64 protein-coding genes and 2 pseudogenes (1 of these 66 running past the window's edge) are annotated in these 57,671 nt (G+C 35.7%); 46 read left to right on the top strand and 20 right to left on the bottom strand.

Annotated elements, in window-relative coordinates:
* Window positions 1-4: 4 nt before the first annotated feature.
* The 4 genes from MHH69_RS14150 to MHH69_RS14135 all read left to right on the top strand — a co-directional run bounded on the left by MHH69_RS14150 (window position 5) and on the right by MHH69_RS14135 (window position 1,878).
* Complete coding sequence (locus tag MHH69_RS14150) at window positions 5-406, top strand: hypothetical protein (protein ID WP_341362584.1); 402 nt, start codon at window positions 5-7, stop codon at window positions 404-406.
* A 13-nt stretch (window positions 407-419) separates the two neighbouring features.
* A complete protein-coding gene (locus tag MHH69_RS14145; protein WP_341362583.1) occupies window positions 420-545 on the top strand; it encodes a hypothetical protein in 126 nt (41 codons plus the stop codon).
* 351 nt (window positions 546-896) lie between these two features.
* The gene (locus MHH69_RS14140; protein WP_341362582.1) at window positions 897-1,196 is read left to right on the top strand and encodes a hypothetical protein; all 300 of its coding nucleotides are present in this window, start codon (window positions 897-899) and stop codon (window positions 1,194-1,196) included.
* Window positions 1,147-1,878, top strand: coding sequence for a hypothetical protein (locus tag MHH69_RS14135; protein ID WP_341362581.1), 732 nt, complete (start codon window positions 1,147-1,149; stop codon window positions 1,876-1,878). The genes MHH69_RS14140 and MHH69_RS14135 overlap by 50 nt, the downstream gene beginning before the upstream one ends.
* Before the next feature lie 245 nt (window positions 1,879-2,123).
* Here MHH69_RS14135 and MHH69_RS14130 read toward each other — a convergent pair whose 3' ends face one another.
* On the bottom strand, window positions 2,124-4,055 hold the full coding sequence (locus MHH69_RS14130) for a DUF2075 domain-containing protein (protein WP_341362580.1): 1,932 nt from the start codon (window positions 4,053-4,055) through the stop codon (window positions 2,124-2,126).
* 409 nt (window positions 4,056-4,464) lie between these two features.
* Between MHH69_RS14130 and MHH69_RS14125 the strand changes: the two genes are divergently transcribed.
* The 13 genes from MHH69_RS14125 (at window position 4,465) to MHH69_RS14065 (ending at window position 17,968) form a co-directional block, all read left to right on the top strand.
* Window positions 4,465-4,938: a hypothetical protein gene (locus MHH69_RS14125; protein WP_341362579.1), complete on the top strand. Its 474-nt coding sequence runs from the start codon at window positions 4,465-4,467 to the stop codon at window positions 4,936-4,938.
* Window positions 4,939-5,474: 536 nt separating this feature from the next.
* Window positions 5,475-6,422, top strand: a complete 948-nt coding sequence (locus MHH69_RS14120) for a sugar-binding transcriptional regulator (RefSeq protein ID WP_341362578.1) — start codon at window positions 5,475-5,477, stop codon at window positions 6,420-6,422.
* Complete coding sequence (locus MHH69_RS14115; protein ID WP_341362577.1) at window positions 6,409-7,443, top strand: galactitol-1-phosphate 5-dehydrogenase; 1,035 nt, start codon at window positions 6,409-6,411, stop codon at window positions 7,441-7,443. The genes MHH69_RS14120 and MHH69_RS14115 overlap by 14 nt, the downstream gene beginning before the upstream one ends.
* Before the next feature lie 3 nt (window positions 7,444-7,446).
* Window positions 7,447-8,988, top strand: coding sequence for an FGGY-family carbohydrate kinase (locus tag MHH69_RS14110; RefSeq protein WP_341362576.1), 1,542 nt, complete (start codon window positions 7,447-7,449; stop codon window positions 8,986-8,988).
* Window positions 8,972-10,456: a sugar ABC transporter ATP-binding protein gene (locus MHH69_RS14105; protein ID WP_341362575.1), complete on the top strand. Its 1,485-nt coding sequence runs from the start codon at window positions 8,972-8,974 to the stop codon at window positions 10,454-10,456. Before MHH69_RS14110 ends, MHH69_RS14105 begins: the two co-directional genes overlap by 17 nt.
* Window positions 10,457-10,482: 26 nt before the next feature.
* A complete protein-coding gene (locus MHH69_RS14100; RefSeq protein ID WP_341362574.1) occupies window positions 10,483-11,463 on the top strand; it encodes an ABC transporter permease in 981 nt (326 codons plus the stop codon).
* Between the two features lie 11 nt (window positions 11,464-11,474).
* Window positions 11,475-12,473: a substrate-binding domain-containing protein gene (locus MHH69_RS14095; RefSeq protein ID WP_341362573.1), complete on the top strand. Its 999-nt coding sequence runs from the start codon at window positions 11,475-11,477 to the stop codon at window positions 12,471-12,473.
* 16 nt (window positions 12,474-12,489) lie between these two features.
* The gene (gene deoC, locus MHH69_RS14090; RefSeq protein ID WP_341362572.1) at window positions 12,490-13,170 is read left to right on the top strand and encodes a deoxyribose-phosphate aldolase; all 681 of its coding nucleotides are present in this window, start codon (window positions 12,490-12,492) and stop codon (window positions 13,168-13,170) included.
* Between the two features lie 233 nt (window positions 13,171-13,403).
* Complete coding sequence (locus tag MHH69_RS14085) at window positions 13,404-14,600, top strand: phosphoenolpyruvate hydrolase family protein (protein ID WP_341362571.1); 1,197 nt, start codon at window positions 13,404-13,406, stop codon at window positions 14,598-14,600.
* A 151-nt stretch (window positions 14,601-14,751) separates the two neighbouring features.
* Window positions 14,752-15,966 carry a Tm-1-like ATP-binding domain-containing protein gene (locus MHH69_RS14080; protein ID WP_341362981.1) on the top strand — a complete coding sequence of 405 codons (1,215 nt, stop codon included), beginning with the start codon at window positions 14,752-14,754 and terminating at the stop codon, window positions 15,964-15,966.
* A gap of 25 nt (window positions 15,967-15,991) precedes the next feature.
* Window positions 15,992-16,822 carry a phosphoenolpyruvate hydrolase family protein gene (locus MHH69_RS14075; RefSeq protein ID WP_341362570.1) on the top strand — a complete coding sequence of 277 codons (831 nt, stop codon included), beginning with the start codon at window positions 15,992-15,994 and terminating at the stop codon, window positions 16,820-16,822.
* A 76-nt stretch (window positions 16,823-16,898) separates the two neighbouring features.
* Window positions 16,899-17,411 (top strand): helix-turn-helix domain-containing protein, encoded by a 513-nt coding sequence (locus MHH69_RS14070; protein WP_341362569.1) that lies wholly within the window; start codon window positions 16,899-16,901, stop codon window positions 17,409-17,411.
* Window positions 17,390-17,968, top strand: coding sequence for an IS3 family transposase (locus MHH69_RS14065; RefSeq protein ID WP_341362980.1), 579 nt, complete (start codon window positions 17,390-17,392; stop codon window positions 17,966-17,968). The genes MHH69_RS14070 and MHH69_RS14065 overlap by 22 nt, the downstream gene beginning before the upstream one ends.
* 117 nt (window positions 17,969-18,085) lie before the next feature.
* Here the strand turns inward: MHH69_RS14065 and MHH69_RS14060 are convergent.
* The 5 genes and pseudogenes from MHH69_RS14060 to MHH69_RS14040 form a co-directional block, all read right to left on the bottom strand.
* Window positions 18,086-18,338: pseudogene (locus MHH69_RS14060) on the bottom strand (hypothetical protein).
* 293 nt (window positions 18,339-18,631) lie between these two features.
* Window positions 18,632-18,772 carry a hypothetical protein gene (locus tag MHH69_RS14055; protein ID WP_341362568.1) on the bottom strand — a complete coding sequence of 47 codons (141 nt, stop codon included), beginning with the start codon at window positions 18,770-18,772 and terminating at the stop codon, window positions 18,632-18,634.
* Between the two features lie 58 nt (window positions 18,773-18,830).
* Window positions 18,831-19,280, bottom strand: coding sequence for a hypothetical protein (locus MHH69_RS14050; protein ID WP_341362567.1), 450 nt, complete (start codon window positions 19,278-19,280; stop codon window positions 18,831-18,833).
* Window positions 19,281-19,547: 267 nt separating this feature from the next.
* Window positions 19,548-19,706 (bottom strand): Imm70 family immunity protein, encoded by a 159-nt coding sequence (locus MHH69_RS14045; RefSeq protein WP_341362979.1) that lies wholly within the window; start codon window positions 19,704-19,706, stop codon window positions 19,548-19,550.
* Between the two features lie 26 nt (window positions 19,707-19,732).
* Entirely contained in the window at window positions 19,733-20,080 is a 348-nt protein-coding gene (locus MHH69_RS14040; RefSeq protein WP_341362566.1) for a hypothetical protein, read from the bottom strand.
* Window positions 20,081-20,359: 279 nt separating this feature from the next.
* Between MHH69_RS14040 and istA the strand changes: the two genes are divergently transcribed.
* Both istA and istB read left to right on the top strand, forming a co-directional pair.
* The gene (gene istA / locus MHH69_RS14035) at window positions 20,360-21,904 is read left to right on the top strand and encodes an IS21 family transposase (protein ID WP_341361467.1); all 1,545 of its coding nucleotides are present in this window, start codon (window positions 20,360-20,362) and stop codon (window positions 21,902-21,904) included.
* The gene (istB, locus tag MHH69_RS14030) at window positions 21,904-22,656 is read left to right on the top strand and encodes an IS21-like element helper ATPase IstB (protein ID WP_341361466.1); all 753 of its coding nucleotides are present in this window, start codon (window positions 21,904-21,906) and stop codon (window positions 22,654-22,656) included. The genes istA and istB overlap by 1 nt, the downstream gene beginning before the upstream one ends.
* Window positions 22,657-22,824: 168 nt before the next feature.
* On the opposite strand, the gene MHH69_RS14025 is transcribed toward istB, so the two are convergent.
* From MHH69_RS14025 to MHH69_RS14000, 6 genes and pseudogenes are all read right to left on the bottom strand, one after another.
* Window positions 22,825-23,109: a hypothetical protein gene (locus tag MHH69_RS14025; protein WP_341362565.1), complete on the bottom strand. Its 285-nt coding sequence runs from the start codon at window positions 23,107-23,109 to the stop codon at window positions 22,825-22,827.
* Between the two features lie 719 nt (window positions 23,110-23,828).
* The gene (locus MHH69_RS14020; protein ID WP_341362564.1) at window positions 23,829-24,080 is read right to left on the bottom strand and encodes a hypothetical protein; all 252 of its coding nucleotides are present in this window, start codon (window positions 24,078-24,080) and stop codon (window positions 23,829-23,831) included.
* Window positions 24,081-24,082: 2 nt separating this feature from the next.
* Window positions 24,083-24,217, bottom strand: coding sequence for a hypothetical protein (locus MHH69_RS14015; RefSeq protein WP_341362563.1), 135 nt, complete (start codon window positions 24,215-24,217; stop codon window positions 24,083-24,085).
* 472 nt (window positions 24,218-24,689) lie between these two features.
* Window positions 24,690-25,207: pseudogene (locus MHH69_RS14010) on the bottom strand (SecY-interacting protein Syd).
* Between the two features lie 331 nt (window positions 25,208-25,538).
* Window positions 25,539-26,009, bottom strand: a complete 471-nt coding sequence (locus MHH69_RS14005; RefSeq protein WP_122973591.1) for an SMI1/KNR4 family protein — start codon at window positions 26,007-26,009, stop codon at window positions 25,539-25,541.
* A gap of 23 nt (window positions 26,010-26,032) precedes the next feature.
* A complete protein-coding gene (locus MHH69_RS14000; protein WP_341362562.1) occupies window positions 26,033-27,325 on the bottom strand; it encodes an HNH endonuclease signature motif containing protein in 1,293 nt (430 codons plus the stop codon).
* 272 nt (window positions 27,326-27,597) lie between these two features.
* Between MHH69_RS14000 and MHH69_RS13995 the strand changes: the two genes are divergently transcribed.
* From MHH69_RS13995 to MHH69_RS13955, 9 genes are all read left to right on the top strand, one after another.
* A complete protein-coding gene (locus MHH69_RS13995) occupies window positions 27,598-28,329 on the top strand; it encodes a hypothetical protein (RefSeq protein ID WP_341362561.1) in 732 nt (243 codons plus the stop codon).
* The gene (locus MHH69_RS13990; RefSeq protein ID WP_122973593.1) at window positions 28,322-28,507 is read left to right on the top strand and encodes a hypothetical protein; all 186 of its coding nucleotides are present in this window, start codon (window positions 28,322-28,324) and stop codon (window positions 28,505-28,507) included. The genes MHH69_RS13995 and MHH69_RS13990 overlap by 8 nt, the downstream gene beginning before the upstream one ends.
* Window positions 28,508-29,152: 645 nt before the next feature.
* Window positions 29,153-29,599: a hypothetical protein gene (locus MHH69_RS13985; protein ID WP_341362560.1), complete on the top strand. Its 447-nt coding sequence runs from the start codon at window positions 29,153-29,155 to the stop codon at window positions 29,597-29,599.
* Window positions 29,600-29,728: 129 nt separating this feature from the next.
* Window positions 29,729-31,369 (top strand): helix-turn-helix domain-containing protein, encoded by a 1,641-nt coding sequence (locus MHH69_RS13980; protein WP_341362559.1) that lies wholly within the window; start codon window positions 29,729-29,731, stop codon window positions 31,367-31,369.
* An 86-nt stretch (window positions 31,370-31,455) separates the two neighbouring features.
* Complete coding sequence (locus tag MHH69_RS13975; RefSeq protein ID WP_341362558.1) at window positions 31,456-32,907, top strand: aldehyde dehydrogenase family protein; 1,452 nt, start codon at window positions 31,456-31,458, stop codon at window positions 32,905-32,907.
* Between the two features lie 11 nt (window positions 32,908-32,918).
* Complete coding sequence (locus tag MHH69_RS13970; protein WP_341362557.1) at window positions 32,919-33,794, top strand: NAD(P)-dependent oxidoreductase; 876 nt, start codon at window positions 32,919-32,921, stop codon at window positions 33,792-33,794.
* A gap of 59 nt (window positions 33,795-33,853) precedes the next feature.
* Window positions 33,854-35,050 carry a M20 family metallopeptidase gene (locus MHH69_RS13965; protein WP_341362556.1) on the top strand — a complete coding sequence of 399 codons (1,197 nt, stop codon included), beginning with the start codon at window positions 33,854-33,856 and terminating at the stop codon, window positions 35,048-35,050.
* A gap of 33 nt (window positions 35,051-35,083) precedes the next feature.
* Window positions 35,084-35,953, top strand: coding sequence for a DUF3100 domain-containing protein (locus MHH69_RS13960; protein WP_341362555.1), 870 nt, complete (start codon window positions 35,084-35,086; stop codon window positions 35,951-35,953).
* A 3-nt stretch (window positions 35,954-35,956) separates the two neighbouring features.
* Complete coding sequence (locus MHH69_RS13955) at window positions 35,957-36,412, top strand: hypothetical protein (protein WP_341362554.1); 456 nt, start codon at window positions 35,957-35,959, stop codon at window positions 36,410-36,412.
* 140 nt (window positions 36,413-36,552) lie between these two features.
* Here MHH69_RS13955 and MHH69_RS13950 read toward each other — a convergent pair whose 3' ends face one another.
* Window positions 36,553-36,768 (bottom strand): hypothetical protein, encoded by a 216-nt coding sequence (locus MHH69_RS13950; RefSeq protein ID WP_122972965.1) that lies wholly within the window; start codon window positions 36,766-36,768, stop codon window positions 36,553-36,555.
* A gap of 14 nt (window positions 36,769-36,782) precedes the next feature.
* The gene (locus tag MHH69_RS13945; protein WP_122972966.1) at window positions 36,783-36,959 is read right to left on the bottom strand and encodes a DUF2642 domain-containing protein; all 177 of its coding nucleotides are present in this window, start codon (window positions 36,957-36,959) and stop codon (window positions 36,783-36,785) included.
* Window positions 36,960-37,127: 168 nt separating this feature from the next.
* Between MHH69_RS13945 and MHH69_RS13940 the strand changes: the two genes are divergently transcribed.
* From MHH69_RS13940 to MHH69_RS13880, 13 genes are all read left to right on the top strand, one after another.
* Complete coding sequence (locus tag MHH69_RS13940; protein WP_122972967.1) at window positions 37,128-37,823, top strand: glycosyltransferase family 2 protein; 696 nt, start codon at window positions 37,128-37,130, stop codon at window positions 37,821-37,823.
* On the top strand, window positions 37,816-38,958 hold the full coding sequence (locus MHH69_RS13935; RefSeq protein ID WP_341362553.1) for a glycosyltransferase: 1,143 nt from the start codon (window positions 37,816-37,818) through the stop codon (window positions 38,956-38,958). Before MHH69_RS13940 ends, MHH69_RS13935 begins: the two co-directional genes overlap by 8 nt.
* A complete protein-coding gene (locus MHH69_RS13930) occupies window positions 38,955-40,022 on the top strand; it encodes a polysaccharide pyruvyl transferase family protein (protein WP_341362552.1) in 1,068 nt (355 codons plus the stop codon). Before MHH69_RS13935 ends, MHH69_RS13930 begins: the two co-directional genes overlap by 4 nt.
* A 283-nt stretch (window positions 40,023-40,305) precedes the next feature.
* Window positions 40,306-41,412, top strand: coding sequence for a GTP-binding protein (locus tag MHH69_RS13925; RefSeq protein ID WP_341362551.1), 1,107 nt, complete (start codon window positions 40,306-40,308; stop codon window positions 41,410-41,412).
* Between the two features lie 34 nt (window positions 41,413-41,446).
* On the top strand, window positions 41,447-41,596 hold the full coding sequence (gene rpmG / locus MHH69_RS13920) for a 50S ribosomal protein L33 (RefSeq protein ID WP_191708311.1): 150 nt from the start codon (window positions 41,447-41,449) through the stop codon (window positions 41,594-41,596).
* A 28-nt stretch (window positions 41,597-41,624) separates the two neighbouring features.
* On the top strand, window positions 41,625-41,894 hold the full coding sequence (gene rpsN, locus MHH69_RS13915; protein WP_122972972.1) for a 30S ribosomal protein S14: 270 nt from the start codon (window positions 41,625-41,627) through the stop codon (window positions 41,892-41,894).
* A gap of 41 nt (window positions 41,895-41,935) precedes the next feature.
* Window positions 41,936-42,121 carry a hypothetical protein gene (locus MHH69_RS13910; RefSeq protein WP_341362550.1) on the top strand — a complete coding sequence of 62 codons (186 nt, stop codon included), beginning with the start codon at window positions 41,936-41,938 and terminating at the stop codon, window positions 42,119-42,121.
* Complete coding sequence (locus MHH69_RS13905; protein WP_341362549.1) at window positions 42,118-42,270, top strand: hypothetical protein; 153 nt, start codon at window positions 42,118-42,120, stop codon at window positions 42,268-42,270. The genes MHH69_RS13910 and MHH69_RS13905 overlap by 4 nt, the downstream gene beginning before the upstream one ends.
* Window positions 42,271-42,419: 149 nt before the next feature.
* Window positions 42,420-43,406 carry a ZinT family metal-binding protein gene (locus MHH69_RS13900; RefSeq protein ID WP_341362548.1) on the top strand — a complete coding sequence of 329 codons (987 nt, stop codon included), beginning with the start codon at window positions 42,420-42,422 and terminating at the stop codon, window positions 43,404-43,406.
* Window positions 43,407-43,484: 78 nt separating this feature from the next.
* Window positions 43,485-45,050 carry a metal ABC transporter solute-binding protein, Zn/Mn family gene (locus tag MHH69_RS13895; protein ID WP_341362547.1) on the top strand — a complete coding sequence of 522 codons (1,566 nt, stop codon included), beginning with the start codon at window positions 43,485-43,487 and terminating at the stop codon, window positions 45,048-45,050.
* A 19-nt stretch (window positions 45,051-45,069) separates the two neighbouring features.
* Window positions 45,070-45,777, top strand: coding sequence for a metal ABC transporter ATP-binding protein (locus MHH69_RS13890; RefSeq protein ID WP_341362546.1), 708 nt, complete (start codon window positions 45,070-45,072; stop codon window positions 45,775-45,777).
* Window positions 45,723-46,535, top strand: a complete 813-nt coding sequence (locus tag MHH69_RS13885; RefSeq protein ID WP_341362545.1) for a metal ABC transporter permease — start codon at window positions 45,723-45,725, stop codon at window positions 46,533-46,535. Before MHH69_RS13890 ends, MHH69_RS13885 begins: the two co-directional genes overlap by 55 nt.
* A gap of 219 nt (window positions 46,536-46,754) precedes the next feature.
* Complete coding sequence (locus MHH69_RS13880; RefSeq protein WP_122972994.1) at window positions 46,755-47,048, top strand: hypothetical protein; 294 nt, start codon at window positions 46,755-46,757, stop codon at window positions 47,046-47,048.
* A 179-nt stretch (window positions 47,049-47,227) separates the two neighbouring features.
* On the opposite strand, the gene MHH69_RS13875 is transcribed toward MHH69_RS13880, so the two are convergent.
* From MHH69_RS13875 to fdhF, 3 genes are read right to left on the bottom strand one after another with little or no spacing between them, the layout of a single operon-like run.
* Window positions 47,228-48,274 (bottom strand): P-loop NTPase, encoded by a 1,047-nt coding sequence (locus MHH69_RS13875; RefSeq protein WP_122972978.1) that lies wholly within the window; start codon window positions 48,272-48,274, stop codon window positions 47,228-47,230.
* A 16-nt stretch (window positions 48,275-48,290) separates the two neighbouring features.
* On the bottom strand, window positions 48,291-48,767 hold the full coding sequence (locus MHH69_RS13870) for a DUF1641 domain-containing protein (RefSeq protein ID WP_122972979.1): 477 nt from the start codon (window positions 48,765-48,767) through the stop codon (window positions 48,291-48,293).
* 15 nt (window positions 48,768-48,782) lie between these two features.
* Window positions 48,783-51,707, bottom strand: coding sequence for a formate dehydrogenase subunit alpha (gene fdhF, locus MHH69_RS13865; RefSeq protein ID WP_122972980.1), 2,925 nt, complete (start codon window positions 51,705-51,707; stop codon window positions 48,783-48,785).
* 601 nt (window positions 51,708-52,308) lie between these two features.
* Between fdhF and MHH69_RS13860 the strand changes: the two genes are divergently transcribed.
* From MHH69_RS13860 to moaA, 3 genes are read left to right on the top strand one after another with little or no spacing between them, the layout of a single operon-like run.
* Window positions 52,309-52,656 (top strand): DUF2294 domain-containing protein, encoded by a 348-nt coding sequence (locus MHH69_RS13860; protein WP_122972981.1) that lies wholly within the window; start codon window positions 52,309-52,311, stop codon window positions 52,654-52,656.
* Window positions 52,657-52,668: 12 nt separating this feature from the next.
* On the top strand, window positions 52,669-53,472 hold the full coding sequence (gene fdhD, locus MHH69_RS13855) for a formate dehydrogenase accessory sulfurtransferase FdhD (protein ID WP_122972982.1): 804 nt from the start codon (window positions 52,669-52,671) through the stop codon (window positions 53,470-53,472).
* A 21-nt stretch (window positions 53,473-53,493) separates the two neighbouring features.
* Window positions 53,494-54,510, top strand: coding sequence for a GTP 3',8-cyclase MoaA (gene moaA, locus MHH69_RS13850; protein WP_341362978.1), 1,017 nt, complete (start codon window positions 53,494-53,496; stop codon window positions 54,508-54,510).
* 41 nt (window positions 54,511-54,551) lie between these two features.
* Here moaA and moaC read toward each other — a convergent pair whose 3' ends face one another.
* Genes moaC through MHH69_RS13835 form a run of 3 tightly spaced genes read right to left on the bottom strand, consistent with a single transcriptional unit; the run spans window position 54,552 to window position 56,105 of the window.
* Window positions 54,552-55,034: a cyclic pyranopterin monophosphate synthase MoaC gene (gene moaC, locus MHH69_RS13845; RefSeq protein WP_341362544.1), complete on the bottom strand. Its 483-nt coding sequence runs from the start codon at window positions 55,032-55,034 to the stop codon at window positions 54,552-54,554.
* Window positions 55,027-55,614, bottom strand: coding sequence for a molybdenum cofactor guanylyltransferase (mobA, locus tag MHH69_RS13840; protein WP_122972985.1), 588 nt, complete (start codon window positions 55,612-55,614; stop codon window positions 55,027-55,029). Before mobA ends, moaC begins: the two co-directional genes overlap by 8 nt.
* Window positions 55,611-56,105, bottom strand: coding sequence for a MogA/MoaB family molybdenum cofactor biosynthesis protein (locus tag MHH69_RS13835; RefSeq protein WP_341362543.1), 495 nt, complete (start codon window positions 56,103-56,105; stop codon window positions 55,611-55,613). Before MHH69_RS13835 ends, mobA begins: the two co-directional genes overlap by 4 nt.
* Window positions 56,106-56,215: 110 nt before the next feature.
* Between MHH69_RS13835 and MHH69_RS13830 the strand changes: the two genes are divergently transcribed.
* Window positions 56,216-57,232: a thiazole biosynthesis adenylyltransferase ThiF gene (locus tag MHH69_RS13830; RefSeq protein ID WP_341362542.1), complete on the top strand. Its 1,017-nt coding sequence runs from the start codon at window positions 56,216-56,218 to the stop codon at window positions 57,230-57,232.
* Window positions 57,233-57,245: 13 nt separating this feature from the next.
* Window positions 57,246-57,671: the beginning of a molybdopterin molybdotransferase MoeA gene (locus MHH69_RS13825; RefSeq protein ID WP_122972987.1), read on the top strand. It continues 864 nt past the right edge of the window; 426 of the gene's 1,290 nt are visible here — the first part of the coding sequence; the start codon lies at window positions 57,246-57,248; its stop codon lies off the right edge, out of view.

Genomic DNA, 57,671 nt, shown 5'->3' with positions numbered 1-57,671 from the left:
TTTAATGATAAATAGCAGAAGTTATGGGGCAATTTCAATTGTAATAATTGGAGCATTATTAATTTTATTTTCAAATATGTATTATAAAGATTACCATGCTGAAGATATTGTATTAGCTTTTAAACTGCTTCAAACAAATCAAAAAGAAATGTTTACACTATGGTTTATAACATTAATTGGTGCAGCTCTACAAGTAGTAGGTGTACTTGTTATGCTTAAGATAACTTGGAATAATATTAAGTATTCAAATTATGAGTATAATCTATGGCTTCACATATTGATTCTATTATTCGTATTAGTAATTTCTATAATTACAATTTATTTTGCAGTAAAAGCCATTTTTGGATTAGTCTTCATAGCACTAATAGTATATGTATTACTAAATGAAAGTGACAATAAAAGATAAGTGGAGGGTTACAATGTCTAAACATTCTGGTGGAAAAGTCAGAAAAGCAGGAAAGACCTTGACGAGTAAAAGGAGTTCAGCAAAAGAAAAAAGTAAAGCCGGGAAAGTTTTAAAGAAACACCTAGATGAAAAACATTAAAAGCCATATTAGCTGCAACTAATAAGCTTTTAATGAATGAGCAAAAATATAATGAAGGTTAATCATTATAATATATTATTTTAATACATTTAATGAAATAATCAATTGACTTTTATGGATTTGCTCCAAATTTAAAAGATGAAGGTACGTCATAAGCATATTGGAAAACCAATTGTGTATCACATATTGAAACTGAAAGTTAATTAATACCAATAAGCTTTAGTGGAGCGTATTCTCAACTGCAAATGAATTGGAGTACAGAAAAATATTAATATACTAATTTGCAAAAAAATTTTCGCTTTAAACGAGTTAAACCGTTAATATATCAACATTTATAGAGGGAGGTTACTAATGAGATTTTCTAATTATTTCGAGTTAATGAATTTATCACAAAAAGATTTTGATTTTATAGATATTAGAGTTGATTGGGATAATAAACTATTTATTGATCCAACACGTATTGAAGCGGAAGCAGATACTGATCCTTTCGCTGCAGAATGCGATAGTATTATTTTAGATTTTTTTAATATTGTACTAGACTTATATGAAGGGAATAGTATTGGTGAAGCCAGAAGTAATTTAGTTTATTCAGGTGAATCAAATGAAATTTTTTTTAGGATACACAGACGGGTTTCCACAAGGCTCAGGTAATAGTGAGGAAGAGTTAGCTGAAATATTTAATTATATCCATACTAAGGAACTTATTTCAAAGGGATTAATTGGACGTATTGAAGATATGCATGTATTTATCGATAAATTTGGTTGTGATAAAATGTCTGATTTAATTGCAAGTTTAATAAAGAAAAAGTTAGTTGAATTCACTATTCAGCAATGTGACAAACATAATATTGTAAGAGATTATGAATTAACTAAAAAATATTGGAATCACATTTCTCATCAGTGGGGTGAATTTACAGAATTAGTGCCAAGTGTTAAGGGGATAAACAAAAATTATTATCCCGTTGTACTTGTTCCAAAAAGATATGTGGTAAATGAGTATTTATATGATTCAAACAAATACTGGGAAAAGATAGTCAGTTTAAGAAGACAACATTATCATAAATCCGAAAGAACAACACTGTACATCAATAAATCCAATAACAGAGGTCAACTTAATAAAAAAGATATTTTAGAGTATGAGTCCCAAGGTAGAAGCTTAAAAGAATATCTCATTGATTATACTGTTGAGGATTTAACTGCTATAGATAGTTTTAGACAGGGAATCAAAAATACTCAGAGATCTAATGAGAATAATGCTTTAAGTGATCATGAATTAGATTTAATCATTAATGATACATTTAAAAATAAACCAACAAAAATTGTATTAAAATAAATCTTAAATAGTACCTTGTTAGGCTAGTTTAATTAGGTGTACCCTAAAAATAGATATAAACTTTGATATAGCTGACTTTCTCGGAGAAGTGGGTTCTATTCCCGAAATCTCAACATAATTATTTGAAAACAGGGAAAGTTTCAAAAGAAAATTAGAGCATTGCTATAAAAGCTATGCTCATTTTTCTATTTTGATGGTTAAAAATATTTATTAATTTTTAGAATTCTAAAAGTATTAGTGTACGGTTATTTATATTTTTCTCTTGACTCCGCAACAAGCATATCCTTTACTTCTCTCTGCTCATCATACACTCTCTGAATTCGCTCATTTAAATAACCGGCCAATGCTTGGTCAGTACAATAAACATAACACCCCTTCTGCCCACGTGTCATTAATGTACGATATGTGTTTCGAATTATTTGATCAACTAGTTTAGTAGCCAATTCAGGTTGTTCTTTTATTTTCTTCTTAATCCCTTTAACAGATTGATCTGTTTTGGCACGTTTTGTATAGTCGGTGATTACACGGCCATTTTCAAAACGTAGGTCATCGCCGATAATTACACCGACGTAATCAAACTCAAGACCTTGGCATGTATGGATACAACCAGCCTCGTAAACTGACTCGTCACTGATTGCCCAAATTTCATTACCTAGATTCCAACTCATGGAGAAATTGTGCTCCGGTATAACGATATCATGCACATCACGATTATTTTTACCTTCAGAGATCCATTCCCAGCAGTAACCTGCAACAATACGAGATTTATTATTTACTTTGTTTTTTTCAACAATCGTTTCAAGAAGTGTATTTGGATTATCAAATATTTTAAAGTCATAGTCCATTCCTAAGTCATTTTGATTCGCTGTTTCTCGTATTTCTAACACATCATCAAGCCATGCAATATAGCCATCGGAACCGTCACAACGGAATTGAGAAGCGAGTTCTCCTTCAAACACTTTCACACCTAATTCATTTGCGAATTGTTTAATTAACTCGATACTCCCGATATCTTTTAATGTTACTCTCTGTGCTTCATCTATAAAAAACACACTAAATTTTGAACTATTTATTATTTCTTTCACTTGATTCTCACCAAGGTTATTGAATAGACCGGACTTTTCATTTAAACGATGTGCTTCGTCGACAATTGATACATCGAATTCATTTTTGTCTGCAGAATGAAAACTACCAGAACCTTTAAAAAGATTATCGATGCTTTTTTTCTTCATCGTCCCTTTTAACTTGGTTGCATAAACATTTCGAGGAGCACTATTTTTCGTAACGTACATTGTGAAATAATCTTCTTGAATCATTTGCACAAGTAGATTAATTGCAAGTACTGACTTTCCTGTACCAGGCCCTCCCTGTACAATAAAGACACCCTTTTCGTTTGCTGAAATGCAAGATTTTGCATACTGAAGGATTTGTTCATACACTACTTTTTGATCATCTATCATTACAAATTCAGGATTTCCTAGTAACATATTTGCCATGCTATCCTGTAATGACTTAGAAGGTTTAATTCTCCCATTATCAATTTTAAAAATGATATTATTTTTATCACCGTATTTTATGTATTTTTTGATATATGAACGTAGCTTTTCCATTTCCCCTTTACGAAAAACAGGTGCTTTCTCTATATGTTCTGCATAATGGGGATCTATAAGCGGATCATTTTCCTGAATCAAATAATTATGTAAATAAGCACATGGTTTTAATTTGATTGGAATATCCCGTACATCTTGATTAAAATCCTCTATTAAACTCACATAGCTCCAAGCCTGGTAAGAAGGATGAGTTGTTTCTCTCTGTCCTCCTCCTAAATAAGTTTCAACTACTACTGCATCTAAGCGATCATTTTTCTGAACAGATTCCCATTGTTTTAATTCCACAATCACAGCATGGTCATGTGCCCCGTCATTCCCAGCAATAATAAAATCTACCCGTTTTCCTGTATTCGGAATTTTAAATTCAATTGCAACAGCTGCATCACGAGGAATATCTCGATCACGTAGAACGTTTGACATACGCTGCAAGGAGCTATCCCATGAACGAATTTCGTTACGAGATGTTCTACAGATTTTCTTCTGATATACATCATATAATCGATCAACAATAACTTCATTCTCAACATCAGTTAAAAATCCGGATGTAGTAGATTCGTAGATAATCATGTAGAGTCAACCATCCTCTCATAGTCATTAATATATGTAAATATTGTTATATAGTTAATAGTAGGGGATTAATGTTATTGTGGCAAATTAATCTTAAAAAATTGAAAGTAATAGTTGACACTTAACAAATATTAGCGTTAGTAATGCTATTGAGTTATGGGGAAAATAGAAATTTATAGATAGGATTATTACTTTTCATTTAACTTGTGAAGGTACTGATATTAATACAAGAGTAGTGAAGGAAGTGACGGATAAATAAGTAATATTATCTAATTTAGTTGAGAACTATTAGGTAAAAATATTTATTTTTTATAGGAATTACTTTACAATTAAAAGGGATAGCTAAAAGCTATTTTATTTTTTCCTTAAAATACATAAACAATTACATAAAGTAGGAAGGAGAACTCATATGATATTTAAATTAGTTTTAAAACATGTATTTAAAGCCGAAACTGAGGAGGAAATATTAAAAGCCTCGGTTATTTATGGTTGGAGTTTAGCCCTTGTTGGAATAAGTTGTGCGTTGATAATGGGAACATTAGGCAATGTTATTCCTGAAACAATAGGAACTTTCCTTACTTGGGGTTTTGTAATAACACTAGTTTTATTTATCGTCCGATATACGTCTGTCAAGCCGATTCTAGGGGCAGCTGCAGGTGGAATAACAGTCATAGCTATTGGAACAATATTAGATAATCTCACTAATCGTAAAGACAGTGCATTTGGTATGGGAGCATTATTTGGAGTTATATTAGTATTATTCTTTATGATTTTAAAAAATTTAATTGTCGCATGGTATTACTTGGTAAGTGAAACGTATCGTTATTATCGATATAAAAAGAATCGAATTCAATTAGAGGAAACAGTGTTAGCTAATTCATAAAAAATGATGTATAGTACAAAGAGTTGATTAAATTTAAAAACACTATATAAGTAAAATAAAGCAAGTATGGAAAAATAATTCGTTTTCTATACTTGTTTTTCTTTTACTTCATAATTGTAGACTCACTCATATCCTTCAAGGTGAAATTTATCTTTGTCGCTTTCAAAATATTTCCCTCATAATTAACTATTCTTTTGAATCTACTACTTCATTAAGTTAATCCCGCTAAAATCTTTAATTTCATATATTTTATACTCTTTCACATCCATTCTATAAATGTAAACTGTTATCTTCAAAACTTATTCCTAATAGTTTCTTTCGAAGAAGTATTGAGATCCTTATTTTTTAACAAAATAAATCATTTTACATTAAATTTAATATGTTTACAACAGTATTTTTAATTTTGAAATTATTCTCAATTAACGAAAAAATGTGCCAAATTGAATTGATTATATATATAATTGGGGCATGAACAAAATTTTAGTGAGTGAACATAATTTCACGAAGTGAGGTGTGCGATGTATTCTCAGGAGGAAATGATAAGAGTTGCCAAAATGTATTACGAAATGAATTATACACAGAAAGAGATTTCTGAAAAATTACCTTATTCACGTGCAACGGTTAGCCGTATTTTAGATGCAGCATATAGGCAAGGGATTGTTGATGTAAAAGTAAATTACCCGATTAATTTTGTACAAAGCATAGAAGAAAAAATTAGAGAAAAGTATGCATTAAAAAAGGTTTTTGTACTACCGGTATATGTCGAAGACGAATTACTAATTTTAAATGATGTCGGTAGGGCAGTAGCGAATTATTTACATGAAATTTGTTGTGACAATACGATTCTCGGAATTTCCTGGGGAACAACATTAGCTCATATTATTCCTCACTTAATTCCGAAAAAAGTAGATAACATGAAAATTGTACAGTTAAATGGTGGTATTGCAAAAAATTCAATTTCCACTGGTGCCGCTCAACTGCTAGAGAAGTTTTCTGAGGCCTTTTCAACGGGGTATTATATGTTACCGGTGCCTACAATTGTAGATTCAGAAATGATTGCTCGAGTTATAACTTCAGATTCTAGCATAGAAGAAACAATCGAAATCGGTAGAAAAAGCAATATTGCAATATTTGGAATTGGAAGCGTTCACTATAACAATATTCTTTATAAAGGTGGCTTTTTTAAAGAAGGTGCCTATGAAGAGTTAATTTCTAAAAATGCGGTTGGAGATATCTGTTCAAGGTATTTTAAAGAAGATGGAACCTTAGCAGATGCAGAATTAAACAAACGTACTATTGGTTTACAACTAGAAGATTTGCGTCTTAAAGAGTATTCCATTGCAGTTGCCTCAGGTAAATCAAAGGCAAAAAGTGTGATAGGTGCATTAAATGGTGGTTATGCAAATGTATTATTTATTGATGAATTATTAGCAACTGAGATTTTAAATGAAAACACGAGGGGGAATTACAGTGAAAGCGGTTAAATTATATGAGCCAGGAAACTTGAAAGTAGAACAAGTTGATTCACCAATTATTAATTCAGAAGAAGTATTAATTCAAGTAAAGGCAGTAGGGATTTGTGGATCGGATATTCCTAGAGCTTTAGTAAAAGGTGCCTATTATAGAGGATTGACACTAGGTCATGAATTTGCAGGAGTCATTGTAGAATGTGGTCAAGATACTGAAGGATGGGCAGTAGGAGATCGGGTAACAATCGCTCCGCTTGTCCCTTGTATGGAATGTGATTATTGCAGAATAGGGAAATACGGTCTTTGTGATACCTATAATTACTACGGTTCAAGAACGGACGGAGCAATGGCGAAATATATAAAAGTGCATAAAAATAATCTTTTAAAAATTCCGGATACCGTTTCATATGAAGCTGGTGCAATGGTTGACCCTGCAGCAAATGCAGTTCACGGACTTTGGAGAGGTAATTTACAGCCTGGAGATACAGTTGTTGTATTTGGACTCGGGGCAATAGGGTTGTTTGCAGTGCAATATGCTCGTGAAATGGGAGCAAGTGAAGTCATTGCCATTGATGTATTTGAAGAAAAATTACAAGTTGCAAAACAATTAGGGGCAGATCAAGTCATTAATTCCACAGAGGTGGACCCAATTAAAGAACTCGCAGATATAAAAGTTAATGTAGTTTTAGATACATCAGGTTCACCGATTGCACAAAACCAAGCTGTTTCTATTACAGGGAAAATGGGACGTGTAGTATTTTTAGGTATTTCAAATAAAGAATTAACATTGTCCGCCAAGGCGGTAGATCGACTACTTCGCTACGAAATTGGTATCCATGGTTCGTGGAACTCATTTTCAGAACCGTTCCCTGGTGAAGAATGGAAATTCACTATTGAGTGCATGGCAAAAGGTAAGATTCAAACTGATCCAATTGTTTCACATCGTATTCCAATTGAAGACACGCCAGATATATTTGAAAAAATTAAAAATAGGGAAATTATTTTTAATAAAATTCTAATCTTCCCGGAGGAATAGAAAATGGATCATAAATATCTTTTAGGAATCGACTTAGGGACACAGTCATTGAAAATAGGAATTTATAACGAAAAAGGAAATCTTCTCCTAAAGGAAAGTGTATCATATCCAACGTTTCATAGCAATCGAAGTTTATCCGAGCAGAATCCGGATGATTGGTGGAATGCTTTAAAAAAAGCATTAAAAAGGGCAAATAATAATATTAATCTATCCTTAATTGACGGTATTTCTGTTTGTGCAACATCTTCAACCGTGTTGATGACGGATCAAAACTATCAACCTATTATCCCCGCCCAATGCTGGATGGATCAACGGGCAGTAGCTGAAGAAGAAGAGATTAATAACAATACAAATTCTATCGTAAAGAATCGCTTATTGTATTCTGGTCAAAAGACATCTATTGAATGGATGACAACAAAATCTTTATGGTTAAAACACAATTATGATTTAACAAATAAGTTTATCCTCGAACAACTGGATTGGATAAATTATAAACTTACTGGAGAAGTCGTTGCATCGCAGTGTAATGCAACTTGCAAATGGAATTATGTTAAACAGCAAAATGGATTTTCGGAAGAATTTTTTAATGAAATTGGTTTAGAAGGAATTACGAAACATTGGCCAAATCGAATATTAAAAGTGGGAGAACAAGTAGGGACAATAACAGAGACTGTAGCTGAAGAGTTAGGATTAAAGGCTGGTACACCTGTATTTCAAGGTGGGATTGACGCACATATAGGTATGATTGGTTCGGGATCACTTGAACCAGGACATTTGAGTATGATTATGGGGACGAGCTTTGTTCATTTGATGCATCATGAACAACCAATTTTTAATGATGCCTTATGGGGGCCTTATGATTCTCCACTAATTGAAAACTACTGGCTGCTTGAAGGTGGTCAACTATCGTGTGGTTCTTTAATTTCGTGGTTTCTAAATGAATTCTATACAGATTGTACGAATCTTGATGAAATCTATTTAGAACTAGATGAAAAAATAAAAGAAATAAATGCAGGAAGTGAAGGATTAATTATATTAGACAGTTGGAAGGGAAATAGAACCCCCTATAAAAATCCATATGCTTCTGGCGCATTTATAGGGCTGACCCTTTCTCATACAAAATTTCATATTTATAGAGCAATTCTTGAATCAATAGCATTTGGTACTAAAAATGTCATTCAAACATTTAAAAACTCTTCGATTCCTGTTAATAAAATAATTGCTGGAGGTGGAGGAACTAAGAATGCTTCTTGGATGCAAATTATAAGTGATGTTACGGGACTACCGATTTTTATTCCAAAGGATCAAGAAACCGGTACAAAAGGAACGGCTATTATTGCAGCATATGGAATTGGATTATATTCATCGATTAAAGAAGCTTCTGAACAGATGGTGGAAATGGAACGAGTATTTGAGCCTAATTGGGTTAATAAAGAAAAATATGAAAACGCTTTCGAGATATATAGGGAATTAAATACGCTGTTATTTCCTATCATGAAAAAATTAAATAAAGGAAGGGAGGAGCCCCATGAGTTATGTACTTGAAATGAAGGAGATTTCTAAGTCTTTTCCAGGGGTTAAAGCTTTACAAAATGTTAATTTTTCTGTCCTACCAGGCGAAGTTCACTGCTTGATTGGTGCAAATGGCGCTGGAAAATCAACCTTAATGAAAATTTTATCAGGTGTGTATGAAAAGGATGAAGGTACTATTTTATTGAATGGGAACGAAGTGAAAATTACTTCCCCTTCAGACAGCAAGGAAAATGGGATTGCTACAATTTATCAAGAGCTTTCACTAGTTGAAGAATTAAGTTTAGCTGAAAATATTTTTCTTGGAAATTATCTGAATCCGAAAGCTGGATTAATTAAGTGGAATCAACTGAAAAATGAAGCAACTGAGCTGTTTTCTCTTCTTGGGCTTTCACTTTCTCCGAACCTATTAGTAAAAGAAGTGAGCATGGGGTTAAAACAAATGACAGAGATTGCTAAAGCAATCTCGACTAAATGTCAAATTATTGTTATGGATGAACCATCAACTGCTCTTTCTGGTGATGAAATTAATAAACTATTTGATGTTATTAGGCTACTAAAAAAACAAGGCTATACGATTATTTATATTTCTCATAAGCTTGATGAATTGTACACCATTGGTGATCGAGTGACAGTTCTACGAAATGGAAAATGGGTCATTACGGAAGAGTTGAATAATGTTAGCGAACCACAGCTAGTTGAATATATAACCGGGCGCAAAATAGAAAAACAAACAAAGCAACATATTTATCATCAAAAAGAAGAGTTTTTAAAAGTCCATAACTTAACTAATAAGCATTTAAAAAATGTTTCATTTACTGTTGGAAAAGGGGAAACGGTTGGTTTATATGGACTTGTAGGATCAGGTAGAACCGAGTTACTTCGAGCAATTTATGGAGCAGATAAACTAATTGATGGGGAAATTTTTCTAAATGGGGTTAAAAAGAAAATTGCTTCGCCTAAAGTTGCTGTAAATGAAGGAATGGGGCTTGTTCCGGAAAATAGAAAAACGGAAGGGATTATCGCCAATTTATCTATAGAAGAAAATGCTTTTCTTCCTTCTTTAAACAACTATTCAAAAAGTAGATTTTTACAACAAACTAAAATAAGAGAAAAAATGAAAGAGTCGATAAAGAAGCTAAATATTAAGACTCCTAGCCCTAAAACAGAAATTCGCAATTTAAGTGGAGGAAATCAACAAAAAGTTATTATTTCTAAATGGTTGATACATCAGTCTAAATTGTTGCTCTTTGATGAACCTACACAAGGAATCGATGTAGGGGCAAAGGATGAAGTTTACAAGATTATGAGAGACTTAGCAAATCAAGGAACGAGTATTGTTGTGGCTTCTTCTGAAATAGATGAACTTCTAGCTATCTGTGATCGTGTATTAGTAATGTTTGAGGGAAAAATTATAAAAGAGTACTTATCTCCAGCAAATCAAAAAAGTGAGATTTTGAATTCGGCCGTATCGGGTACTTAAAATATAAACAAAGGGGTGGAGACTATATGAGTATGAATTTAAATACAGAAGTGATGGAGAAACCTAAACAAAGTCAGTTTCAAATAGGTACTATTTTAAAGAAATATAATCTATTTATTATTTTTGTAGCATTCTTCATTATTGGAACATTATTATCTGAGCATTTCTTAACAGTCCAAAATATTTTAAATATCCTCCAACAATCAGCATTTGTTGGAATAATTGCTATAGGTATGACATTTGTGATTCTTGTAGGAGGAATCGATCTTTCAGTTGGTGCTGTACTTGCACTTTCTGGAATGCTTGCGGCATTAATGATGTCTAGTGGATTGACCCCGTTCCTTGCTATCGCAATTACAATTTTAGCAGGAGCGTTCATGGGTTTTGTAAGTGGATTTATTTCGACTAAATTTAAAGTACCGGCTTTCATTGCTACACTTGCTATGATGGTTAGTGCAAGAGGGTTTGCTTTATTGACAACAGATGGAGAACCAATTTATGATTTACCACCTATATTTACTGCTCTTGGCGAAAGCATGGGGAATATCCCAATTCCAGCAATTATCTGGATCGTGCTGACAATTATTGCTGTGGTGATATTAAAATATACGACATTTGGTAGAAAGCTGTATGCAGTTGGGGGCAACGAGGAGTCTGCCCGTTTATCTGGTATTGCTGTTGAAAAATATATTACTTCTACTTATATATTAGCTGGGATAATGTCATCTATAGCAGGGATATTAATGGCTGCTTGGCTTACAGTAGGGCAACCAACAGCTGGTACAGGTTTAGAATTAGATGCGATTGCTGCAGTAGTAATTGGTGGAACTAGTTTAGCAGGAGGAAGAGGAGGGATAGGTGGAACATTCATTGGTGTTTTGATTATGAGTATGATTGTGAATATCTTTAACCTATTAGGTCTCTCTTCGTACTATCAATCTATCTTTATGGGGGCAATTATTGTAATCGCTTTAGTTATGAATCAATTAATATCTAATAAAAAATAGGGGGTTTTATTATGAAAAGAAGATTGAATATTTTTACCATTCTGACAATGTTGATATTAATTTTAGCTGCTTGTGGTGGTAATGATGAGGGGACAAACACAACTTCAAATGGAAATAGCAAGTCCGAAGATAAGTTAGTTATTGGATTTTCTCAACCAACATTAGAGTCACCTTTTTACACAGCGCTTATTGATGGAGCAAAAGAAGAAGCTGCAAAATTAGGTGCTGAATTAATTGTTGTAGATGCTCAAAATGATATTGAAAAGCAAAATTCTGATATACAATCTTTGATTACCCAAGGAATTGATGTTCTCCTTATTAATCCTGTCAATCCGTCAGGTGTAGCACCTTCTTTAAAAGCAGCAGAACAGGCAAAAATTCCTGTAATTGCAGTTGACCGTAATACGAAACAGGATGTTACTTCTTACATTGGTCGTGACAATGAGGAAATGGGTAGAGAAGCGGGTAAGAAGGCTGTTGAATTGTTAGGTGGAGAAGGAAAAGCAACAGGAAAAATTATTGAAATTCAAGGTGATGCGGGTGGAACAGTTATGCAGTCGCGCCATGATGGATTCCACGAAATTGTTGAAAAAGAAGCAGGTATTGAAATTATTGAAGGACCTTACAGTAATTATATTCGTGCTGAGGCGGTGTCAGCAATGCAAGACTTATTGCAAGCACATCCTGATGTGAATCTTGTTTATGCCCATAATGATGATATGGCTCTAGGTGCAATTCAAGTGCTTGAAAAGTCAGGTAAATTAGAAAATGTAAATATTGTTGGTATTGACGGCCTAATGGAAGCGGTAAAACAAATTAAAGACGGAAAATTTAAGGCAACAGTTATAAATGATCCAATTTCTCTAGGCGTGTTGTCTATCCAAACAGCTGTAAAAGTTGGTAATGGCGAAACGGTTGAAAAATATGTAGACGGTGGTACTGGATTAATTGATGAATCGAATGTAGACCAGTATTTGGATGAAACTAAAAAGTTTGCTGAAATTAAATAATAATTGGAGCGATTATATGACACTTGAAAAATACATTGATCACACTTTACTAAAAGCTGATGCTTCTAAAGAGGATATTAAAAATTTATGTAAAGAGGCTTCTGAACATCACTTTGCTTCTGTCTGCATTAATCCTACCTATGTAAAAAGAGCTAGTGAATTATTACAAAACACTGATGTGAAAGTTTGCACAGTAATTGGATTTCCACTAGGAGCAACTTTAACGAATGTAAAAATCTTTGAGGCAAAACAAGCTTTGCAAGACGGTGCAACAGAGTTAGATTATGTAATTAATATAAGTGATATCAAAAATGGAGACTTTGATAATGTTAAAAAGGAGATGGCAGCTTTTATAGCGTTAAAAGAAGATTATCCTAATCTAGTGATTAAAGTTATTCTTGAAATATGTTACTTAACGTCAGAAGAAATAAGTAAAATATGCGAAATAGCGAAAGTCTTAAAAATTGACTTCGTTAAAACATCTACAGGTTTTGGAACAGGGGGAGCTACAGAAGAAACGGTTTCTCTTATGAAAAAAATAGTAGGTAATGAGGTAGAAGTAAAAGCATCTGGTGGTATTAGAACGACAGCTGATGCTAAAAAATACATTGAGCTAGGTGCAACAAGAATTGGAACAAGTAATGGAGTAGGAATTGTAAATTTAACTGAAGAAATAGCCGCTAGAACAGGATATTGAGATTATTATTAGGTTCAAAAAAACGCTTGAGACTTCATTAGCCAAACATTATAAGGATAGCTAGGTCTCAAGCGTTGCATTTTAAATATCAAACTCGCAATTCAAAATAATCTTTATCCTAATGTGCTTATAAAACTACCTCCTACCAACCACCCCCAACTTCTAGTAAAATAAACACAAATAACTCCAAAGTTCACTCATATTCATCATATTCCTATATTGGAGGCTTTTATATGTTTAATAATCGTTCGCAAATTGTAAAGACATTAAATGCGCAAATACATACAAATGGGCATATTCTTGGTGTGGCCGCAGGAAGTGGCATGACGACAAAGTATAGTGTGAAGGGCGGGGCGGATATTATTTTGGCTTTAAGTGCTGGTTGGTACCGTCAAAAAGGTAGGTCCTCTCTTTCTTCTTATTTAAGTTATGGAAATAGTAATCGGATAGTATTTGATTTTGCCACAAGAGAGTTAATGCCGTTATCGATGAATAAACCGATTATTTTCGGTTTGCATGCTTCAGATCCGACGATTGTGTTAGCAGATTATATTGCCAATATTAAAAGTGCCGGGTTTGCGGGGGTTAATAATTTTCCGACAGTTGGACTGATCAATGGGCAGTTTCGTGAGGCGTTGGAGGAAGGTGGTCTTGGGTATGATCATGAAGTGGAAGCAATTCGTATCGCGAGTCACCTTGGACTCTTTACTCTCGCATTTGTTTTTGATGAGCAACAAGCGGAGCAAATGATTGAGGTTGGGGCCGATGTTATATGTGTCCATCTCGGTTTAACGACTGGTGGTGATTTAGGAGCTAAAAAAGTACATTCGATTGAAAATGCTCTGCAACTGGCAGATCGAATATTTGTTGTATGTGACGAAATGAATCCTCAAGTTATTAAAATGGTGTACGGAGGTCCGATACAATCGCCAATCGATGCCCAATATTTTTATGATAATACAGCTTGCCAAGGCTATATTGGGGGTTCTTCCTTTGAGCGAATCCCGGCTGAGAAGGCGATTTTCCATTCTACCCGGTCCTTTAAAAATCCGACCCATTCTGAAAGCAAAGATCTTTTAATGGACGTATTATCAGGTAAGGTTCACGATTATGATTACGTTGAATTTGTGAAAGAACATATTAAAGAAAATTTTCAAAAGCCTATCCAATTAAGTGAAATTGCCTTAGCGCTTCATGTGTCGTTACCGTACTTAAGTTCCAAATTTAAAGAGAAAATGGGGTGCACTTTCACAGAATATTTACTGCGATACCGCATGAATAAGGCAGCCGAACTATTAATAGAATCTCGTTTATCAATTGTCGAAATTGCTAGTTTAGTTGGTTATCAAGATTATGCTCAGTTTAGTAAAATGTTTAAAAAAATAAAGGGTTCTTCCCCGAAAAATTTTCGGAACAATCAAACATTTTAAATAAATAAGCACAAGAAATACATAAATAGACACATATTTTAACCTTCCATTTTTAGATAAAATGAATTCAAGTGATGATGCATGTTATTTTTTATTCATAAAATGATAGCGCTATCACTTAAGGAAGAAATTCATGGGGGTGCAGTAGATGGTGAAAACAGTAGCAATTCTAGGGACATTTGATACAAAGGGGAAAGAACTAAAATTTGTCAAAGATTTAATAGAAGAACAAGGAGTTGCTACACTTTGTATTCATACAGGAGTGTTTGAACCATTTATAACACCAGATGTTACGAATGCAGAGATAGCTGAAGCAGTAGGCGTTGATATCAACTCACTTATTGAGAAAAAAGACCGTGCAACAGCAACATTAGTAATGTCTAAAGGAACAGCCATGTTAGTTCCAGAACTTTATGCCCAAGGTCGATTTGATGGCGTCATTTCCATTGGTGGTTCTGGAGGCACTTCAGTAGCTACACCAGCAATGCAAGCATTACCAATTGGTGTTCCGAAAGTAATGGTATCAACCATGACATCTGGAGATATCTCACCGTATGTTGGAACGAGCGATATTGTGATGATGCCATCGGTAGTGGACGCTGAAGGGTTAAATGAAATATCTATGAAAATTTTTAGCAATGCAGTGAATGCTATTGTTGGAATGGTAAAAAATACGAAAGAGTTTAAAGAGGAAGGGAAGCCTTTAATCGCAGCAACTATGTTTGGTGTAACGACGCCTTGCATTAAAACGGCAAAAGCATATTTAGAAAAACATGGTTACGAAGTGCTTGTATTCCATGCAACAGGTGCAGGCGGTAAAAGTATGGAAGCGTTAATTGAAGCGGGCTATATTAAAGGTGTACTCGATTTAACGACAACGGAATGGTGCGATGAAATTGTTGGTGGGGTATTAAATGCTGGTCCTCATCGACTGGAAGCAGCCGCAAAAGTAGGTATTCCACAAGTTGTATCTGTTGGAGCGTTAGATATGGTGAACTTTGGCCCCATCGATAGCGTACCGGCACAATTTAAAGAGCGAAATCTATATCAGCACAATCCGACTGTCACATTAATGCGTACTACAGCAGAAGAGCTTCAAAAAATCGGTAAAGTAATTGCAGAAAAATTAAATTTAGCCCAAGGAAACACATCATTAATGCTTCCGCTAAAAGGGGTATCTGCCATCGACGTGGAAGGGGAAGCTTTCTATGATCCCCATGCCAATGAAATGTTATTCAATACATTACGAAATCATGTAGCTGATACAGTTGAAATAATCGAATTAGAAAATGCCATTAATGATGACGCATTTGCCATCGCAGCTGCGAATAAGTTAATGGAATTATTAAAGCGTAATTCCGCTTAGATATGAATATTTTAGGAGGATACAGATGAACACATTAACACGTGCCGAAAACATTGCGAAATTGAAAGAACAAGTAGCAGCTGGCAATATACTAGTGGGAGTAGGAGCAGGTACAGGAATTACAGCGAAAAGTAGTGAAGCTGGTGGAGCGGATTTACTAATTATCTATAACTCTGGTCGCTACCGCATGGCAGGACGTGGCTCGCTAGCAGGATTACTTTCATACGGTGATGCCAATGCCATCGTTGTAGAGATGGGGCAAGAAATTTTACCGATCGTAAAAGACGTGCCAGTGTTAGCGGGAGTATGTGGGACAGATCCATTCCGAGTGATGAATATTTTCTTAAAGCAATTAAAAGAGCAAGGCTTTAGTGGGGTACAAAACTTCCCGACAGTCGGATTAATCGATGGTGTATTCCGTCAAAACCTTGAAGAAACAGGAATGGGCTACGGCTTAGAAGTGGACATGATTCGTAAAGCCCATGCCATGGATATGCTGACTTGCCCATATGTATTTGATGCAGAACAAGCTAAGGCAATGGCAGAAGCAGGCGCGGATATATTAGTAGCCCATATGGGTCTTACAACAAAAGGAACAATTGGTGCCAAAACAGCCCTTTCCTTAGATGACTGTGTAGAAAAAATCAATGCCATTATTGCGGCAGGTCGTCAAGTAAACCCGGATATTCTGGTAATGTGCCACGGTGGTCCAATCTCAGAACCAGAAGATGCCCAATATGTCATAAGCAAAATTCCAGAGCTAGATGGCTTCTTCGGCGCATCAAGTATCGAACGTTTCGCAGCAGAACGTAGTATTAAAGAACAATCAGCTGCATTTAAAGCGATTAAGAAATAAGTTAGCAGACACTAGGTAAAATTGAACTGCACCCCAATTGTTAGACACATCTAACAATTGGAGGTGCAGCTTTTTTATGGCGAAATATACATCTGAAGAAAAATTACAAGCAGCTCTACGTTACTTAAAAGGAAATGAAAGTTCAGTTGAAATCGCTGAGTCCATAGGGACTGACCACACAGCAATTCTAAAATGGACGAAACTATATGAACATCATGGTGTAGAAGCTTTTATTAAACGGTATACAAATTATACTGCACAGTTTAAACTAGACGTACTAAATTACATGATTGAACACGGTACGTCCTCACGTGAAACAGCAGCTATCTTTAACATACCTACTCCCTCCACACTTGGTAGCTGGAAAAAGCAATTTGAAACAAAAGGATTTGATGCCCTTCAATCAAAGAAAAAGGGGCGTCCATCCATGAAAAAAGAAACGAATAAACAAATAAAACAAGGACCAATAGAAGGTTCAACTGAAGCACTTCAAGCACGCATCAAACAACTTGAAATGGAAAATGAGTATTTAAAAAAGTTGAACGCCTTAGTTCAAGCCAAGGAAACATCACCAAAAAAGATAAAGTAAGAGTCATCTTTGAATTAAGGCATAAATACTCGGTGAAGGCGCTTGTGGCATTCGCAGGAATCAAACGCAGCACATATTACGATTTAGTAAAAAAGATCAATCGACCAGATCCCGATGCCGAGTTAAAGGCTGAAATTCAAGCCGTTTATAATGAACACGAAGGCCATTATGGATACCGTCGTATTCGAGATGAGCTAGCGAATCGTGGGAAAAAAGTTAATTACAAGAAAGTACAACGCATCATGAAAGCCCCAGGCTTAAAGTGCTTAGTTCGAATGAGAAAATACAAATCTTTTAAAGGAACAGTCGGTAAAATTGCACCCAATATATTAGATTGTAATTTTAAAGCTGAAGGGCCAAACGAGAAGTGGGTAACGGATATTACGGAGTTTAAATTATTTGGAGAAAAGTTCTATTTATCACCGATTTTAGATTTATTTAACGGAGAAATAATTACATATACATTTGGTTCAAGACCTACATATTCATTAGTTTCTAAAATGTTAGAGAAGGCTTTAGAGAGGTTACCAGAAAATCAAGCTACTTATGCACTCTGATCAAGGTTGGCATTATCAAATGGAGTAATATCGCCATGCCCTTGAATCAAGAGGTATTATGCAAAGTATGTCCCGTAAAGGGAACTGTTACGACAACTCCGGTTTTATTCGTAGCTACTATGATTCAAAAGCTGTTTTTTCTGGAAATATGCCACCTTCTCTAACAAGGAAAACTGCCAATCTTTGAGCAGCTCGATCAAAATAAAACTTAGAGGGAATATTTTTGATCCGGTAAACTTTCTAACTCTGAAAACTTCCTGGTTATTTTATTTAACTCAATTTTACCCATAATCTCTTCATTTGGTCCAAATTTGTAAACTACAGTTTTATCATCTTCATATTCCTTTAATAATAAAACATACGAAGCCAATTTTACTCCTCCTCTAGTGAATACCAAGGACACCCAGATTCAACTGTTTTATCATGAGCGGTCCTGTAATCCGTTTTGAATATTCCTTCAAATTTCGATTCAAAAAGTTCATGATTCAATAAATCAATATCATTCTTGTTATAAGTACCTTTTTGAAGCCTACCCAAACTTGTGCAATTTGATAATCTGAATCAAAGCGTCCAATTCCATGTTCTTTTATGTGCTCTTTGATAAATAGAGGCTCCTTGATTCTTTGTCCTCTGTTCAGTCAATTCAGTATTCTGAGCTATTGACTAGACATCCGTTTTGGATTTTCTAAAGGATTTATACATCTCTCCTGCTTTATCAAGTTGCTTTAGATATTCATCAATTGAAAGTTCCCTGCCCCCAGTTTGAACTTTATCCGTCCCTTTTCTATGTACACAGTACTCCATGATAGTACACCCATCATGAATTACTTACTTTCAAACACTTATTTCTTTTTCTAAAACACTAGCCTTTATTCTGCTTTTTAATCATTTCCATCCCGTTCATAAATCTCTTAATAGAATCCTCATCCTTCAATAATTCACTTAAATATAGCAATACATCAAACTCTTTAGGGTCTGCATCATAATAAATCATTCCTGGATGAATAAAAGGCACATAAACTATATTACAGATATTTTGTCCTCCTATTGTTACACTAAAACATCTTTTCAACTTTGAAACATAACTATTTATACAAATTAGATCCTCTATAGATGTTTCAAATGATTTTCCATTGTAGAAAAAAAATAGTTTGTTATCTTTAACATAAATACCAACTACCTGTCCATCTTCACTAAATCCTCCGACACCCTGTCTAACCAACTGTACTTTATTTTTTTCAACTATTGAATATCCGCTAGGCTCTACTATTATATACGTCCCTGTCTTAGAATAATTATTCATTACTATCATAAGTTGCCCCCTCCTAATACTTTAATCCTAGTAGTGTATTGATTACATCACCTTTTTTCATTGATTTTTGAATTATAACTTCCCATATTTGTTCATCGGATTGATAAATTCCTTTATCAATGTATGAAACTCTTATCTTACTAAACATACTCTCCAAACGTGCGTTAGCAAGAATGACAGACCTTTTCCTTAATACGAAAATATCTGAATTAAGAGTGATGTATTCGGCACTCCATATCGTAAAAAAACCATGGAGTAGCCCATGGTTTATAGTTTATGAATATTCAAATCACATTTATCTTCTTCTGCCACATCCATCGCTGTTCGTATCACTTCAAAAAATGTTTTCCCATCAGTTGTTACAAAATAGTTCGCAAGATTAGTTACTTTGGAACTTATTTTATCGCCCCAGGGAGGTTTTTGTATCCCACGATGAAAAAATAAACTTGATATTATCTTACAACATCACTTGAAAGTATCTCTCCGTTAGTAGGGTCTAATAAGAACCTTCTTCCGTAAAAATCAGACACAAAAACATCATTACCATTCACCATTAGGTTTTCAAATGGCAACTGGTTTTTTAAAGGGAAAACATCACTAACACTCTGAATGCGCCACTTTATTTCTCCATCTTTATTAATTCCAAATACATTATTTAGATAGCTAATATTATTAGGTATCTCAAGTAATACAATTAATATGTTATTTATATCTATTACATAGCGTATATTGTGGTCAAAAACTATTTTATTTTTTTCTACGACAAGCTCGTTTTCATTTCGGATAAACTTTATAGACAATTTATTCACTTCTTCCTGGTAATGGTCTTGGATTTTTGAAATTACCAACACGCTGGCCCATTAAATCAAATTGTTGTCCTATTCGCGAACAATTGTATTGGGCAGCAACATCCTTTGACATAAGAAAAGTAAATATTTACGATATCAATTTTTTAATAAATTCCATAATTTGTATTTGATAAGCTAAAACTGAGCCACCATCGCAGTTGAAAAGTGAGCCACTTTTATATGAAAATAATCCTAACTTCATAGAGTTAGGAGCGTATAGAGGTGATTTCTTTGGAGAAGAAACAAAAAGTTTTATTAGCCTTTCATAAAGAAAATAAGAGTCAACGTCAAATTGCGAAGGAGCTTGGGATTTCTCGGAATACTGTAAAAAAGTATATCGAAGAGGATCTTGAAAAAAGAAAGCAAGATATTCGAGAACTACCTATTACAGATAACTATGTAACGCCTCCGTCGTATAAAAAGCGAAAAGGCAATAAACGTGCATTAACACCTACGGTGATGAAACGTATTCGAAAAATGTTAAAAGATAATGAATTTAAACGGCAACATCAGATGCACAAGCAACAACTAAAAATGATTGATATTCATGAAAAGTTATTAGATGAAGGTTTTGAAATTAGTTATACCACTGTTAGAAATTTTGTAAATAGTGAGGAGAAACGTCAAAAAGAAGTGTTTATTCGTCAAAAGGCAACTGCTGGTCATGAGATTGAATTTGACTGGGGTGAAGTAAAATTAATCATTGATCAAACGTTACGTTCTCTTTCGATGGCGGTCTTTACCCTACCATATAGTAATGATCGATTTGCCTATTTGTATGAATCAGAAACAATGGTTTGTGTACAAGATGCACATGTAAAGTGTATTAACTATTTAGGCTTTGTACCAGAGGTATTTACATACGATAATATGCGAACTGTTGTAAAAAACTTTATTGGAACTGAGCGTGAGATTACCGATGGTATGAAAAATCTATCGATGCATTATCATTTTAAAATACGACTATGTGAACCGAGAAAAGGAAATCAGAAGGGGCATGTGGAGCGGAGTGTAGAATACATCCGTCGGAAAGCATTTGCCCATCGAGATACGTTTACAAGTTTAGAAGAAGCTCAGGCCTATCTAACAGAAATCATCATGAGATTAAACTCTCGTAAACATTATAAGAAAAATCAAACCCACCATGAATTAATGCTAGAAGAACGTGCAGCTCGGCAAGTAAGTGCAGATATTATTCCATTTGATGCCTCTGAGTTGTTTGAATTTAGAGTGGACAAATATAGCACGATTACTTATAGACAAAATCGTTATTCTGTTCCAGAAGGACATGTAGGAGAATGGGTGAAAGTAAAAGCGAGTGCGGAAAAAATTCTTATTTTTAGTGATAATGCCTGTATCGCAACACATAAGCGAAGTTGGCAGATCCATCAGTGGATTATGGATATCTATCATTACTTACGTACATTTGAAAAGAAAAAAGGTGCATTGGCTCAAAGTGAATGTTTGAGTCAAGCACCAACAAAAATAAAAAAATTATACAAAGATTATTATATTGGAAATGAGCGAGATTTTCTAGAGTTACTTATCTATCTAAAAGAACATAACAATCTAGAAAAAATCATAGTGGCAGTTGAACAACTTGAGAAGAACCCTATGGTTCAAATATCAACAGATAAGATTATTTTCTTAGCTAATCAATGCGAACACATTCATAAAACTGTACATTCCAAAAATGAGGTCACCACCCAATCTCTCGAAAATCTTTCAGCCATTACGGCATTATTCGAAACTAAAAAGACAGGGGTGCTTCATTAATGGATAAGCGACAAGAAATGATTGAAATGTGTAAAGAACTTCGACTACCAAGCATTCGAGGATTTATACAAGATGATGATATGTGGAAACAATATCAGACAGCAGAAGATTTCTTATATCACGCACTGGTCCAAGAGATGCAAGATCGAGAAGTGCGAGCAAAAGCGAATCGGATTCGTTCAGCGAATTTTCCAGAAAAGAAACTATTAACTGAATTAGAGACTGAGAGATTACCGCAAAATGCGGCCTCTCGTCTCTCTCATTTAAAGAAATTAGATTTTATTCAAGAAAAACAAAACGTTTTATTAATCGGATCACCAGGTACAGGTAAAACACATATAGCAATTGGTTTAGGAATTGAAGCTTGTTTAGCAGGTTATAAGGTGTATTTTACAACGGTGTCATCCCTTGTAAATCAGTTAAAAGAAAGCCGTTCTGAAAGAACGTTACGTTCATTTGAATTGAGGTTTGAAAAGTATGATTTAGTGATTATCGATGAGCTAGGTTACATTTCTTTTGATAAAGAAGGCGCAGAATTATTATTTACTCATCTTTCCCTACGGGCAGGACGAGCGTCAACGATAGTTACAAGTAATTTATCATTTGATCGCTGGGAAGAAGTTTTTCATGATCCAGTTTTAACAGCTGCTTTAACAGACCGATTAACACATAGAGCCTATATGATAGACATGGTTGGACCATCTTATCGAATATTAGATACAAAAGAATGGCTAGAAAATAGTTCGGTTTAAGTGGATCAGTTTTTAATTAATAAATGGCTCAATTTTTTACTTGCGAAATACACTCAGGTCCTTGAAGTAGTTTAATTACATATGTCTATATTTCTTGGCCAGATCAAATAGAATCTAGTTCTTTATTGCAAACTATATAAAGTCATCCATTTATTTTAGGGATAGTTATTATAGTTTTTTATATACCTCATATAAATCTAATAATTGCTTTCCAAGTTCACTATTAAAATCCCACGAGTCAGCAATAGCTCTTGGATATGAAGGAATATGACTTTTGCTTTTAATCATTAGTTCTATATCTTTATAAAAGTTTTCAAGTTGACTTATCGTCCCATCTTTACCTTGACCTAATTTATGAGCTTTTATTTCACGCTCTATCATAATTTTTACCTTTTCAGCTTCCTTAATAAAGTTTACGGTTTTATTAGGCTGTCTAGGTTCGTTATATTCCATTGTGCTACGACTCCTATATATTGAGCTCTTATTTATAAACTGCGGACCTGCTTTTCCTTTAATTATAATTGTGTCTAGTTTAACCTCATTGTTGAATACCTGTCATTCTGTTCAAATCTGGTGGGGGAGCCAAGTTATTTCTATTAACTTATGGTGAGATTGTTTCAAACAAATATCTTCCTTTTTATAAGCATTAATATTACCATTAAATCTTAACCCATAAGTATTTGAACCTGCAATTTCAAGTCTAGAGGTAGTAATTTTAAATTACTCTAATGTATTCTTTCTAATTTGGCGTGGTACTCCTTGTGATTTTAAGTATTCAGATTGCTTTACTCCAATGTAATGATTGAGACTCTTTTCTTTATCTATCGGCTTCTTCTCAAGACCCTTTATATATTCACATTCACCTAGTTGTTTTACTTCTAAATCAGAGATTATTTTATCTTGAATATCTTTCGTTTTATCTACAGATTTCCTTCATTCATTTTCTCGTGTACAAGTGTATTTCCTTATTTATCATTTACGAGCTTTGTCAATCTCGTGTGCAAATATAAGTTAAGTAATAAGTGTGATCGTTTATTTAGATGTCTCTTCAACCAATCTAGTATGTCTGCATACCACCATGAGTTATTGATTCAAATATGATCCTTTTTTAATACATAAGTTAATAAAAAACCTTGAAAGGCTCCTATCCATCAAATTTTTATTCGTAGCTACTATGATTCAAAAGCTGTTTTTTCTGGAAATATGCTGCCTTCTCTTACAAGGCAAACTGCCAATCTTTGAGCAGCTCGATCAAAATAAAACTTAGAGGGAATATTTTGATCTGGTAAACTTTCTAACTCTGAAAACTTCCTGGTTATTTTATTTAACTCAATTTTACCCATAATCTCTTCATTTGGTCCAAATTTGTAAACTACAGTTTCATCATCTTCATATTCCTTTAATAATAATACATACGAAGCCATTTTTACTCCTCCTCTGGTGTATACCACGGACGCCCGTTCGGGTCAAATAGAGTCTCTATGTCGCCAAATAAAAATTCATAAACTAAATCACCTAGTTGAACAAGAGCATCCGGTGTTCCTGAACCATTTCCTCCCAATACTTCCCACCGGTCGTCAAAAGTAAATAAATATTCAGCTTCGACACTTAGGAGTTAATCGATGTGGAGCAGTACTCTAGTAATCGTTCTAAAAGCAACTAAAAAATTTATAAAGCAGAGAGAAAGCAAAGGTAAAGTATTATGGGGTGATAGGTAGCCCTTTAAAAAAACCTTGAATGATAAATAGTCATTCAAGGTTCTACTAATACGGTATTCTAAATGTTATTACTTTCTTCTTTGTACGCTAAGGCAATTTCCACTACTTCCTTTGGAGATAAATCCTCATCTTTCAAAAAATTAAGTCACTAGGAGAAGTGGGGACATTTTCCTCTAAAATTTCTATATATTTACTTGCTTCTTCATCATAAAGCTTGGGATCAAATATTTTATTTATTAGTTCCTAATACCTTAAAAGTAAGTTATCCATAATTGTCTACTAACCTTTTTGAAGCATTCTACACTAAATAAACTGCTATTTTTTCAATCTCAAATTTCCTATTAATTCTTGAATATTCTTAGCAATATGCTCAAATGTACCTCTTTCAACATCTTCTAATTGTACTATTCCACTATTATTCTCAATAACCACTAACAAACCATTTCCCTCTATCCCAATAGGTATCTTCTTTAAATTATCCCCATGATTTCTTTATATCCTTTCAATGACTCTCGGAATGAACCTATCTCATTATTAGGCAGGACCGGCTCTAATGTAATATAGTGTTCCTGATAAAACCCATCTAAATCTGCAAACCAATATGAGTTAAAATAATCAACTATTGTTTTATGAAATTTTATATCAAATTCATCTTCTAAACTTGTAAAGTCTTGTGAAACAGTCATTTCTACAGGTTTCCATGGGATATATTCATCCTCATCAACTTCACCATCATAAATTATTAGGTTATCTTCACTACTAAGTGGTGTTTTAAATAAAAAATCTAAACCTTCATTAGCTATCTCTTTTCTCATTTGAAAGTATATCTTCATTGTTTCTTTTATTGACACATTTATCACCCTTTACTTATTCAAAAATTTTTCAAGTAATTCAGCATACTCACTATCATTTCCCCAAACCCCTGCAGATTTTTCTGCATTATGTATACCCTGATTCATGTCCATTTACATATCCTTGAACTGCTTGAATTCTTTGTTCAACTCTCAATTTAGCCATAAAAAAAACCCCTTAAAAATTAGATTGGCGTCTAACTTTTAAGGGGCAGTTTAAAAGGCAATCAGGTGCTTTCTTCCATACTGTAAAATTTATCCATTATTAATATCACATTTATTCATATATTTTTAATTTGTACTCTCTTTGTTTCTATTCAAGTATCTTTAAAAATTCAGAAAAGTTATCTGCCACATTATATGTAACAGGCTCAAACTCACCGGATTCTTCATGAGACCATATACAAACAGATGGATTATTTTTATCTGTTCTAAAATCTAAGCATACAAAGTCACCCGCAAATACACTAGCTATTGGCAATACCTCTGCCCCTAATAAGTCTTCATTAGCAGTCAACCTTTCACCTATTTGTGAAAATACAACATCTATGTCATAAATTCCTTTTGGATGATTCTCAATATCATCTAATATACACAAAAACCTTTCTATCGCATAACCACGGTTGTTACACTCAAATGTTGCTTCCTCAACCTCTACACCATTATTTTCTTTTATAAATTCTAAGAAAGACTCTGGTAATGAAAGTCTCCAAAACTTTTCGTGACTTTTTATTAATTCCTCCGAAGGCAATGGCCTTACTATAGTGTCCTGTTTTATTTTCATATTTCTTCTCCTTTCTTTACAAGCTATCTCGGTGCATCTGCCCACATTCCAGTAGATCTGCCACCATTATGAATAGTTATATTGTGTATTCCAAATGGTACTAGCTCCATTTTACCTGGTACTTCAGTATGGTGCCATGTCATACCTTCTGGTCTTCCTCCAATTACGTTATCTAGCCATTCAAATTGTGCCTCGTCAGACTTTAACCAGAGACTTTCTGGTAAATCTTTAGTTTCTACCACAAGTCCAACACTCTTGAAATCTGCAAAACCATACCTCATTCCATCTGCTTTAATAACATTTACATTGGGAATCAGGCCATCGGCAATTGCTTTTTCCTTAATCAATTTTCGCTGACGGGCAGTTAAATACTCTCCACCATGAAATGACTTATTCCATGACCAAGTTTTGTTTGTTTGAATTTTTTCACTGTATAGTCGAGCAAAATCATCAACAACATCATCAAAAGTTTTAGTACCATCAATAAACTCATCAATGTTTTTTAAGTTTACTTTACCTGTACCCTTATCTACCTGCTTCTTCTCAATATCCTTTATGTATTCCCCTAGTTGTTTTACTTCTAGATCAGAAATTGTTTTATCTTGAATCTCTTTCGTTTTATCTACAGATTTTGAGAGGTTTTTTATATCTTCTGCTTTATCTACAGTTTTTGCAATGTCTTTTGAATTATCTACCGCATCCATCGCAACTTTTGCAGCTTTTAGCGGTTTGCCTATTGGTAACATGAATGCCGCCGCTATGGCTTTATCCGAAAGTGATGCGTTCGGGTCAAATAGAGTCTCTATGTCGCCAAATAAAAAATCATAAGCTAAATCCCCTAATTGGGCAAGACCATCCGGTGTTCCTGAACCATTTCCTCCCAATACTTGCCTTTGCCCTTCATATGTAAACAAATATTCACCAGTATTTGGATCAACAGGTCTATCTGTATTAAATTGAGCGTATTCGTTTAATACTTGTATTTTACCATTTTCATCAATAGTTATGTTATTTTTCCCAATCACATTAGGTAACATAGGAACTTGCCTAGCAATTTTCTGTTCAGCATCTCCATACTTATCCATCGAATTTTGAAGGAAGGATACTAACTTCTTCATATTCTTTTCAATCGTTTGTAATTCATTTGATATTTTGTACAATTGATCACCGATGCCATGTCGTGCTTTAATACGGTAATCGATATGAGATCGGATGGATGCAACATTGTCTGTAGTATTCGATACTTTTGTGGCAACTTGTGAAAAGCTAGGGGTCAAATCATTAACTCTATCAATATCGACTTTTATCTTTGACATGAATGTCCTCCACAAAATTAGTTATGGATAATTATATCAAATTTGGAAAAATTAAAACAGGTAACCAATTTTCCAATAAGATACTCCCGCAATCTCCATACATGAATTTTAATGAATGCTAAAATCCTTAATTATAAGGGTTTTGGCGTTTTTTTGTTATGTTTCACCTGTTTGCATTTTATTGTAGTTAACAAAGGAAAGGATTCATATACTGGATAAATTTGTTATAAATTAATGTGAGGGGCTTTCGCGGAAATGAAGGTGATTCAGTGATGAAATTCAAGGAAATTGAAAAAGCATTAATTCAATTAATAAAAATTCTACTTTATTTTGCCATTGTATTAATAATGATTTATTTAATTTGTACTGTATATAATTGGATTATCAGTTGGTTCTTTTATGAATTTAAAATAAAGGATAAGTTTTTATACTTATTTGGAGATATGGATATAAAACATCAGATTGCTCTACCATTTTTTGTGGGCATTATCGGTAGTTTTTCGACCTCACTCATTATGTTATTAAAAGGGCAAACAGATGTAAAAATAACGTTGTTTAATGGTTCCTTAGAAATACTTAATTGGATTGTTGCGGTTATTACCGCTTGTTTATTAGGCGGTATAGCGGGTGTTGGGGCAGTCAATATTTTGAATAGTGATGGTTCCGTGACGGAGGTTTTAGTTATCGCTCTTGTCGCAGGGTTGAGTGGAATTACTTATTTAAAAGGCATTGCTTTAATGAGTGGTACGGAAGAAAATGAGATCTTTAAAGCAAGAGTGGATGAAGTCATTGATAATGGTCAAGTGCTATTAACGTATGGGGAAATACCCAATAATGAAATTTTAGATAGTTGGGAAGACTTTATTCAAACATGGGTCGAATATTATGTTGATCAATTTAAAAACGATAATCCCACACACACGAATGAGGAATTTCACGCATATCTTATAGAGCTAGAAGAATTAATTGATAGGATATGGAAGGGAGATGAGGTGGATGGATAATTTAAAGCCCTCTGATGTAAAGAGTATCAAAAATATTATTCGGAAAGCTCGTAAAGCAAAATCCTTGAGTGAAATCAATCATTACAATGAACAGCTAAAAAGAATTGACGCTAAAAATCGAAGAAAAGCAGTAACAAATAACATTCTAGCAAGATATAAAAATAGTGAATCATTATAATTTTATATGAAATAGAACCCTACATATCTGTAAAATGTGGGGGATTTTTATTTTTCTGTTATATAATGACCATTCGAGTAATTGGACATAAATTGATTTTGGTTAATTTGAGTAGAGTAGGATAACCAAAACGAAAAATAAAGGAATCATCCCCAAGATACCCAATATAAGTATCGAACGTTTCGCAGCAGAACGTAGTATTAAAGAACAATCAGCTGCATTTAAAGCGATTAAGAAATAAGTTAGTAGACACTAGGTAAAAATCTACCTAGTGTTTTTTTCTTTGAAACTACTAATTTGGTTCCGGTTTGGGCTTATAAATATGGATAAAAAAAATACAAGCTAAAGGTTGGTAAATGAATTTGATCCAGTTGGGATGGGGGAAGGGCGAAGTATGACCTTCTCCAATTGGCTAGAATCTAGAATATGGACAAAGGTATTCAATGTAGGTGAAAAAAGTACATGAATGAAAGAGATTATGGATTAGTAATTTGAGTATAAGAATATGGTAAAATAGGAGGCTTTTGTATTTTTAATTTAACACTATAAATATGTAGATATCAGATTAAAATAAGAGTATAAGTTTGTTAGAGTGAGTATTTAGCTTTTCAGCTGATTCAACATATTTCAAGAGGGGTGTGAGATTTGAGTCCTACATCAATTATTATAATTTGTGGTTTAATAGTAATTTTATTAATCATATGTTTAGTTACATTTTTTTTGAAACTTTCAATTCGGAAACAAATTTGGGGAGCTTCGGGTATATTACTGATTCTGGTTATAGGTTACTTCGTATTATTACCTAAATTAGTTGAATTACAGACTAATGATGCTATTGAAAAGCTTAATACGTATCTCACCACAATATACCCTAATGATTCATGGAGTGTAACAGATACTGATGATGATAAATTAAAAAAGACTGTGGAGCTTCATGTAAGATTTCAAACAGAGACTGATATCGTATACAGCTACAATATTACAGATGAAAAAATTGAACAAATTGATTTTTGGTCAATCGAAGGTAAAAGTTCTAAGGACTTAATTAACTCTGGAACTAAACCGCTACATTTAGAAAAGAAAATAAAGTAATTACTTTATCAAAGAATCTCCAAAATATAGCGATTGTTAAAAACACAGAAATTACACAATATTGTGAATTTAAATGCTAAACTATTATTTATACTAACCTCCATTAACTTAATAGAGTAGGTGTTTTGCATGACCAACAATCTAAATCACAACTCTTACCTCACACTACCAAAGGCGAAAAAATTGTTAGAGATTAATAAAATGTTAACCCAGTCTTTAAAACTTGAAGAAGTATTGAAAAATTTAATTACGGCTGCCAGTGAGCTCGTTCAAGTGACCGATACTTTTATGATTTATTTGTATGATGAGTTAACGGGAAAGCTGAGAATAGCTGAGGCGATTGGTGTTGAGATTGAACCGCTTAAAAGAATCGAGTTTGCACCTGGTGAGTCGATTACAGGAAAGGTATTTTTAGAAAAGAAGTCCAAATTATTTAAATCTGAACAAGAGATCGATTTTTATATGAGCAATATGTCGGAAGAAAATTATCAATTTTATTATGAAGGGGTTCGGAGGCAAAAAATTAAAAGTGCCTTTTGTGTTCCGATTCTTTATCAAGATTCCTGTCTTGGTGTTTTGATTGTGGATAACTTTAACCAGGATGGGATTTTTTCCGATGCCGATTTAGAAGTCATTCAAATTATTGCGGATCAAAGTGCCATCGCCCTTGAACATTCTCGGGTTTATCAAAATTTATTGCAAAAAAATGAGATGTTATCGAATACGATTTCCATTCATAAAAAGTTTTATCAATTCATTATTGATGGGGAAGGCATTGGACAGATCCTTTTGTTATTAGAAACTTTAATCGGTTCAAAAGTCGTCCATCGTGAGACGAATCTTTATCATGAGGACAGCAATTATTATCCGATTGTACGAAGTCATGAAATACTCGGCGTATTAGAGCTGGAGCGACCCTTCGAAACATTTCCTGAATTTGAACAATTAATTATTGAACATGCCTGTTCTGCCATCGCACTGGAATTAACGAAAAATAGTGCATTATTGGAACAAGAATTTCATTTTAGACAGGAAATTTTTAATCAACTATTACATGATCTCACAAGTTCTGATTTAAAAAGAATCTTAACCTATTTACAATGGAATGAAGTAAGGGATATCCAATGTATTATTATTGAAGGTTCAGCAAATCCGTTATGGGATCGCAATAAATTAACCGATAAACAATGGTTAGTCCTTTCCTTTGAAAATATGTTAAAAAGCATTTGTACGAATAGCTTTATCGTGACGAATGCATTTCAATTAATCGTCGTTCTACCTGATTTGAAAGATGATCAACTAAGTCAAATTATTAAAGAGATCGAGATGATTGTGGGCAAAGAAAAAAAAGTGCTCATTGGAATTGGGCGGAAAACGAGTATTCAACAAATAGCCATTTCTTATCATGAAGCGATCCAGTCCATTAATTACGCAAAGACGACGAAACAATCCTATATTGTGGAATATGCCAAACTCGGTATGGAGCGGTTGTTCCATGATTTAGAACCCCAAAGGATTGAAATTTTCATTCAAGATAAGATTGGCAAGTTATTAAAAACCGACTTCCTTCTAATCGACACGTTACTTTGTTTTATCAATCAAAATAAAAACCATAAAGAGACAGCTAAAGCGTTGCATATTCATGGGAATACGTTATATTACCGGTTAAGAAAAATAGAAGACATCCTACAAATCGATTTGAATGATGAAAAAGAGTGGGTTGATCTCGTTATCGCTGTTCAACTATATGTGGCGAGTCACAAAAAGTAATGTTTATTTTTGTGACTTACCACATTCATTTTTATAATTTCGAATATTAAAATTATTCAAAATACAGAGATGAGAGGTGCACTAGAATGACCGAAACATATTTTAATTACATTGATGGTGAATGGGTTCAAGCAATATCAGGTGAAGTTTATCCAAGTATTAATCCTGCCAATGCAGATCATATACTTGGCTATTTTCAGAAATCCGATCAAAAAGATGTCGACATTGCAATAGACGTTGCAGAGAAAGCTTTTAAAATATGGTCAAAAATTGCAGTGCCTGAACGGGGAGAAGTATTATTTAAGCTCATTAACTTATTGGAAGAACAAAAGGAAGAACTCGCTACAATCATTACAAAAGAAGTAGGGAAAACATACAAAAACTCCCTTGGTGAAGTACAAAAAACTATCGAAGCAATGAAACAATTTAGCGGGGAAGCAACCCGTTTAACAGGAGAAACAATTCCTTCCAATGACCCAGATATTTTTGGGTACACAGTGAGAGAACCTTTAGGGGTTGTCGGGGTAATCGCGCCTTATAATTTCCCCCTCGGTATCGGGATATGGAAAATTGCACCGGCAATTGTTGCAGGAAATACCGTCGTGTTTAAACCAGCAAGTAATACTTCTTTAATTAGTATAAAAATTATCGAGTTATTTGAAAAAGCGGGTGTCCCTAGAGGGGTTATTAATATGGTCACAGGGCCTGGTGGCGTCATTGGACGAGCTATTGGGAATCACGCAAAAATTAAAGCGGTATCCTTTACTGGTTCAACAGAAGTAGGCTTGGCTCTAGGACGAGCTGTAACGAACCGGGGAGGAAAAATGCAAGCGGAGATGGGTGGAAAAAATGCATCGATCATACTGGAAGATGCCGATTTGGATGAAACGATTCAAAATGTCGTCATTAGTGGCTTTTTTGATAATGGACAACGTTGTACCGGAACAAGCAGATTAATTGTTCCAAGAAGTATTTCCAAAGAGGTCATTGCTCGATTAGTTGAAGCAGCAAACGCTCTAACCATTGGAGATGGCTTTGATGAAAATGCCGATAATGGTCCAATCATCGACGAAAATCAACTGAACTTGTATTTAGAACATGTGAACGACGCCATTCAAGATGGAGCAGTCCTTGAATGTGGTGGAAAGAGGCTAACGGATAATGGGTTGGATAGAGGGTACTTTATTGCACCAACCGTGTTCAGTAATGTCAATCGAGAAATGCGAATTTTTAAGGAAGAGATTTTTGCGCCGGTTATTGCCGTCATTGAAGTCGATTCCTATGAAGAAGCATTGGAAGTAGCCAATGATAGTGAGTTTGGATTGTCTTCTACTATTTATACGAAAGATTTAGCAAAGGCCATGCACTTTGTTAAACATATCGAGACAGGTGTGACCCACGTGAATATTCCTTCCAACTATTTTGAAAATCAATATCCTTTCGGTGGGAAGAAAGCGTCGAGTTTAGGACCGCGGGAACAAGGCTCAACAGCGTTAGAATTTTGGACTGAATATAAAACGGTTTACATGAAGGCATAGGAGGGCTTTGGATGACAACGGTTGGAGTAATTGGCTGTGGTTTAATGGGAAGTGGCATGGCGAAAAATTTAATCAAACATCATTACAATGTCATGGTCTACGATATTAATGAAGAGGCAGTGAAAAAGCTAGTAAACGAAGGGGCAACCCCAGCTTCCGCACCTGAAGAATTAGCGGGTCAAGTTGATTTTGTCATTTTATCGTTAACATCGCCGAATCTAGTGAAAGAAATGGTTTTAAATGAGGAGACTGGAATTCTATTTCGAATGAAGCAAGGCACTTTCATTTTGGACATGAGTACCAATGACGTCAATATCACAAGACAGATCCATCAAAAAGCTCAAGAAAAAGGCGTTGAATTTTACGATTGCCCGTTAAGTGGTGGGCCAGATGGTGCGAATAATGGAACGCTCACTATTATGATTGGTGGGAGTGAAGAGCGACTGGATGAAATCCTCCCGGTTCTACAAGCGATAGGAAAACATATTGAATATTTAGGTGAAAGTGGTGCAGGGCAAATCGTCAAGCTATGCCACAACATGGTTGTCGGCGGTGTCATTTCATTATTAAGTGAAGCCTTTTTAACGAGTGAAAAGGCAGGCGTTCCAAAAGAAAAGCTTGCCTCCATCTTGCAAAAAGGTAGTGGACAAACCCGAGCGATGGATGTTTTCGGTGTAAATATCCTGGATCACACTTTTGACAATGTGAAATTTTCCTTGGCTAACATGACAAAAGATATTCATTTATATCGAAATCTAGCAGAAGACAACCAAATAGCTACTTTTGTCAGTGATAGTACCCACCAGCTATTTCATTTAGGAAAAAATAAAGGAAAAGGAAACTTAGATTCATCTGCTATTTACAAAGTGCTAAAAGAAATTGTGTGAAAATTAAGAATCTATTCCACAAACTTAACATATGAAATAAATAAAAGGAGGTTAATAGAATGCAAAAATTATTTAATCGTTTAGAAGAAGTTTATGAGGAGATAGTAGAAATACGGAGGCACTTACATGCGAATCCGGAACTTTCATTTAAAGAGGTAAATACGGCTAAATATATTGCTGAATTCCATGAAAAGTTAGGACATGAAACGAAAAGGGGCGTTGGCGGAAACGGGGTTGTTGCTACTTTAAAAGGTGATCAACCAGGACCGACAGTTGCCCTGCGAGCTGATTTTGATGCACTGCCGATTGTTGAACAAACGGATTTACCTTTTAAGTCCAAAAATGAAGGGGTCATGCATGCATGTGGCCATGATGGTCATACGGCCACTTTACTAGGCTTGGCAAAAGTATTAAATAAAATGAAGGCAGAGCTACAAGGAACAGTTGTCTTTATTCATCAACATGCAGAGGAATTGCCTCCTGGCGGTGCCATTTCAATGATTGAAGATGGTTGTTTAGATGGTGTTGATGTTATTTTTGGTACCCATTTACAAGCTCAAATGCCATTAGGGGAGATTGGTTATCGCACGGGTGCCCTTCAAGCAGCACCGGACATGTTTAATATTCGTATCCAAGGTCGCGGGGGACATGGTGCATACCCACATCAAACAATTGATAGTATTGCGGTAGGAAGTCAACTTATTAATAGTTTAAACCAAATTGTCAGTCGGAAAATTAATCCGTTAGATTCGGCGGTTATATCCGTTACATCCTTTGTAGCAGAAAATCCATACAACGTGATTGCTGATCAAGCAGAGATGCTAGGAACGGTTCGAACGTTTAAAGAGGAGACTCGCGCATTGATTGAACAAGAGATGGAAAGAGTTGTGAAAGGCGTATGTGAAAGTGCTAGTGCAAGTTATGAATTCACCTATACCCGTGGTTATCCAACACTTATTAATCATGAGGAAGAGACGGAATTCGTAGCCGAATTAGCGAAGAAAGTACCTAGTGTAACGGCAGTAAAAGAAATCGAGCCGGTAATGGGCGGTGAAGATTACGCGTACTATTTACAACATGTAAAAGGAACGTTCTTCTTTACAGGTGCACGCAATCCTGAGTGGGAAGTGTCTTACCCACACCATCATCCGAAATTTGATATTGATGAGAGAGCATTATTAATCGCAGCAAAAACGCTTGGATTAGCGACGCTAGAATATATGCAAGTACATGCTAAGGAAGTTCAGGTGAAGTAATCACGAATCAATTCAAGTAAAGGGGGAAAGTGTATGGAGGGAAATGCAGCAGGTTTGTGGAAAGATTGGAAATTACATGGTTTAGTATTAGCAATCGTTTGTGTGACCGAGTTAATTGGTCAGCATAGTATTTCGGTTGGGGTGGGAATTATTTTATTACTGCCTATGCTTTATGCAGTCATTATTGGGATTGCAGTTTATTTCACACCCCTTGTAACAAAAAAGCAGTCGGAAAAAGCTGAAACATTAGTTTATATTACATTAACGTTATTAATTGCAAAGTTCGGTGTACAAGCAGGGCCAGCCCTACCTCAATTGATTGAGGCGGGCCCCGCTCTCATTCTCCAAGAGATTGGAAATTTAGGAACAATTTTAATCGCCCTTCCGATTGCCATTTTATTAGGATTGAAGCGAGAAAGTATTGGAATGACCCACTCCATTGGACGGGAACCGAATTTAGCTTTAATTACTGATAAATTTGGACTGTCTTCTCCCGAAGGCCGTGGAGTGATGTCGATGTACATTTTCGGTACGGTATTTGGATCTATCTTTTTAGGGTTAATATCTGGCTTCCTGGCTACTGCGACACCTCTTCATCCTTATTCCTTTGCAATGGCTACAGGAGTGGGAAGTGGAAGTATGGCCGCTGCCTCTTTAGGACCTTTAGTAGCGGCATTTCCTGATATGGCCGATACGATTACTGCCTTTTCGGGAGCTAGTAACTTATTAACTTCTGTTACGGGCTTGTATGCAAGTATTTTCATAGGATTACCATTAACAGAAAAGTTATATAAAGTATTAACAAAACGAAAAAATTACAGCGAACCAGAAATAGAAATGGAGTCAACTATCGTAATAACTGAGGAAGTAAAAGATGAATCCAAAACAAAGGTGGTGAAATAATCGATGCTAAAAAATATTCAAGAATGGGTCATATTGATGATTATTGTATCGTTTATGGTCATCATTGGAAACTGGATTGGCTACGAAGTTATGCCACTGGAGTCACTTCCTGGAATAATTGTTTTGGCTTCCATCAGTTTACTTGGATTAATCATTCATCGAGCTGTTCCATATAAAGGGATACCGAGTATTGCTTATATTGGGATATTAGCATTTATACTATCAATGCCAGCTGTACCAGGATCTGAAAAAATCGTCGAGTGGACAGGCAAAGTCAATTTACTAGCTATTGCCACACCGATTTTAGCCTATGCAGGGATTTCAATTGGTCGTTCATGGACGGATTTTGCGAAACTCGGATGGAAAACGGTCATTGTCGGCATGTTCGTCCTATTAGGCACATTCCTCGGTTCCGCAATCGTAGCAGAGATTATTTTACGTATGCAAGGAATTATTTAATTTATCATTTTATTCCAATAAAAGTAAACCCCGTAAAAGTAGATGACACTCTATCTTTACGGGGTATTTATTTCATATATATACTTTAAAATTATCAATTTCTATGGATCGAAAAAACTACATGAAAGGATTATCTGAACTTATTCTGCATCTACTTGGATGAAGCTAACTTCAGATAAAAGGACTACGATATTTCTTGTTTCTCTTTCATAGTCATCAGTTGATTCACGTAACCTTAGGATGGCGTTATCAACTGATACGAGTATTCCAGTAAACAATTCTTCGCCAGTTGCAACTCTTATTTCCTCATTAATTAGTTTGCGAAGCTGACTAAATAAATAGTTTTCAAACAACATTAACACCTCCTATTTTAATAAGCTACACTTTTAATACTTGCTAACGGAATATACAGTAAATCAGCAGTTGTTCTGAGCACAATATAGTCCGCTTTCACTTCGATTAATATTCCAGAAACTGTAGAGAATTCTGTTGTAATATCAATCGTCATACCTTCTAATGGACTAAGAATTGAACGAAGTTGCCACATGTTAATCTCCTTTCTTCAATAACATATGTTGAATTATATGTTTGCACGTTCTAATTTGTTTGGGAATGTGTGCATAAAATTCTATCTTTTTTAAAATATTTTTTAAAATTGGTCTTCTGCACAAGGAATGTGAAATAGATTACATAGTTTAATCTAGAGGTGATAACTATGAAGATAAGAGAAGAAGGGTTAGTTAGTGTTGTTATTCCATGCTATAATGCAGCCCCTTATATTGAAGATTGTTTAAACGGACTACTATCCCAAACATACAACAATATAGAAGTAATTCTTGTCAATGATGCGTCGACTGACAATACAGTAAAAATAGTAGAACAATGGATAGAAAATTCTAATCCATCTTTTCCAATCATCTTATGCAATCTTCCTGTAAATACAGGGTTCGCCGGGGCACTCAATATCGGCTATTTTATGAGTACAGGTGAATATATTGCAGTAAATGATGCCGATGATATTTCACATCCTTTACGTTTTGAAAAACAAGTGAACTTTTTAAAGGAAAATCCAGACTACGATTTAATTGGAACGAATTATCGGGCGTTTACTGACGGCAATAAAGAAAATGGAAAAGAAGCTAATTGGCTATATTATGGGGACGATATTCGAAAAATATATGCTTTAGGGAAGCATTGCATCTGCCACGGGACGATTTTATTCCGTGGAAAGGTTTTTGATTTGCTAGGTGGTCCAACAAGAAGAATAACTGGTGCTGAAGACTATGAATTTATCGTCAAATTCTTAAATGCGAAATTAAAAATCGATAATTTAAGAGACGTATTATATTACTATCGGGTTCATGAAAAACAGCGTTCAAAACAATTTTATGGAAGTGCTAAAGGTGAATAAAGAAAGGGTTTTACTTGTCACAGATGCTTTATATATTGGGGGTACGGAAACCCACGTATTGGGTTTGGCAAAAGAATTATTAAAAAATGATGTATTTATTACTTTTGCCGCAAGAAAAGAAGGGAGTTTAGTAAGCTCCTATGAAGCTTTAAATTGTCCTATTTATCCTATCGATTTTCCTAAGACACTAGATCTTGAGGAAAAACATGAGAGAGAGTTAATAGAAAAACTTGAAGAAATTATTGAAGCTGAGCAAATTTCTGTTGTTCATTTCCATCAATCACCTTCTGGATACTTAGCGGGAAAGGCCGCAAAAAATAAAGGAATTGCTACAGTTTTAACCGTACATGGCACCTATTATCCGAACGACGAAATTCGAAAGTTGCTAAAATTATCCGATGCTGTCATTTGTGTAAGTCCACCGTTATGCGACTATATTAAGTCCTTCGGCGTCGAACATCCTTACTTAGTTCCAAATGGAATTAATTTAGAGGAATATCCACGGGATGCCACATATGGAGAATTGAAAAAAGAATTGAACATACCGGAAGATTCCCCAGTCGCTCTTTATGCGAGCAGGATTACATGGGCAAAGGCCAGTGTTTGTTCGATATTTTTACGAGCTTGCAAGGATCTTAAATTAAATCCGATTCCAAATCTTCACGTTATCGTAGTCGGAGATGGCGATAAACTTCGAGACATAAAAAACTTATCCCAAATCATTGAAAAAGCGTGCAAAGATTCTTTTATCCATATCGTTGGGGAACAAAAGAATATGCATGCTTATTATTCTATGGCAGATTGTGTCGTTGGTACAGGACGGGTTGCCCTTGAGGCGATGGCTTCAGAAAAAGCAGTCATAGCAGTTGGAAACCATGGTTATTTTGGAATGGTGCATAAAGAGAATATTGATGAAGCTTGGAACTATTACTTTGGAGATCATGGTTCCAAATCTCCTTGCAGCAGACATATTTTGAGAAACGATTTAAAGAAATATTTATTAAATAAAGAACAACTCAAATTAAATGGAATCGCATCAAGGGAAATTGTAGAAGAAATGTTCAATATACAAAAAATCGCAACGGAGATTATTAAAATTTACGCTGAAACAACAAAGGGAGGAACCGAAAGTTGAAAAAGCTCCTATATATCGGCTGGATTGGCTTTAATAATTTAGGGGATGAATTGTTATGGCACATCTTTCGAGACAAATGTAAAGAATATTTAAATGAGGATCAGATCGAAATTATTCCGTCAGTTCCGGGTACCGACATGAAAAACGTTGAACAATATGATGCGGTCATATTAGGAGGTGGATCCCTCTTATTACCGGGGTATCTACAAATCCTTCAAAACGCCCTACATAAAGGGAAATCAGTCATGATATGGGGCTCAGGAATCGATTGGATTGAGAAGAAAAATTTAGATTTATTAATGAATGATCAACTGTTATCGATGGAACAAAATTTCAAACAAAAGGATATTGAAGTATTAGACGAAGTAATTGAAAAGGCATTGTTTGTAGGGGTAAGAGGACCTTTAACGAAAAAGGCGATTGAAATTATGCTCGGAAGCGAAAAGGTGAATAAAATACAAATTATTGGGGATCCGGGTTTATTATTAGAGGAGCCTGATCCGAATAAACTTCAGACAAAAGAAAAACTAATTGGCATCAACTGGGGGACTACGTTCAATCGTTTATACGGGGGAAATGAAAGTTTAGTTGAGAAACAGTTAGTTGAGGCAGCAAAAAAATTAATTGAATCTGGTTATAAAATAATGATTTATTCGGTATGGGGCGATGATAGACCTCACTGTGAAAGGTTATTTGAAAAAATCAATGTGCCAGAGAGTGTCATACTAGATAAAAATCTGTATACGGAACAGCAGTTAATAGAAAAATTATCTAAATGTACAGCAACGATTAATTTTAAACTACATGCAAACTATCTTTCGTTTGCAGCGAATGTTCCAGCCATCGCATTAGGCTATCGCTTTAAAATATTTGATAATGCAGCGTCCCTTGGCTTAGAACAGTTAGTTGTTTCTACCGACTCTCAACAACTAACGAAGGAAATATTAGAGCGGATTGAAATCATTGAAAATAGTGGCGAAGAAATACTAGAACAATATCAATCTAGTAAAAAGAAATATCAACCACTTTTAGAATCCCTATTTACTAAAAATTTTTTAGCATAGTTTTTGGAGAGTCGGTTTTGACTTCCACCGTCTCCGCTGAACGTCAAAATCCTTGAATTACAAGGGTTTTGGCGTTTTTTAATGGACTAGAATTGATTTTATAACATGTAGTAGTTCATTACAGAGTGGCCCCAGATACTCGAACAGAGATAGAATGCTAACAAAAAATTTCTTCATTACATTTTATAAAAGTTCTTGCAAAATGGAGGAAACATGTATATGATGTAAAACGTAATGATTACTATTTGCAAATGGATAGATTTTTGGGAAGAGGAGAGGCGGAATGGAAAAGAGAATACCTGTAACTGTCCTAAGCGGTTATTTAGGATCAGGAAAGACTACTTTGTTAAATCATATTTTGCATAACAGACAAGGACTGAAGGTAGCAGTTATTGTAAACGATATGAGCGAAGTTAATATTGATGCCTCTTTGGTGAAAAAAGGGGGATTTGCACGGACAGAGGAAAAGTTAGTGGAAATGCAGAACGGCTGCATTTGTTGCACCCTTAGGGAAGATTTAATAGTGGAAGTAGCTAGGTTAGCTGAACTTGGAGATATTGATTACATTTTGATTGAATCATCCGGTATTAGCGAACCGATACCTGTTGCTCAAACTTTCACTTATACAGATGAAAGTTTAGGCATTCATTTATCTGAGCTTTGCAGATTGGATACGATGGTGACTGTTGTCGATGGCTATAGATTCTGGCATGACTTTACTTCAGGCGATACCCTTCTCGAGCGAAAAGAAGCAGTAACAGAAGAGGATCAGCGGGAAATCGCCGACTTACTCATCGATCAAATCGAATTTGCTAATGTCTTACTATTGAACAAGACCGACTTGTTAACGGAAGAAAAAGTGAATGAACTGAGCGGGGTACTGAGAAGTTTGAATCCCGATGCAAAAATTATTCATACAGTAAAGGCGAATGTCGATCTGCATGAAGTGTTGAATACAGGGATGTTCGATTTTGAAGCAGCTAGCCAAGGGGCAGGGTGGATGAAAGAATTGAATCAGGAACATATTCCGGAGACAGAGGAATATGGTATTGGATCTTTTGTTTATCGAAGTCATAGACCATTGCATCCTGAACGTTTCATGAACTGGATGAATGAATGGCCAGTTGAAGTCGTACGGGTGAAAGGTTTTCTTTGGCTTGCAACACGTAACGATATAGCCATTCTACTTTCCCAAGCAGGTCCCTCTTTAAGTATGGAAAGAATCGGTACATGGATTGAAGAGGAAGGAAGTAAAATGAATGAACTTGTATTAATTGGTGTTCAGATGGATCAACAAGCAATCATTGATTCATTGGATAGCTGTGTACTAACCAAAGCTGAGATGGATCAGGACTGGACGAAATTTTCGGATCCGTTGCCGAATGTTTAATTTGAAATTTATAGATTATTAGGAGGAACAATTGATGAGAGTGAAGATTACACTAGCGTGCACAGAGACAGGAGACCGAAATTATATAACGACAAAAAATAAGCGCAATAATCCTGAGCGCATCGAATTAAAGAAATATAGTCCCCGTCTGAAACGAGTGACATTACACAGAGAAACGAAATGATTATAACACTTCATAAGGAGGAAATAGCATGGCTAAAAAGTCAAAAGTCGTACGAGATAAAAAACAAAGGGAAATGGTAGCCCGTTACGCTGAATTGCGAAAAGAGTTAAAAGAAAAAGGAGACTATCAGGCATTGGCTAAATTGCCAAGGGACTCTTCTCCTTCCCGCTTGAATAACCGCTGTGAATTGACGGGTAGACCGAGAGGATATATGCGGAAATTTGGACTTTCTCGTATCGCATTCCGAGAGTTGGCCCATAAAGGTCAAATACCAGGCGTGAAAAAATCCAGCTGGTAAGCAATATGCTTATTTTTCTGAAACGAAGGGTGAAACATTCAATGAATGACCAGTTAATGGAATTATTATTAAAAAGTGAAGTAAGAAAACTCCCTGAAAATAAGAAAAGACTGTATCAATTTATTATCGACATGGAAGATCGTCTAGTTGAAAAATCAAATACATCAGAAGAGTACCTTCAACTTTTTACAGCGTATTCCCCATATGAAATAGCAAGCCGGCAATGATTGCAAAATTAATGAATGAAATAGAAGAAGAACTGAATGAAAGAATAGAAGAACGCTGTAGAAAAGTGAGATGGTTTGATTATACGAATCATTTGATCGGAGCATCTTCTGAAAAAAGTAAAGAACAACTATTTTTGTTCATGAATTAATGACCACTTGAAAAGAGTACATAGCTAATCATTACGTTAATCATTTTCAATGCAGGAGAAGGCTAAAAATTTTTACGCATTTTTAAAACGTAATGATTACGCTTTGTAATTTGAGAGGAAAAACCAATTTAAACGAGAGGAAGAATAAAATGAAAAAATTACTTTTGGGTTTGTCGAGTATCTTACTGTTAAGCATTTTCTTAGCAGCATGCCAAGGAACGGGAGAAGAGGCAACTAAGGAAGAAGTACATACAGACGAGGAACATGACCATTCTGAAGGGGAAGAAACGAATCAAGAGGCACCAGAAAAAATAACAATTGAAGGCATCGCTGATCATTACCATACTGGGGATACTATTAAATTAACAGCAGTTTTGGAAGAAGAAACGGAGTCCGATCATTGGCACTGGTATAGCAGAGAAAGTAGTGATGGGGAATGGGTAGCGATTTCTGGACAGGAAACGGATACTTTTACGGGCGAAGCAACAAAGGATGGTATAGAGATAAAAGTCGTTTTATATGGTAGTGACGACAAACCGGAGTTTCAATCTGCACCTGTTAAAGTGGTAATTGATGACCATCACGGACACGACGAAGAAAGTAAGCAAATCTATAATGGGGATTTCGAAGACAGTCAAGTAAAAGAGCGTGAATTGTCCGATTGGGAAGGAGATTGGCAATCGGTCTATCCTTATCTTTTATCTGGAGATTTGGATGAAGTGTTTGCACATAAAGCAGAAAGCGGAGATATGACAGAAGAAGAGTACAAGGAATACTACAAAGTAGGATATGAAACGAATGTTAACCGCATCACGATCGAGAATAATGTCGTAACATTTTTTGAAGATGGAAAGGAGTATTCAGGAGAGTACGCATCAGATGGATATGAAATCCTTACCTATGAAAAAGGAAATAGAGGAGTACGATATATTTTTAAATTAGTAGATGGATCAGAGGAAGCTCCTCAATACATTCAATTTAGTGATCATAATATTTTCCCAGTTGATTCAAACCATTACCACTTATATTGGGGAGATGACCGGGAAGCATTATTAGAGGAAGTGACAAATTGGCCAACGTATTATCCTTCTAATTTAGATGCAGAAGATCTCGTGCGTGATATGCTGGCACATTAAAAGATAGTTAAGGAGTGTAATAGAAATCAGAGCGATTAAAATGACACTTTTGGTCATGTAGTTTAGGAGGAAAGAAAGATGAAAAAACAGTGGTTAACAACGATTTTCCTTAGTTTCGTTACGTGTGCCGCTCTTTCCGGATGTACTTCTGCAGAGAACGAAAGCGAGTCCGATAAACAGCTTTCCGTTGTTACATCCTTTTACCCGATGTATGAATTTACTCGACAAGTGGCAGGAGATCGGGCAGATGTATCGTTAATGGTGTCTGCAGGAGAAGATGCACATCATTATGAACCGAGTGCAAAAGACGTAACAACGGTTAATGAAGCAGATGTATTTGTGTATAGCAGTGAAGAGATGGAACATTGGGTAGATAGTTTATTCAATACGATAGAAAACGATAATCTTGTGATTGCACGTACGGCAGATGGTGTTGACTCAACTGAGGGGAGTGAACATGATCATCATGAGGATGGTGAAGAACCGCAGACTACAGGAAGTATAACAATTCAAGGGGTTGCGGCCCATTATCATACAGGGGATGCAATTGAATTAACTGCGGAATTAGAGGAAGAGGTGGAGTTTGATCATTGGCACTGGTACACAAGAAAAAGTGCCGACGAGGAATGGGTAACTGTACCAGAAGTTGGAGGACCTGAATTTAAATACGAAGCGACAGAAGAAAGTTTTGAAGTTCAGGCAGTACTTTTTGATAATGAACACAATATTTATGCGCAATCAGAACCGGTAAAAGTTATGATTGATAATCATGGGAATGACCACGCTCATGGAGACAGTCATGAGGACGAACATCATCATGAACATGGAAATAGTGACAATACTGAACCGATTGAAATCGTTGGTTTGGCTGATCATTATCATACGGGAGATGTCGTTACGCTCGTTGCGGAGCTAAAAGAAGAAGCGGACTTTACGAATTGGCGCTGGTACGTGCGCGGAAGCCAGGATGAGGAATGGGAAGCTGTCTCCGGTCAAGAAACAGATCATTTTGAGTTTAAAACAACGGGAGAAAGTTTCGAAGTACGGGCAGCCCTTTTAGATAATGAAGAAAACATATACGCCCAATCAGAACCTGTCTCCGTTATGATTGATGATCACGAAAATCATGATCCGCATATTTGGTTGGACCCAGTATTGGCACAAGCGCAAGTCAACGTTATTCGGGATGCGTTAATTGAAGCAGATCCGGAAGGGAAGGCTATTTATGAAGAGAATGCCAAAGCTTTTAATGAAGAACTGCAAGCTTTAAATGAAGAGTATGAAAATGCGCTCGAAGGGGCGGAAAATCGTGTTTTTGTCGTACAGCACCAAGCATTTGGATACCTTGCCGAACGTTATCATTTGGAGCAAGTTGCCATTGGGGGCTTATCGACAGAAGTAGAACCAAGTCCTTCTCGTATAGCTGAAATTGATAATCTAGTAAAAGAATATGATGTACCGGTGATCTATTATCAGCAAGGAGCTAGTTCTGCAATTGCAGAAACGGTTGCTGAGGAAACAGGGACAGAGACGGCTGTGTTATATGATTTGGAAGTGCTGTCGGAAGAGCTGCAAGAAAAAGATTTAGGATACTTGGATGCGATGCGTGAAAACTTGGAAGCTTTGCAGTTAAGTATCCAATAATATGAAAGGTCGCTTGATTATGCGTTATATTGAAGTGAAAAATCTTGCCTTTCAGTATGAAGAGGAACCGGTGTTAGAGAATATTTCCTTTGAAGTGAACGCGGGAGAGTTTGTCATGCTGACGGGAGAAAATGGAGCGGCCAAAACAACATTGCTACGAAATATTTTAGGTCTACTCAAGCCGTCGAAAGGCAGCGTCTGGCTCTCGCCAACCAATTACATTGGTGAGAAGCTAGTTGTAGGGTATGTTTCGCAGCAGGTCGCATCCTTTAACGCTGGATTCCCAAGCACGGTACTGGAACTGGTGCAGTCTGGACGTTATCAACGAGGAAAATGGTTTAAAAGATTAGATGGGGAAGACAAAGAACATGTACGACGCTCGCTGGAATCAGTAGGAATGTGGGAGATGCGCCATAAAAAAATAGGAGAACTGTCAGGCGGGCAAAAGCAGCGAATTTCCATTGCCCGTGTGTTCGCGACAGATCCTGATTTGCTCGTATTGGATGAACCGACGACAGGAATGGACGTGCACTCTCAAGAAGAGTTTTACAAATTATTACAGCACAATTGTAAAGAACATCATAAAGGCATTTTGATGGTTACCCACGATCATGACCAAATTCGCCATTATGCTACTAAACATATTGAGCTGGTACGGAAGGAGGGGTCCCCATGGAGATGTTTTTCCATGGATTCATGCAAAGAGCTTTCCAAGCATCCTTCCTAATTTCACTCATTGCACCGATGTTAGGGTTGTTTTTAATTTTGCGTAGACAGTCTTTAATGGCAGATACCCTTTCACATATTTCATTAGCAGGTGTAGCGTTAGGATTGCTCATTGGTGTCAATCCTACTTGGACGAATATTTTAGTCGTCATGGTAATAGCATTTGTGCTTGAATATTTACGTATCGTCTATCGTACATATTCAGAAGTGTCGATTGCGATTATCATGTCTGCAGGACTGGCACTAGCGTTAGTTTTAATGAGTTTGAATGACGGCGGGGCAACGTTAAGTATCAATCAATTTTTGTTCGGTTCTATTGTGACAATTAGTAAGCAACAAGTATGGATATTGTTAGGACTGACGGTTATGATCGGTTTATTATATTTTATTTTTCGCAAGCCGATGTATGTCCTCACCTTTGATGAGGAAACAGCCTTTACCGCAGGATTGCCTATTAAAATGATGTCGATTTTGTTTAATGTGCTAACTGGCGTTACGATTGCAGTCATTATGCCGATAATCGGAGCTTTACTTGTTTCTGCTGTTATCGTCTTGCCTGCTGCCATTTCCCTTCGATTGAGTAAAAGTTTTCATGGTGTCATTTTATTTGGTATAATCATTGCATTAATTGGCACTTCGAGTGGTTTAATCACTTCCTATGAATTAGGAACACCTCCAGGGGCTTCTATTACCCTTATTTTAATTATCATTTTTGCATTCACTATACTGTTGAAGTACATCATGCGACATATAAATTAGAGAAACTATTTAATAGAAGTGATGGATCGTGAGCTTTAAATTGAATACTAGAAATAGTAGAATGAATCGCGACGTTTAAAACAATGTCGCGATTTTTTCTACACTTATAATTCGAAGCAATTTAGTTAAATACTGAAGCAACGAGACACGAAAAACGGGTGAAAAAATGATATAATATAATAGGAAGAAACTCAGATTGATAGAAGGATGGATATGAATATGGACGAGCAATTAGCGGATTGGATTACACGTTTTCAAAGGGACAAAGATATCGACGCTCTTGCAAGTTTAAAAGACTATTGCAAAGATATGATTGAACCTTTAATTATAGAATTTACAGAGAAATATGGTGAAGAGGCAGGAGAATTGTTACGGTTAAAATGGGATAAACGATTTTATTTCATTTTTACGAAATATCAATTGAATGTTGGTTTACCATTAGACACTTTTGTAAAAAATACGTACCGCTTTTATTTCATGCAAGTTTTAAGAAGAGCGGGTTATATGAATTAGTAGAATGTGTTCATTTAAATAAACATCTTCGATTGAATTCAGGTTACAAAACTAGAATTCAATTAGAAGATGTTTTTTTATGGGGAAATAATAAAACAACCAGTCGTAGGGAAATCCTACAACTGGTTGAATGCTTGTCTTATTTATGGGGCGGTCTAATTACCGAACCCAATTTGATCTTAACGATAAACAATATCTTCTGCTAGATGTGTAAATACTTCACCAACAACTGAGTCTTCATCATAAACCGAAGAACCTGTGTTTTCCTCAGGTTTCGCAAATGGTACTCGAGCAATGATGTGGGTATGAAGTTCATCTGCTAGTTTTTCTGCTCCACCTTGACCGAATAGATAGTTCTTTTCACCATCTGCATTTTCAAAGTAAGCCATATTTTCAACAACACCTAAAATCTTATGTTTCGTATGTTGAGCCATTAGACCTGAGCGTGTTGCTACATGAGAAGCTGCGTTGTGCGGTGTAGTGACAATAATTTCTTCTGCTTGTGGAATCATTGCCGCCACATCGATGGCAACATCTCCTGTACCAGGTGGTAAGTCTAGTAGAAGATAATCTAATTCTCCCCAATGGGTGTTGGCAAGGAAATTGCGAATCCATTTGTTCAGCATTGGTCCGCGCCACATAACAGGTTGATTATCCTTTGAGAAAAAGCCCATCGACATGACTTTCACTCCATTGCTCTCAACTGGAATTGCTGTTTGGTCAATCATTGTTGGTTTTTGATCGATTTTCATCATAGCTGGAATACTAAAGCCATAAATATCGGCATCGACAATACCAACTTTTTTTCCAAGACGGGCAAGGGCAGTCGCTAAATTAATTGTAACCGTCGATTTACCGACACCACCTTTACCACTCGTAACAGCAATAAATTTAACGCCAGATTCAGGTTTCAACATTTTAGGCATCCCTTGATCTGTTACGTTTTGAGCTTTTAGGGTAGCTGTTAGTGTGCGACGTTCCTCATCTGTCATAGAACCGAATTGAAGGGAGACGCTTGTAGCTCCAATATTTTTTAAAGCTTGTTCAATATCTTGTTGAATCTTAGCTTTTAACGGACAACCTTTAATTGTTAAGATGACGTCTAGAGAAACATGAGTGCCGTCAATTTTTAGATTACGTACCATATTTAACTCAACAACGCTTTTATGAAGTTCCGGGTCTTCTACGTGTTTTAGTGCATTTAAAATGTTTTCCTTTGTCAACATTTCAAAAACCTCCTTTCTATTTTAAGCCTTTACCTAGCCCTTTTAAGAAGTGAATGCCAAAGTTCATGGCACGGTTCACATCAGGATCGTTTAACATTTTAGCAAGCTTGAAGACACTGACTTTTTCGTCAGTGTCTACCGCTTTATTTGCTTCATCTAAGCCAGTAGTTAAACTCTCGATTAATTTTGTTGTTTTTTCTGGGTCCATGGCCGATAAAGCACCGGCAGCCCCCATTAAGTTGTTAATAATATTCGTAACAGGTTCACGAGTTACTTGACCTAATACGATATGAGCAACTTCTTCTTTTGCCTCAAGTAGTTTTGTTACGGCTTCAAGGGCGCCAATCGCATTTAATTCTCCCATGATGGAGAAAATTTCATTTACAGCTTCTTCATTTTCAGAAAGAAGCTTTTTTAAATTCTCTAACTTTTGTTCTTTAATTTGTTCTTCGGTTAATTCTTGCTTTTTAATCGTACTAATTGGTGCAGCCATTCTTTCACTCCTCCATTAATTTGTTGTTAAGTGAACGTAGCCAGGACGATTCCATTTCCGTTGTACTTCAACACCATTTTGTGGGTGACGTTTTTTATTTCTTGGATTTGTTCTAGGAAGTGGTGATTTTCCTTTTGCTTTCAATACTTCCACTCGTACTTTTGTTTGTTTGTATGCCGGTGTTGATGTATTCACATCCGCACCTCCACCAGTTAAGAAGTTGATCGCTGAATCTTTGCTAGTAGAGTTCATTGGTAAGAATAGTTCGTTACCTTGTACACGGTCTGTTACAAGGGCATTTAATTTTAATGCACCATATGGAGACACTAAACGTAATAACGTTCCATCTTCAATACCACGCTCTTTCGCCAATTCAGGTGATACTTCTACGAAAATCTCAGGTACTTTTGATTGAATACCTTTCGATTTATTTGTCATGTTTCCTTCGTGGAAGTGTTCTAACATACGCCCGTTGTTAATATGACAATCGTATTCTGGTTCATATTCAACAGGTTTCATCCAATCATCTAAAGCAAAACGAGCTTTTTTGTCAGGGAAGTTGAAGCCATCTTCATATAGTAAAGGTGTATCTTTACCATCGTGGCTACCCCAGTTGAAGCTGCCCCATCCTTCTAATACATCGTAGTTTGCTTGAGAGAAAATTGGAGAAAGGCTAGCCATTTCGTCGAAGATTTCACTTGGGTGGCTGTAGTTCCAATCTGCTCCTAAACGATTCGCAACTAATTGTAAAATTTCCCAATCTGCTTTTGATTCACCTAGTGTTGGTAAAGCTTGATATAAGCGTTGAACACGACGTTCTGTATTTGTAAATGTACCTTCTTTTTCAAGAGATGGTGCTGCTGGTAAAACTACATCTGCATATTGTGCAGTGCGTGATAAGAACACATCTTGAACAACAAAGAAGTCTAATGATGAAAGAACTTTATCTACATGGTTCGCATCAGCGTCCACTAGTGCCATATCTTCACCAACTAAGTACATAGCTTTCATTTTACCTTCCATAATCGCATCTAACATTTGTGGATTGTTACGACCTGGTTTCGGTTGAATTTTCACGCCATATGCTTTTTCAAACTTAGCACGTGCTTCATCATCTGTTACTTTTTGATAACCTGGTAATAGGTTTGGTAAAGTACCCATGTCACAAGCACCTTGAACGTTATTATGACCGCGAAGAGGGTAAGCTCCTGCACCTGGACGACGATAGTTACCAGTAGCTAATAGAAGGTTTGAAATTGCAGCTGATGTATAAGAACCACCTGTATTTTGAGTAACACCCATACCCCAAAGAACACATGTACCGTCAGCATCACGAATCATTTCCGCAACATTAATTAATGTTTCTTTCGAAATGCCTGTTACTTCTTCTGCATACTCAAGTGTGTATTTTTCAAGTACAAATTTGAAAGCACCAAAGTCATGGACATTTTCTTTAATGAATGCTTCATCATGCCAACCTTGGTCGATGATGTATTTTGTTACGGCCATTAACCAAACTTGGTCCGTACCTTGTTTAGGACGCATGAAGATGTCAGAGCGTTCAGCCATTTCGTGTTTACGAACATCGGCAACGATTAATTTTTGACCATGTAATTTATGAGCACGTTTTACGCGAGTCGCTAATACTGGGTGACCTTCTGTAGGGTTTGCCCCAACGATAATAACAAGTCCAGCTTTCGCAATATCTTTAATTGTTCCTGCATCCCCACCAAAACCAACTGTACGTAATAAACCGTCTGTAGCTGGTGATTGGCAATAACGTGAACAGTTATCTACGTCGTTTGTTCCAAACAATTGACGTGCCATTTTTTGAATTAAGTAGTTTTCTTCGTTCGTAATTTTTGAAGAAGAAATGAAACCAACAGAACCAGGACCAAATTCTTTTTGAATACCGCCTAGTTTCGAAGCAATTAAATCTAATGCTTCATCCCATGTTGCTTCAACAAATTCTTCGTTTTTACGAATTAATGGTTTTGTAATACGTTCTTCAGAGTTAACGAAGTCCCAACCGAATTTCCCTTTAATACAAGTAGAAACGGCATTTACAGGACCATCAGAAGGTTGTACTTTTAAAATTTTGCGATCTTTTGTCCAAACTTCGAAGGAACAACCTACACCACAGAAAGTACAAACTGTTTTTGTTTTTTTCGTACGTTTGCTACGCATCGCAGCTTCCACTTCAGAAACAGCGAAGATACCGCTATATCCTGGTTCAACTTCTTTAATTAAATCGATCATTGGATCTAATGTATCTTGTTTAATACCAGTCATAAAACCAGCTTCACCAAGCATAGATTTTTCCATTAAAGCGTTACATGGACAAACTGTTACACATTGACCGCAACTTACACAAGAGGAATCGTTAATGCTAACGCCGTCATCCCAAATAACGCGTGGTCTTTCTGCTTCCCAGTCGATAGATAATGTTTCGTTTACCTGTAAGTTTTGGCAAACTTCTACACATTGTCCACAAGCGATACATTGGTTTGGATCATAACGGTAAAATGGGTGGGACATGTCCACTTCATGTGGTTCCACTTTTGGTTTGTAAGGATATTTTTGATGTTCAATTTCCATCATTTCTGCTGTGTTATGTAGTGTACAGTTCCCGTTGTTATTATCACAAACAGTACAGTATAACATGTGATTTTCTAATAGGCGGTCCATTGCTTCTGTTTGAGCAGCTTTCGCTTTATCAGATTTAAGTTGGACATTCATGCCGTCTATTGCTTTTGTTGAACATGAACGAACGAGTTGGCCATCTACTTCTACGATACAAGTATCACAAGTTTGGATAGGGTCAACTGATGGCACATAACAAATTTGTGGATGCTCAATGCCATATTGATTAATGGTTTCAAGAATTGTAGCTCCTTCTGCTACTTCATAGGGTACGCCATTAATGTTAATTTTAGTCAACGTAAACTCCTCCTTTTGCTATTTGACAAAATTATATGTCACAAGGTTAATGCTTATGGTAAAGCCGAAAAGAGTCTAGTGAGTTAGTTGTGGGTGATAATAAATTGTAAAAATGGTTAAATTAAGCTCTTTTTCAGATTTATCGTGTCCTTATAAAGGGATAAGGGCAACCATTAACGAAGTGATCATATATTGTTGACATGTTTAAAAAATAAAAAAATCCACCATGAAACGGCATGAACTTTTCATGCTGTCTAATCACGGTGGATAAAATTCTTAGCAAGCCGTGCTAAAAACTCAATCTACTTTTATTTTTTTAGATTTCATAATAGAATTCAATCATTATGATTCCTATGCAAATAGTGCAACCGGAATTTGGTAAAACTATGACATAAGCATCAAAATAATTCAATTCCATTTGTAACCACCTTATTATAACGGTTACATTTCAAATGGACAATATTTATCATGCAATTTGTTAATAGTAATAATTATCAAAAAATATTTTCACTTTAAATTTTTTTAAAGTTGCTATATTATTAACAAACTGTAAGGGTGGTCTCCGATAAAAAAATTTAATTAAGTGAGGAGAATCGTCAACATGTCAAAAAAAGTGCATGAATTTAACGACATTATTCGTAAACTGCGCAAAGATTTATTCGGTAAAGGACCGGAGCGTATTCATACTGTTTTTGTAGAAAATATGGCCGTTTCAACGTTGTATGGTAATCTGACACCAACAGAAAGATTCATTGCCAGTAAACCAGAAGGATTAAAAATGGTTCATGCTTCAAGGACAACTATGATTCAAGAGTTGTATTCGAAAAAAACTCCAGAAGGTATGGAAGAATTGATGGGTACAAAGCTGCTCCATTTATTTTCAGATATTAAAGTCGAAGAAGATTTGGCAATTTCAGTATTTATTTTTGAGGATAAAATTAGTGAATAAAGAGGAACCCTTATGGAAAATATAGTAAATCGAGAAATTATACGGATTGAAAATAATAAAATGTTAGAAGTAGAGGATAGCGTTGTGACAGAACACGCTGTCACAGTGAAGATTAATCAGCAAGAATTTGTTACGATGGTTTGTACACCGGAATATGTAGAAGATATGGTAGTAGGCTATTTAGCATCAGAGCGAATCATTACGAGTTTTGATGATATTGAAGATATTTGGTATCAAGAAAAAGAAGGATTTGTGCATATTAAAACAAAACGTATAAATCCTTTCTATCAACAAATTCAAAACAAACGTTACATTACTTCTTGTTGTGGTATGAGCCGACAAGGGTTCGTCTTTGCAAATGATGCGTTAGCTTCCAAAAAGATGGAAGATGTTCATGTTCGTATTACACCAGATGATTGTTTTCGTTTAATGAAAGAGATGCAACAATCGGCAGCCACATTCCAAAAAACTGGCGGTGTGCATAATGCTTCGCTATGTGATGTAAATGGGGTTGTGTTAAGTCGGATGGATATTGGACGTCACAATGCTTTAGATAAAATTTACGGATATTGCTTACAAAATAACATTAGTATGCAAGATAAAATTATCGTATTCAGCGGAAGGATTTCGTCGGAAATTTTACTAAAAGTATCTAAAATTGGGTGTGAAATTGTATTATCTAAATCGGCGCCTACCGAATTAGCATTGCAATTGGCAGAGCAACTAGGAATTACGACGGTTGGTTTTATTCGTCAAAATACACTTAATATTTATACACACAAAGAGCGTATTATATTACCTGAACCAACCCACTAATATGAAAGAAGGAGATTAAAAATTACTAATCTACAAGATCAATTTCAAAGACCGCTTAGAGATTTAAGGATATCAGTAACAGACCGTTGTAATTTTCGTTGTCAATATTGCATGCCTGCCGAAATATTTGGCCCAGATTTTGCTTTTTTACCTTCCGAAAAAATATTGAGTTTTGAAGAAATCGAACGATTAGTAAAGATTTTTGTCTCATTAGGTGTGAAAAAAATACGGATTACAGGTGGTGAACCTTTACTACGTCGAGATTTACCGACATTAATTGAACGTATTCATCGTATTGACGGAGTAGAGGATATTGCTTTAACAACAAATGGCACTTTATTGAAAAAATATGCTAATGATTTGGCAAAAGCAGGATTATCGAGAGTTTCTGTTAGTCTTGATTCGCTAAATGAAGAACGCTTTTTCGAAATGAATGGTCACCGTGGAAAAGTGAAAACCGTATTAGAAGGTATTGAAAAAGCTGCAGAAGCAGGTTTGCAAGTGAAAATTAATATGGTTGTTCAAAAAGGGAAAAATGAACAAGATATTGTGACAATGGCCCAATTTTTTAAAGATAAACAACATATTCTTCGTTTTATCGAATATATGGATGTAGGTAACTCAAATGGTTGGAAAATGGATGACGTTGTGTCGAAGAAGGAAATTCTTGAACAAGTGCAACAAATTTCCCCATTGAAACCTGTTGAGCCGAATTATAAAGGGGAAGTGGCTACCCGTTTTCAGTATGAAGACGATCAAGGCGAAATCGGTGTTATCTCATCTGTAACCGATTCTTTCTGTTCATCATGTTCACGTGCTCGTATTTCAGCAGAAGGAAAATTATATACTTGTCTATTTGCAACAGATGGAACGGATTTACGTGAGTTGTTAAGGAATGGGGAAGACGATGCAGCCATCATCCAATGTATTTCAAATGTATGGGAAAATCGAACTGACCGCTATTCCGATGAACGAAATGAACAGACGATGGAAAAAAGGAAAAAATCAAAAATCGAAATGTCGCACATCGGTGGTTAAAAACAAAAAAAATCGGCAATAAAATGCCGGATTTTTTTTGTTTATTGACGGGTAAAGGTACCGCTTTTTCCACCCGTTTTTTGTACAAGATAAGTTTCTTTAATAACCATACTTTTATCAACTGCTTTACACATATCATAAAAAGTTAGTGCTGCAATGGATACTGCCGTTAAGGCTTCCATTTCCACGCCTGTTTTACCGTTACATTTTACGGTTGCTTGAATGTGTAATTCGTATCCAACATCGGCTTTGCTATATTCAAATTGGAAATCTGTTCCTTGTAGCATAATTGGATGACACATCGGAATAATATCGGCTGTTTTTTTGGCACCCATAATCCCAGCAATTTGGGCTACTTGTGTAGGATCACCTTTTTTTATATCGCCTTGTTGGATCGCTTGATAGATTTCATCGGATAGTGTAATTGTACTGCGTGCGATAGCCGTACGTTCGGTAATTTCTTTTTCGGAAATGTCGACCATTTTAGGGCGACCTTCTTCGTTCCAGTGAGTAAATTTATTCATCGTAAGACTCCTTTTTAACTGTTTGTGCCCAATCTGTTTGTGTATTGATATTAATAAATGTTGGGCTATTTTCATCAAATCCAACATAACAAACTCTTACTTGATCTAACAAGGCTTTCATACTTCGCTTGTTTTGTTGGATTAGTAGATTTACTTTTGGTAAAGCGGTGCGCCGATAAAGGGAAGCAAGTGGTTGTATTCTAGAAGTTTTAGGAACAATCGCATCATATCGATCATCGATATATGTAAGCATAGTTTGGACAAAATCTGCATTCATATAAGGCATATCACTAGCTACAATAAAAAACCATTCAACATCTGGGAGATTTGTCATAATGTTTTGCAATGCCAACAAAGGTCCTTGGTGAGGTTGTTTTTCAATGATCATTTGGATATTTTCTTCTGCAAAGTTCCTTTGCAAGCTAGCATTCGTCGCAATTATTAAAGGTACTAGTCCGTTTTGCTGCAAGGCATTAAGACTATTCTTATACAAAGGCTGACCAGCAAACAATTCAAACATTTTTGGTTGGCCATACCTTGAAGATTGACCGCCAGCTAAAACAACTCCAGCAATTTTCATCGGCGATTCAACTCACCGACAAAATGTTGAACAGTTGGCAATATTAGTTTTGTCATAGCTAGTGTCACTGCATTGACGGAACCTGGCAACAAATAGATGGCAGTACTTCCGCGACTACCAGCTGTGGCACGGCTAAACATCGCTTTTGGGCCTATATCTTCATAGCTTAAAGAGCGAAATAATTCTCCAAATCCGACCATTTCCTTTTCGAAAAGGGGGACAATGGTATCGTAAGTTTGATCTCTCGGTGTAAATCCTGTGCCGCCAGTGACAATAATTGTATTGATAGTTTGATTCTCGCACCATTCTAATACATACTTAGAAATCTCAGATGGTTCATCCTTTGATATTTGGTAGTCGATTACTTCAAAAGAAGCTTCTTGAAGAAGCGATTGAATGCGTTGACCGCCGAGATCATCCACCTTTGTGCGCGTATCACTTACTGTTAATATGGCAGCTCTTATAGGATGTTGAGCGTGTGTAGGATGCAAGGCAAAGGACCTCCTTCAATTAAATGTTTATTGAAAAACAATGCTTTTATTATAATGCTATAAATGAAAAGGTCAAACGAAAATTCATAGAAAGAAAGGCAAAGAACTTTATGGATAATAGATATTCTAGACAACAATTATTCAGTCCAATCGGTGAAAAAGGGCAGCAACAATTAAAAGAAAAGCATGTTTTGATGATAGGTGTAGGTGCATTAGGTAGTGCTAGTGCAGAGGCTCTAGTTAGGGCAGGTATTGGCAAGTTCACAATTATTGATCGGGATTATGTTGAGTGGAGTAATTTACAAAGACAACAACTGTATACTGAACAAGATGCTCAAGAAAAAGTTCCGAAAGTAATCGCTGCAAAAAATCGACTTCAACGTATTAATTCTGAGGTGGAAATTAACGCATTAATTTTAGATGCCGATACTGATCAATTAGTAGGACTACTTGAAGATGTAGATATTATGATAGATGGGACAGATAATTTTGATATTCGTTTTATGATGAATGATTTGGCACAAAAATATAAAATTCCATGGGTTTATGGCTCTTGTGTTAGTAGTTATGGTGCGACTTATACGATCGTGCCAGGAAAAACACCTTGTTTACATTGTTTGCTAAAAGTCATGCCCAACACAGGGATGACATGTGATACGGTAGGAATCATCAGTCCAGCTGTCCAAATCGTAGCAGCTTACCAAGTAGCTGAAGTATTAAAACTTTTAGTCGGCGATGAAGGGGCAAGACGGAAAACTTTCTTAACTTTTGATGTTTGGAAAAATCAACATTATGAAATAAATGTGGAAAAAATGCGCAATGATAATTGTCCATCCTGTGGCCATAACCCCACATATCCTTATTTAGCCTATGAAAATCAAACCAAATTAGACATTTTATGTGGTAGAGATGCTATGCAAATTCGTCCACCTAAACCGGTTCACTATAATTTAGAACAGCTTGCTAATCAACTTCGCCCTTATGGTGATATTCAACTAAATCCTTATTTACTTTCTTACCAAACACAAGATTATCGAGTTGTCGTTTTCCAAGATGGACGAGTGGTTATTCATGGTATACAGGATATACAACAAGCTAAAAGCATTTATTATCGTTTATTAGGATAAAGGAGTGGACCTGATGTTAGAAAAAAGAAAACCAATCCCAGTGGGGGAAGCTGTTCAACGGGTGATGGAATATGCCTTTCAAGAAAAAAAAGAGTTGGTCCCATTACTACAAGCCCATGGACGTTTTCTTGCAGAAGATGTCGCTGCAGATGCTGATGTACCAGCTTTTGATCGCTCACCTTATGATGGTTTTGCTATCCGGTCAGTGGATAGTAATGATGCAAGTTCAGAAAATCCTGTAACCTTTAAGGTTGTAGGAGAAATCGGTGCAGGCTTTGTATTTGAAGATACAGTAGGACAGCTAGAAGCGGTTCGTATTATGACGGGGGCTCCAATTCCAAAAGGGTGTGACGCAGTTGTCATGCTAGAATTAGCCCATACCTTTGAAGAAAATAACGAGATGTATATGTCCATTAAACGGACTTTTGAAGCGGGAACA

Origin of the sequence: Ureibacillus sp. FSL E2-3493 (assembly GCF_038077515.1) — a bacterium.
GTDB classification, from domain to species: Bacteria; Bacillota; Bacilli; order Bacillales_A; family Planococcaceae; genus Ureibacillus; species Ureibacillus halotolerans.
The sequence above is the reverse complement of the archived record's forward strand: the minus strand, read 5'-3'. Positions and strand labels throughout refer to the sequence as shown.

Excerpts from the sequence above, each read along its gene's own strand:
- MHH69_RS14150 (WP_341362584.1), top strand. The coding sequence starts at position 5 with ATGATAAATAGCAGAAGTTATGGGGCAATTTCAATTGTAATAATTGGA.
- MHH69_RS14145 (WP_341362583.1), top strand. The coding sequence starts at position 420 with ATGTCTAAACATTCTGGTGGAAAAGTCAGAAAAGCAGGAAAGACCTTG.
- MHH69_RS14140 (WP_341362582.1), top strand. The coding sequence starts at position 897 with ATGAGATTTTCTAATTATTTCGAGTTAATGAATTTATCACAAAAAGAT.
- MHH69_RS14135 (WP_341362581.1), top strand. The coding sequence starts at position 1,147 with ATGAAATTTTTTTTAGGATACACAGACGGGTTTCCACAAGGCTCAGGT.
- MHH69_RS14130 (WP_341362580.1), bottom strand. The coding sequence starts at position 4,055 with ATGATTATCTACGAATCTACTACATCCGGATTTTTAACTGATGTTGAG.
- MHH69_RS14125 (WP_341362579.1), top strand. The coding sequence starts at position 4,465 with ATGATATTTAAATTAGTTTTAAAACATGTATTTAAAGCCGAAACTGAG.
- MHH69_RS14120 (WP_341362578.1), top strand. The coding sequence starts at position 5,475 with ATGATAAGAGTTGCCAAAATGTATTACGAAATGAATTATACACAGAAA.
- MHH69_RS14110 (WP_341362576.1), top strand. The coding sequence starts at position 7,447 with ATGGATCATAAATATCTTTTAGGAATCGACTTAGGGACACAGTCATTG.
- MHH69_RS14105 (WP_341362575.1), top strand. The coding sequence starts at position 8,972 with ATGAGTTATGTACTTGAAATGAAGGAGATTTCTAAGTCTTTTCCAGGG.
- MHH69_RS14100 (WP_341362574.1), top strand. The coding sequence starts at position 10,483 with ATGAGTATGAATTTAAATACAGAAGTGATGGAGAAACCTAAACAAAGT.
- MHH69_RS14095 (WP_341362573.1), top strand. The coding sequence starts at position 11,475 with ATGAAAAGAAGATTGAATATTTTTACCATTCTGACAATGTTGATATTA.
- deoC (WP_341362572.1), top strand. The coding sequence starts at position 12,490 with ATGACACTTGAAAAATACATTGATCACACTTTACTAAAAGCTGATGCT.
- MHH69_RS14085 (WP_341362571.1), top strand. The coding sequence starts at position 13,404 with ATGTTTAATAATCGTTCGCAAATTGTAAAGACATTAAATGCGCAAATA.
- MHH69_RS14075 (WP_341362570.1), top strand. The coding sequence starts at position 15,992 with ATGAACACATTAACACGTGCCGAAAACATTGCGAAATTGAAAGAACAA.
- MHH69_RS14070 (WP_341362569.1), top strand. The coding sequence starts at position 16,899 with ATGGCGAAATATACATCTGAAGAAAAATTACAAGCAGCTCTACGTTAC.
- MHH69_RS14055 (WP_341362568.1), bottom strand. The coding sequence starts at position 18,772 with ATGGAGTACTGTGTACATAGAAAAGGGACGGATAAAGTTCAAACTGGG.
- MHH69_RS14050 (WP_341362567.1), bottom strand. The coding sequence starts at position 19,280 with ATGATAGTAATGAATAATTATTCTAAGACAGGGACGTATATAATAGTA.
- istB (WP_341361466.1), top strand. The coding sequence starts at position 21,904 with ATGGATAAGCGACAAGAAATGATTGAAATGTGTAAAGAACTTCGACTA.
- MHH69_RS14025 (WP_341362565.1), bottom strand. The coding sequence starts at position 23,109 with ATGGAATATAACGAACCTAGACAGCCTAATAAAACCGTAAACTTTATT.
- MHH69_RS14020 (WP_341362564.1), bottom strand. The coding sequence starts at position 24,080 with ATGGCTTCGTATGTATTATTATTAAAGGAATATGAAGATGATGAAACT.
- MHH69_RS14005 (WP_122973591.1), bottom strand. The coding sequence starts at position 26,009 with ATGAAAATAAAACAGGACACTATAGTAAGGCCATTGCCTTCGGAGGAA.
- MHH69_RS14000 (WP_341362562.1), bottom strand. The coding sequence starts at position 27,325 with ATGTCAAAGATAAAAGTCGATATTGATAGAGTTAATGATTTGACCCCT.
- MHH69_RS13995 (WP_341362561.1), top strand. The coding sequence starts at position 27,598 with ATGAAATTCAAGGAAATTGAAAAAGCATTAATTCAATTAATAAAAATT.
- MHH69_RS13990 (WP_122973593.1), top strand. The coding sequence starts at position 28,322 with ATGGATAATTTAAAGCCCTCTGATGTAAAGAGTATCAAAAATATTATT.
- MHH69_RS13980 (WP_341362559.1), top strand. The coding sequence starts at position 29,729 with ATGACCAACAATCTAAATCACAACTCTTACCTCACACTACCAAAGGCG.
- MHH69_RS13975 (WP_341362558.1), top strand. The coding sequence starts at position 31,456 with ATGACCGAAACATATTTTAATTACATTGATGGTGAATGGGTTCAAGCA.
- MHH69_RS13970 (WP_341362557.1), top strand. The coding sequence starts at position 32,919 with ATGACAACGGTTGGAGTAATTGGCTGTGGTTTAATGGGAAGTGGCATG.
- MHH69_RS13965 (WP_341362556.1), top strand. The coding sequence starts at position 33,854 with ATGCAAAAATTATTTAATCGTTTAGAAGAAGTTTATGAGGAGATAGTA.
- MHH69_RS13960 (WP_341362555.1), top strand. The coding sequence starts at position 35,084 with ATGGAGGGAAATGCAGCAGGTTTGTGGAAAGATTGGAAATTACATGGT.
- MHH69_RS13955 (WP_341362554.1), top strand. The coding sequence starts at position 35,957 with ATGCTAAAAAATATTCAAGAATGGGTCATATTGATGATTATTGTATCG.
- MHH69_RS13950 (WP_122972965.1), bottom strand. The coding sequence starts at position 36,768 with ATGTTGTTTGAAAACTATTTATTTAGTCAGCTTCGCAAACTAATTAAT.
- MHH69_RS13945 (WP_122972966.1), bottom strand. The coding sequence starts at position 36,959 with ATGTGGCAACTTCGTTCAATTCTTAGTCCATTAGAAGGTATGACGATT.
- MHH69_RS13940 (WP_122972967.1), top strand. The coding sequence starts at position 37,128 with ATGAAGATAAGAGAAGAAGGGTTAGTTAGTGTTGTTATTCCATGCTAT.
- MHH69_RS13925 (WP_341362551.1), top strand. The coding sequence starts at position 40,306 with ATGGAAAAGAGAATACCTGTAACTGTCCTAAGCGGTTATTTAGGATCA.
- rpmG (WP_191708311.1), top strand. The coding sequence starts at position 41,447 with ATGAGAGTGAAGATTACACTAGCGTGCACAGAGACAGGAGACCGAAAT.
- rpsN (WP_122972972.1), top strand. The coding sequence starts at position 41,625 with ATGGCTAAAAAGTCAAAAGTCGTACGAGATAAAAAACAAAGGGAAATG.
- MHH69_RS13910 (WP_341362550.1), top strand. The coding sequence starts at position 41,936 with ATGAATGACCAGTTAATGGAATTATTATTAAAAAGTGAAGTAAGAAAA.
- MHH69_RS13905 (WP_341362549.1), top strand. The coding sequence starts at position 42,118 with ATGATTGCAAAATTAATGAATGAAATAGAAGAAGAACTGAATGAAAGA.
- MHH69_RS13900 (WP_341362548.1), top strand. The coding sequence starts at position 42,420 with ATGAAAAAATTACTTTTGGGTTTGTCGAGTATCTTACTGTTAAGCATT.
- MHH69_RS13895 (WP_341362547.1), top strand. The coding sequence starts at position 43,485 with ATGAAAAAACAGTGGTTAACAACGATTTTCCTTAGTTTCGTTACGTGT.
- MHH69_RS13890 (WP_341362546.1), top strand. The coding sequence starts at position 45,070 with ATGCGTTATATTGAAGTGAAAAATCTTGCCTTTCAGTATGAAGAGGAA.
- MHH69_RS13885 (WP_341362545.1), top strand. The coding sequence starts at position 45,723 with ATGGAGATGTTTTTCCATGGATTCATGCAAAGAGCTTTCCAAGCATCC.
- MHH69_RS13880 (WP_122972994.1), top strand. The coding sequence starts at position 46,755 with ATGGACGAGCAATTAGCGGATTGGATTACACGTTTTCAAAGGGACAAA.
- MHH69_RS13875 (WP_122972978.1), bottom strand. The coding sequence starts at position 48,274 with ATGTTGACAAAGGAAAACATTTTAAATGCACTAAAACACGTAGAAGAC.
- MHH69_RS13870 (WP_122972979.1), bottom strand. The coding sequence starts at position 48,767 with ATGGCTGCACCAATTAGTACGATTAAAAAGCAAGAATTAACCGAAGAA.
- MHH69_RS13860 (WP_122972981.1), top strand. The coding sequence starts at position 52,309 with ATGTCAAAAAAAGTGCATGAATTTAACGACATTATTCGTAAACTGCGC.
- fdhD (WP_122972982.1), top strand. The coding sequence starts at position 52,669 with ATGGAAAATATAGTAAATCGAGAAATTATACGGATTGAAAATAATAAA.
- moaC (WP_341362544.1), bottom strand. The coding sequence starts at position 55,034 with ATGAATAAATTTACTCACTGGAACGAAGAAGGTCGCCCTAAAATGGTC.
- mobA (WP_122972985.1), bottom strand. The coding sequence starts at position 55,614 with ATGAAAATTGCTGGAGTTGTTTTAGCTGGCGGTCAATCTTCAAGGTAT.
- MHH69_RS13830 (WP_341362542.1), top strand. The coding sequence starts at position 56,216 with ATGGATAATAGATATTCTAGACAACAATTATTCAGTCCAATCGGTGAA.